At 73.2% G+C, this 55,711-nt stretch carries 54 protein-coding genes and 1 tRNA gene (2 of these 55 cut by a window edge); 25 read left to right on the top strand and 30 right to left on the bottom strand.

What is annotated here, in order from left to right; genetic code table 11:
• Nucleotides 1-2,054, top strand: the 3' portion of a protein-coding gene (locus tag RMN57_RS24475; protein ID WP_313767948.1) for a ribonucleoside-diphosphate reductase subunit alpha. Its footprint begins 346 nt before the window's first position; 2,054 of the gene's 2,400 nt are visible here — the last part of the coding sequence; its start codon lies beyond the left edge, outside the window; it ends in the stop codon at nucleotides 2,052-2,054.
• Nucleotides 2,055-2,074: 20 nt separating this feature from the next.
• Nucleotides 2,075-3,070, top strand: a complete 996-nt coding sequence (locus RMN57_RS24470) for a ribonucleotide-diphosphate reductase subunit beta (RefSeq protein ID WP_313767947.1) — start codon at nucleotides 2,075-2,077, stop codon at nucleotides 3,068-3,070.
• Nucleotides 3,071-3,142: 72 nt separating this feature from the next.
• Here the strand turns inward: RMN57_RS24470 and RMN57_RS24465 are convergent, their stop codons facing one another.
• Complete coding sequence (locus tag RMN57_RS24465) at nucleotides 3,143-3,352, bottom strand: DUF397 domain-containing protein (protein ID WP_313765472.1); 210 nt, start codon at nucleotides 3,350-3,352, stop codon at nucleotides 3,143-3,145.
• Between the two features lie 28 nt (nucleotides 3,353-3,380).
• Nucleotides 3,381-4,235, bottom strand: a complete 855-nt coding sequence (locus RMN57_RS24460) for a helix-turn-helix transcriptional regulator (RefSeq protein WP_313765471.1) — start codon at nucleotides 4,233-4,235, stop codon at nucleotides 3,381-3,383.
• A gap of 232 nt (nucleotides 4,236-4,467) precedes the next feature.
• Between RMN57_RS24460 and RMN57_RS24455 the strand changes: the two genes are divergently transcribed.
• From RMN57_RS24455 to RMN57_RS24415, 9 genes are all read left to right on the top strand, one after another.
• Nucleotides 4,468-4,905 (top strand): ATP-binding protein, encoded by a 438-nt coding sequence (locus RMN57_RS24455; RefSeq protein WP_313765470.1) that lies wholly within the window; start codon nucleotides 4,468-4,470, stop codon nucleotides 4,903-4,905.
• Nucleotides 4,902-5,174 (top strand): hypothetical protein, encoded by a 273-nt coding sequence (locus tag RMN57_RS24450; RefSeq protein WP_313765469.1) that lies wholly within the window; start codon nucleotides 4,902-4,904, stop codon nucleotides 5,172-5,174. The genes RMN57_RS24455 and RMN57_RS24450 overlap by 4 nt, the downstream gene beginning before the upstream one ends.
• A 146-nt stretch (nucleotides 5,175-5,320) precedes the next feature.
• Complete coding sequence (locus RMN57_RS24445) at nucleotides 5,321-5,524, top strand: hypothetical protein (RefSeq protein ID WP_313765468.1); 204 nt, start codon at nucleotides 5,321-5,323, stop codon at nucleotides 5,522-5,524.
• Nucleotides 5,508-6,026, top strand: coding sequence for a DUF6879 family protein (locus RMN57_RS24440; protein WP_313765467.1), 519 nt, complete (start codon nucleotides 5,508-5,510; stop codon nucleotides 6,024-6,026). Before RMN57_RS24445 ends, RMN57_RS24440 begins: the two co-directional genes overlap by 17 nt.
• Nucleotides 5,951-6,877 carry a helix-turn-helix transcriptional regulator gene (locus RMN57_RS24435; RefSeq protein WP_313765466.1) on the top strand — a complete coding sequence of 309 codons (927 nt, stop codon included), beginning with the start codon at nucleotides 5,951-5,953 and terminating at the stop codon, nucleotides 6,875-6,877. Before RMN57_RS24440 ends, RMN57_RS24435 begins: the two co-directional genes overlap by 76 nt.
• Before the next feature lie 377 nt (nucleotides 6,878-7,254).
• Nucleotides 7,255-7,491 carry a hypothetical protein gene (locus RMN57_RS24430; RefSeq protein WP_313765465.1) on the top strand — a complete coding sequence of 79 codons (237 nt, stop codon included), beginning with the start codon at nucleotides 7,255-7,257 and terminating at the stop codon, nucleotides 7,489-7,491.
• 46 nt (nucleotides 7,492-7,537) lie between these two features.
• On the top strand, nucleotides 7,538-7,780 hold the full coding sequence (locus RMN57_RS24425; protein ID WP_313765464.1) for a DUF397 domain-containing protein: 243 nt from the start codon (nucleotides 7,538-7,540) through the stop codon (nucleotides 7,778-7,780).
• 59 nt (nucleotides 7,781-7,839) lie between these two features.
• Nucleotides 7,840-8,292 (top strand): hypothetical protein, encoded by a 453-nt coding sequence (locus tag RMN57_RS24420; protein ID WP_313765463.1) that lies wholly within the window; start codon nucleotides 7,840-7,842, stop codon nucleotides 8,290-8,292.
• Between the two features lie 87 nt (nucleotides 8,293-8,379).
• Nucleotides 8,380-9,435 carry a ferritin-like protein gene (locus tag RMN57_RS24415; RefSeq protein ID WP_313765462.1) on the top strand — a complete coding sequence of 352 codons (1,056 nt, stop codon included), beginning with the start codon at nucleotides 8,380-8,382 and terminating at the stop codon, nucleotides 9,433-9,435.
• A gap of 103 nt (nucleotides 9,436-9,538) precedes the next feature.
• Here the strand turns inward: RMN57_RS24415 and def are convergent, their stop codons facing one another.
• The 8 genes from def to RMN57_RS24375 form a co-directional block, all read right to left on the bottom strand.
• Nucleotides 9,539-10,159, bottom strand: a complete 621-nt coding sequence (gene def, locus RMN57_RS24410) for a peptide deformylase (protein WP_313765461.1) — start codon at nucleotides 10,157-10,159, stop codon at nucleotides 9,539-9,541.
• 42 nt (nucleotides 10,160-10,201) lie between these two features.
• Nucleotides 10,202-11,194, bottom strand: coding sequence for a hypothetical protein (locus tag RMN57_RS24405; protein ID WP_313765460.1), 993 nt, complete (start codon nucleotides 11,192-11,194; stop codon nucleotides 10,202-10,204).
• A gap of 245 nt (nucleotides 11,195-11,439) precedes the next feature.
• Entirely contained in the window at nucleotides 11,440-12,708 is a 1,269-nt protein-coding gene (locus RMN57_RS24400; RefSeq protein WP_313767946.1) for an HD domain-containing phosphohydrolase, read from the bottom strand.
• An 83-nt stretch (nucleotides 12,709-12,791) separates the two neighbouring features.
• Complete coding sequence (locus RMN57_RS24395) at nucleotides 12,792-14,309, bottom strand: HD-GYP domain-containing protein (protein WP_313765459.1); 1,518 nt, start codon at nucleotides 14,307-14,309, stop codon at nucleotides 12,792-12,794.
• Between the two features lie 219 nt (nucleotides 14,310-14,528).
• Entirely contained in the window at nucleotides 14,529-14,942 is a 414-nt protein-coding gene (gene rsrA, locus RMN57_RS24390; RefSeq protein WP_313765458.1) for a mycothiol system anti-sigma-R factor, read from the bottom strand.
• The gene (locus tag RMN57_RS24385; protein ID WP_308222560.1) at nucleotides 14,939-15,682 is read right to left on the bottom strand and encodes a sigma-70 family RNA polymerase sigma factor; all 744 of its coding nucleotides are present in this window, start codon (nucleotides 15,680-15,682) and stop codon (nucleotides 14,939-14,941) included. Before RMN57_RS24385 ends, rsrA begins: the two co-directional genes overlap by 4 nt.
• Nucleotides 15,683-16,110: 428 nt before the next feature.
• Complete coding sequence (locus RMN57_RS24380) at nucleotides 16,111-16,746, bottom strand: alpha/beta family hydrolase (RefSeq protein WP_313765457.1); 636 nt, start codon at nucleotides 16,744-16,746, stop codon at nucleotides 16,111-16,113.
• Nucleotides 16,747-16,787: 41 nt separating this feature from the next.
• Nucleotides 16,788-17,540, bottom strand: coding sequence for an SOS response-associated peptidase (locus RMN57_RS24375; protein WP_313765456.1), 753 nt, complete (start codon nucleotides 17,538-17,540; stop codon nucleotides 16,788-16,790).
• A 145-nt stretch (nucleotides 17,541-17,685) separates the two neighbouring features.
• Between RMN57_RS24375 and RMN57_RS24370 the strand changes: the two genes are divergently transcribed.
• From RMN57_RS24370 to hisN, 5 genes are all read left to right on the top strand, one after another.
• Complete coding sequence (locus RMN57_RS24370) at nucleotides 17,686-18,414, top strand: M50 family metallopeptidase (protein WP_313765455.1); 729 nt, start codon at nucleotides 17,686-17,688, stop codon at nucleotides 18,412-18,414.
• Between the two features lie 126 nt (nucleotides 18,415-18,540).
• The gene (gene aroA, locus RMN57_RS24365) at nucleotides 18,541-19,872 is read left to right on the top strand and encodes a 3-phosphoshikimate 1-carboxyvinyltransferase (RefSeq protein WP_313765454.1); all 1,332 of its coding nucleotides are present in this window, start codon (nucleotides 18,541-18,543) and stop codon (nucleotides 19,870-19,872) included.
• Between the two features lie 16 nt (nucleotides 19,873-19,888).
• Nucleotides 19,889-20,944 (top strand): ribosome small subunit-dependent GTPase A, encoded by a 1,056-nt coding sequence (gene rsgA, locus RMN57_RS24360; RefSeq protein ID WP_313765453.1) that lies wholly within the window; start codon nucleotides 19,889-19,891, stop codon nucleotides 20,942-20,944.
• 118 nt (nucleotides 20,945-21,062) lie between these two features.
• A complete protein-coding gene (locus RMN57_RS24355) occupies nucleotides 21,063-21,383 on the top strand; it encodes a multidrug efflux SMR transporter (RefSeq protein ID WP_313765452.1) in 321 nt (106 codons plus the stop codon).
• Between the two features lie 82 nt (nucleotides 21,384-21,465).
• Complete coding sequence (gene hisN / locus RMN57_RS24350) at nucleotides 21,466-22,263, top strand: histidinol-phosphatase (protein ID WP_313765451.1); 798 nt, start codon at nucleotides 21,466-21,468, stop codon at nucleotides 22,261-22,263.
• 233 nt (nucleotides 22,264-22,496) lie between these two features.
• Here hisN and RMN57_RS24345 read toward each other — a convergent pair whose 3' ends face one another.
• Nucleotides 22,497-23,975, bottom strand: a complete 1,479-nt coding sequence (locus tag RMN57_RS24345) for a catalase (protein ID WP_313765450.1) — start codon at nucleotides 23,973-23,975, stop codon at nucleotides 22,497-22,499.
• A gap of 115 nt (nucleotides 23,976-24,090) precedes the next feature.
• On the opposite strand from RMN57_RS24345, the gene RMN57_RS24340 reads away from it, so the two are divergent.
• Nucleotides 24,091-24,510, top strand: a complete 420-nt coding sequence (locus RMN57_RS24340; protein WP_313765449.1) for a Fur family transcriptional regulator — start codon at nucleotides 24,091-24,093, stop codon at nucleotides 24,508-24,510.
• Between the two features lie 106 nt (nucleotides 24,511-24,616).
• Here RMN57_RS24340 and RMN57_RS24335 read toward each other — a convergent pair whose 3' ends face one another.
• The 3 genes from RMN57_RS24335 to RMN57_RS24325 form a co-directional block, all read right to left on the bottom strand.
• On the bottom strand, nucleotides 24,617-26,365 hold the full coding sequence (locus RMN57_RS24335; protein ID WP_380236219.1) for a tetratricopeptide repeat protein: 1,749 nt from the start codon (nucleotides 26,363-26,365) through the stop codon (nucleotides 24,617-24,619).
• Nucleotides 26,366-26,949: 584 nt separating this feature from the next.
• Nucleotides 26,950-27,023: transfer RNA gene (locus RMN57_RS24330), tRNA-Met, on the bottom strand.
• A gap of 56 nt (nucleotides 27,024-27,079) precedes the next feature.
• A complete protein-coding gene (locus tag RMN57_RS24325) occupies nucleotides 27,080-30,109 on the bottom strand; it encodes a UPF0182 family protein (RefSeq protein WP_313765447.1) in 3,030 nt (1,009 codons plus the stop codon).
• A 159-nt stretch (nucleotides 30,110-30,268) separates the two neighbouring features.
• Here RMN57_RS24325 and RMN57_RS24320 point away from each other — a divergent pair, with 159 nt between their 5' ends.
• The gene (locus RMN57_RS24320) at nucleotides 30,269-30,832 is read left to right on the top strand and encodes a PPA1309 family protein (RefSeq protein WP_313765446.1); all 564 of its coding nucleotides are present in this window, start codon (nucleotides 30,269-30,271) and stop codon (nucleotides 30,830-30,832) included.
• A 24-nt stretch (nucleotides 30,833-30,856) separates the two neighbouring features.
• Here RMN57_RS24320 and RMN57_RS24315 read toward each other — a convergent pair whose 3' ends face one another.
• The 4 genes from RMN57_RS24315 to RMN57_RS24300 all read right to left on the bottom strand — a co-directional run bounded on the left by RMN57_RS24315 (nucleotide 30,857) and on the right by RMN57_RS24300 (nucleotide 34,202).
• Nucleotides 30,857-31,939, bottom strand: coding sequence for a PDZ domain-containing protein (locus RMN57_RS24315; protein ID WP_313765445.1), 1,083 nt, complete (start codon nucleotides 31,937-31,939; stop codon nucleotides 30,857-30,859).
• A 42-nt stretch (nucleotides 31,940-31,981) separates the two neighbouring features.
• A complete protein-coding gene (locus RMN57_RS24310; protein WP_313765444.1) occupies nucleotides 31,982-32,170 on the bottom strand; it encodes a hypothetical protein in 189 nt (62 codons plus the stop codon).
• A gap of 182 nt (nucleotides 32,171-32,352) precedes the next feature.
• A complete protein-coding gene (locus RMN57_RS24305; RefSeq protein ID WP_313765443.1) occupies nucleotides 32,353-32,793 on the bottom strand; it encodes a molybdenum cofactor biosynthesis protein MoaE in 441 nt (146 codons plus the stop codon).
• Between the two features lie 260 nt (nucleotides 32,794-33,053).
• Entirely contained in the window at nucleotides 33,054-34,202 is a 1,149-nt protein-coding gene (locus tag RMN57_RS24300) for an NAD-dependent epimerase/dehydratase family protein (RefSeq protein WP_380236196.1), read from the bottom strand.
• 209 nt (nucleotides 34,203-34,411) lie between these two features.
• Between RMN57_RS24300 and RMN57_RS24295 the strand changes: the two genes are divergently transcribed.
• Both RMN57_RS24295 and RMN57_RS24290 read left to right on the top strand, forming a co-directional pair.
• Nucleotides 34,412-35,968: a zinc-dependent metalloprotease gene (locus RMN57_RS24295; RefSeq protein ID WP_313765442.1), complete on the top strand. Its 1,557-nt coding sequence runs from the start codon at nucleotides 34,412-34,414 to the stop codon at nucleotides 35,966-35,968.
• Entirely contained in the window at nucleotides 35,965-36,552 is a 588-nt protein-coding gene (locus RMN57_RS24290; protein WP_313765441.1) for an NUDIX hydrolase, read from the top strand. Before RMN57_RS24295 ends, RMN57_RS24290 begins: the two co-directional genes overlap by 4 nt.
• 116 nt (nucleotides 36,553-36,668) lie before the next feature.
• Here RMN57_RS24290 and RMN57_RS24285 read toward each other — a convergent pair whose 3' ends face one another.
• Nucleotides 36,669-37,400, bottom strand: a complete 732-nt coding sequence (locus RMN57_RS24285; RefSeq protein ID WP_313765440.1) for a M48 family metallopeptidase — start codon at nucleotides 37,398-37,400, stop codon at nucleotides 36,669-36,671.
• A 255-nt stretch (nucleotides 37,401-37,655) separates the two neighbouring features.
• Here RMN57_RS24285 and RMN57_RS24280 point away from each other — a divergent pair, with 255 nt between their 5' ends.
• From RMN57_RS24280 to RMN57_RS24270, 3 genes are all read left to right on the top strand, one after another.
• Entirely contained in the window at nucleotides 37,656-38,744 is a 1,089-nt protein-coding gene (locus RMN57_RS24280) for a ThiF family adenylyltransferase (protein WP_313765439.1), read from the top strand.
• Nucleotides 38,745-38,944: 200 nt separating this feature from the next.
• Nucleotides 38,945-39,847, top strand: coding sequence for an aminoglycoside phosphotransferase family protein (locus RMN57_RS24275; protein WP_313765438.1), 903 nt, complete (start codon nucleotides 38,945-38,947; stop codon nucleotides 39,845-39,847).
• Nucleotides 39,848-39,970: 123 nt separating this feature from the next.
• Entirely contained in the window at nucleotides 39,971-41,311 is a 1,341-nt protein-coding gene (locus tag RMN57_RS24270; RefSeq protein WP_313765437.1) for an AarF/ABC1/UbiB kinase family protein, read from the top strand.
• A 128-nt stretch (nucleotides 41,312-41,439) separates the two neighbouring features.
• Here RMN57_RS24270 and RMN57_RS37110 read toward each other — a convergent pair whose 3' ends face one another.
• The 4 genes from RMN57_RS37110 to RMN57_RS24250 all read right to left on the bottom strand — a co-directional run bounded on the left by RMN57_RS37110 (nucleotide 41,440) and on the right by RMN57_RS24250 (nucleotide 45,294).
• Nucleotides 41,440-41,685: a hypothetical protein gene (locus tag RMN57_RS37110; protein WP_380236220.1), complete on the bottom strand. Its 246-nt coding sequence runs from the start codon at nucleotides 41,683-41,685 to the stop codon at nucleotides 41,440-41,442.
• A gap of 149 nt (nucleotides 41,686-41,834) precedes the next feature.
• Nucleotides 41,835-42,203, bottom strand: coding sequence for a WhiB family transcriptional regulator (locus tag RMN57_RS24260; protein WP_380236203.1), 369 nt, complete (start codon nucleotides 42,201-42,203; stop codon nucleotides 41,835-41,837).
• A 167-nt stretch (nucleotides 42,204-42,370) separates the two neighbouring features.
• The gene (locus RMN57_RS24255) at nucleotides 42,371-42,847 is read right to left on the bottom strand and encodes a hypothetical protein (RefSeq protein ID WP_313765435.1); all 477 of its coding nucleotides are present in this window, start codon (nucleotides 42,845-42,847) and stop codon (nucleotides 42,371-42,373) included.
• Nucleotides 42,848-43,125: 278 nt separating this feature from the next.
• Nucleotides 43,126-45,294, bottom strand: coding sequence for an ATP-dependent DNA helicase UvrD2 (locus tag RMN57_RS24250; protein ID WP_313767943.1), 2,169 nt, complete (start codon nucleotides 45,292-45,294; stop codon nucleotides 43,126-43,128).
• 496 nt (nucleotides 45,295-45,790) lie between these two features.
• Between RMN57_RS24250 and RMN57_RS24245 the strand changes: the two genes are divergently transcribed.
• A complete protein-coding gene (locus RMN57_RS24245; RefSeq protein WP_313765434.1) occupies nucleotides 45,791-46,048 on the top strand; it encodes a mycoredoxin in 258 nt (85 codons plus the stop codon).
• A 34-nt stretch (nucleotides 46,049-46,082) separates the two neighbouring features.
• Here the strand turns inward: RMN57_RS24245 and RMN57_RS24240 are convergent, their stop codons facing one another.
• From RMN57_RS24240 to RMN57_RS24215, 6 genes are all read right to left on the bottom strand, one after another.
• A complete protein-coding gene (locus RMN57_RS24240; protein WP_313765433.1) occupies nucleotides 46,083-46,943 on the bottom strand; it encodes a GntR family transcriptional regulator in 861 nt (286 codons plus the stop codon).
• 276 nt (nucleotides 46,944-47,219) lie between these two features.
• Complete coding sequence (gene nudC, locus RMN57_RS24235) at nucleotides 47,220-48,161, bottom strand: NAD(+) diphosphatase (protein WP_313765432.1); 942 nt, start codon at nucleotides 48,159-48,161, stop codon at nucleotides 47,220-47,222.
• A 71-nt stretch (nucleotides 48,162-48,232) separates the two neighbouring features.
• On the bottom strand, nucleotides 48,233-49,648 hold the full coding sequence (locus RMN57_RS24230; RefSeq protein ID WP_313765431.1) for a dipeptidase: 1,416 nt from the start codon (nucleotides 49,646-49,648) through the stop codon (nucleotides 48,233-48,235).
• A 145-nt stretch (nucleotides 49,649-49,793) separates the two neighbouring features.
• On the bottom strand, nucleotides 49,794-52,691 hold the full coding sequence (locus RMN57_RS24225) for an FtsX-like permease family protein (protein ID WP_313765430.1): 2,898 nt from the start codon (nucleotides 52,689-52,691) through the stop codon (nucleotides 49,794-49,796).
• On the bottom strand, nucleotides 52,688-53,461 hold the full coding sequence (locus tag RMN57_RS24220; protein ID WP_313765429.1) for an ABC transporter ATP-binding protein: 774 nt from the start codon (nucleotides 53,459-53,461) through the stop codon (nucleotides 52,688-52,690). Before RMN57_RS24220 ends, RMN57_RS24225 begins: the two co-directional genes overlap by 4 nt.
• Nucleotides 53,462-53,535: 74 nt before the next feature.
• Entirely contained in the window at nucleotides 53,536-54,174 is a 639-nt protein-coding gene (locus RMN57_RS24215) for a PadR family transcriptional regulator (protein WP_313765428.1), read from the bottom strand.
• Nucleotides 54,175-54,252: 78 nt separating this feature from the next.
• On the opposite strand from RMN57_RS24215, the gene RMN57_RS24210 reads away from it, so the two are divergent.
• Nucleotides 54,253-55,230 (top strand): endonuclease/exonuclease/phosphatase family protein, encoded by a 978-nt coding sequence (locus RMN57_RS24210; RefSeq protein WP_313765427.1) that lies wholly within the window; start codon nucleotides 54,253-54,255, stop codon nucleotides 55,228-55,230.
• A gap of 21 nt (nucleotides 55,231-55,251) precedes the next feature.
• Here the strand turns inward: RMN57_RS24210 and RMN57_RS24205 are convergent, their stop codons facing one another.
• A protein-coding gene (locus RMN57_RS24205) for a PP2C family protein-serine/threonine phosphatase (protein WP_313765426.1) crosses the window boundary here: on the bottom strand, nucleotides 55,252-55,711 show its 3' end. 734 nt of this gene lie beyond the right edge of the window; only the last 460 of its 1,194 coding nucleotides appear in the window; its start codon lies beyond the right edge, outside the window — the gene reads right to left on this strand; it ends in the stop codon at nucleotides 55,252-55,254.

The raw sequence follows: 55,711 nt of genomic DNA, 5'->3' as shown, positions 1-55,711 counted from the left end.
CCACCGCCGCCCTCGTGGCGAAGCACGCCGCCGTCCTCGACGGCCTGATCGACCCGCAGGGCGACGACCGCTTCGAGTACTTCGGCCTGCGCACCGTGCAGTCCCGCTACCTGCTGCGCCACCCGATCACCCGCAAGGTCGTCGAGACCCCGCAGCACTTCCTGCTCCGCGTCGCCTGTGGCCTGGCGGTCGGCGACAACGAGCAGTCGGTGCGCGAGGTGGCCGAGCTGTACCGCCTGATGAGCCGGCTGGAGTACCTGACCTCCTCGCCGACCCTCTTCAACTCGGGCACCCGGCACCCGCAGATGTCGAGCTGCTACCTGCTGGACTCGCCGCTCGACAACCTGGACTCGATCTACTCCCGGTACGCCCAGATCGCCCGCCTCTCCAAGCACGCCGGCGGCATCGGCCTCTCCTACTCGCGGATCCGCTCGCGCGGCAGCCTGATCCGGGGCACCAACGGCAAGTCCAACGGCATCGTCCCGTTCCTGCGCACCCTCGACTCCTCGGTCGCCGCCGTCAACCAGGGCGGCCGTCGCAAGGGCGCGGCCTGCGTCTACCTGGAGACCTGGCACGCGGACATCGAGGAGTTCCTGGAGCTGCGCGACAACACCGGTGAGGAGGCGCGCCGGACCCACAACCTGAACCTGGCGCACTGGATCCCGGACGAGTTCATGCGCCGGGTCAACGCGAACGAGGACTGGTCGCTGTTCTCCCCGGCCGACGTGCCGGAGCTGGTCGACCTCTGGGGCGAGGACTTCGACGAGGCCTACCGCAAGGCCGAGCTGGCCGGCAAGGCCGTCCGCACCATCCCCGCGCAGACCCTCTACGCCCGGATGATGCGCACCCTGGCGCAGACCGGCAACGGCTGGATGACCTTCAAGGACGCCTCCAACCGCGCCGCCAACCAGACCGCGCTGCCGGGCCGGACGGTCCACTCGTCCAACCTGTGCACGGAGATCCTGGAGGTCACGGACGACTCCGAGACCGCCGTCTGCAACCTCGGCTCGGTCAACCTCGGCGCCCACGTGGCCGAGGGTGCGTCGACCGCCGACCTGATCGGCGCGATGGACTGGGAGCGGCTGGACGCCACCGTGCGCACCGCCGTGACCTTCCTCGACCGCGTGGTGGACATCAACTTCTACCCGACCGTCGAGGCCGGGACGTCGAACTCCCGCTGGCGGCCGGTCGGCCTCGGCGTGATGGGCCTCCAGGACGTCTTCTTCAAGCTGCGGATCGACTTCGACTCCGCCGAGGCGAAGGCCCTCTCCACGCTGATCGCCGAGCGGATCATGCTCACCGCGTACGAGCGCTCCGCCGACCTGGCCGAGCAGCTGGGCCGCCACGAGGCGTACGGCGAGACCCGCGCCGCCCGCGGCGAGCTGCACATCGACCACTTCCCGTCGGCCGCCCCGCAGTGGGCCGACCGCTGGGCCGCGCTGCGCACCCGGATCGCCGAGACCGGCCTGCGCAACTCGCTGCTGCTGGCCATCGCGCCGACCGCCACGATCGCCTCGATCGCCGGTGTGTACGAGTGCATCGAGCCGCAGGTGTCCAACCTGTTCAAGCGCGAGACGCTGTCGGGCGAGTTCCTGCAGGTCAACCCCTACCTGGTGCGCGAGCTCAAGGAGCTGGGCGTCTGGGACCAGCAGACCCGCGACGCGCTGCGCGACGCCAACGGCTCGGTCCAGGAGCTCAACTGGCTGCCGGCCGAGATCCGTTCGCTGTACCGGACGGCCTGGGAGCTGCCGCAGCGCGCGCTGATCGACCTGGCCGCGGCGCGCATGCCGTACCTCGACCAGAGCCAGTCGCTGAACCTCTTCATGGCGGCGCCGACCATCGGCAAGCTCAGCTCGATGTATGCGTACGCGTGGAAGGTCGGTCTGAAGACCACCTACTACCTGCGCTCGCGCCCGGCGACCCGGATCGCCCAGGCCGCGTCCGGGACCGCCCGCACGGCCGTGCCCGTGCCCACCCCGACCATGACCCAGGAGGAGCAGGACGCCATCGCCTGCTCCCTGGAGAACCCCGAGTCCTGCGAGGCCTGCCAGTGAGCACCCCCGAAGACCGCAAGATGCTGCTCGACCCCGGGTTCGAGCTGACCCTGCGCCCGATGCGCTACCCGTCGTTCTACGACCGGTACCGGGACGCGATCAAGAACACCTGGACGGTGGAGGAGGTGGACCTGCACTCCGACGTCGCCGACCTCGCCAAGCTGAGCGAGGGCGAGCGGCACATGATCGGCCGGCTGGTCGCCTTCTTCGCGACCGGTGACTCGATCGTCGCGAACAACGTGGTGCTGAGCCTCTACAAGCACATCAACTCCCCGGAGGCGCGGCTCTACCTGAGCCGGCAGCTGTTCGAGGAGGCCGTGCACGTCCAGTTCTACCTGACGCTGCTGGACACCTACCTGCCCGACCCGGAGGACCGCAACGCGGCCTTCGCCGCGGTGGAGAACATCCCCTCCATCCACCAGAAGGCCCAGTTCTGCTTCAAGTACATGAACGCGGTCGACCACATCGACTCGCTGAAGACGAAGGAGGACAGGCGGGCGTTCCTGCTCAACCTGATCTGCTTCGCCGCGTGTGTGGAGGGCCTGTTCTTCTACGGGGCCTTCGCGTACGTGTACTGGTTCCGGAGCCGGGGTCTGCTGCACGGTCTGGCGACCGGCACCAACTGGGTGTTCCGCGACGAGTCCATGCACATGGACTTCGCGTTCTCCGTGGTGGACACGGTTCGCGAGGAGGAGCCCGACCTCTTCGACGAGGAGATGGCCAAGCAGGTGACGGAGATGCTGGAGGAGGCCGTCGAGGCCGAGCTCCAGTTCGCCCAGGACCTGTGCGGTGACGGCCTGCCGGGCATGAACACCGCGTCGATGCGCCAGTACCTGGAGGCCGTCGCCGACCAGCGGCTGGCCCGCCTCGGCCTGCCGATCCGGTACGGGTCCAGCAACCCGTTCGGGTTCATGGAGCTGCAGAACGTCCAGGAGCTGACGAACTTCTTCGAGCGCCGGGTGTCTGCCTACCAGGTCGCGGTAGAGGGCTCCGTCTCCTTCGACGACGACTTCTAGGTCGTCGGAGAAGCAGCGAAACGAAAGAGGTGCCCCGCACGGCCACAGCCCGTGCGGGGCACCTCTGTTGTTTCAGTCGGTCGGAAAGTCGCCGACCTTGACCCCGGCGATGAAGGAGGCCCAAGCCTCACCGGCGAAGAGCAGCGCCGGCCCGTCCGGATCCTTCGAGTCTCGGACGGCCATACCCGCCGGCACCGCCCGCCGGGTCTCCACACACTCGTTCGCCTGGGCGCTGTAGCTGCTCTTGTACCAACCCCGAGCGGCGATCTCCGGCACGGTCATGCGCTCACACCCCTGTCCGATCTCGTCGTCACGTCTCCGCCGCAATGGCCGCGATCATATCCAGCGACTTCATCGGGTCCAGAGCAGCCGATCGCAGGTACTCGAAGACCAGGCCGTAGCCGTCCAGCTCGCCCTGCTGCTCCAGGTAATGGCTGCTCGTCAGCGTCTCCAGAAACACCGCACCGGGAGTCGGCGAGTCCGAGAAGCCGTACATCACGAAGGCGCCGCACGCACCCGCGGTCGCGCCGACATCCAGTGGCACCACCTGCAGCGTGACGTTGGGAAGCTGCGCCATCTCCGCCAGGTGCGCCAACTGCTCCCTGTGGACATCCGGTCCTCCCACCGGGCACCTGAGCGCAGGCTCCCAGATGATCGCCCAGAATCGGGCCGGATCCGGCTTCGCGAGGACTTCCTTCCGCTCCATCCGGATCTCGACCAGCTGGTCGATGCGCTCCGGCCGCACGGCTGCAGGATTCGCTTCGAGCAGGGCCCGGGCATAGCGCCTCGTCTGCAGCAATCCCGGCACAACCATGGTCTGCCACATCCGGATGTACCGAGCATCGTCTTCGAGCCCGAGTACGTCGACGTAGGCCGACGGGATCGTGTCACCGTAGTCGTGCCACCAGCCGCGCTTCTTGCTCTCCCTGGACAGCGCTTCGAGAGCTTCGCGCTCCCTGTCGCGCACCCCGTACAGATCCAGAAGGATGCCGAGGTCCAGCCGTCGAACACCCGACGCCCCGGTCTCTATGCGGCTGATCTTGGCGCGGGAGCAGGCAAGCGCCTGCGCCGCGTCATCGGTGCCCTTACCCGCAGCCTCCCGTAGCCGGCGAAGCTCCGAGCCAAGTCGACGGGCACGGACGGTCGGCCTCGGTTCATCAGCCATGCGCGGATCCTCTCCCTGACGATGCCAGTCTGCCTCGTGACGATGCGTCAATCCAGCGAAGGCATATCTGCAACGTTGCATTCGTAGCGCTTGCAGATCTCGCCGATACGGGTGCATGCTACCTGGAGTAGTGGGCCACACCACACAGAGTGATCATGGTGGGCCCATCACCGGGCATTCCTATGCCTTCTTCAGCGCTCTTCACCCCGCACCCCTCGGAGGTGGCCCTGCCATGCCCGAAACCGTCTCCCCTTCCCACACCGCCCCCACCGAACACGCCTGCTGGCTGCCCCGGCACCTGAGGTCCGCCGGTGCGGCACGGCGCGAACTCCGCCGCTTCCTCGCCGACCACCCCGGCACCGAAGGCCTGCTCTCCACCGGCGAGTTGCTGCTCTCCGAGCTGGTCACCAACTCCATCCGGCACGCCCGCACGCCGCGCGGGCGCCTGATCCAGATCCGCTTCAGGCTCGCGGACGACCTGCTCCGCATCGAGGTGCACGACGCCGACAGCGCCGAGCCCGCACTCCGCGACGCCTCGGACTCCGACGAAGCCGGCCGAGGCCTGCTCCTCGTCCACGAGTTGGCCACCCAGTGGGGCTGTTGCCCCCGCGCCGGCGGCATCGGCAAGTTCGTCTGGTGCCACGTCGCTCCCGAGACGGCCGCCGCGTGAGCGCCGTCCGGGCCGGGATCGCGGGCATCATGCTGCCCGCCGTCTTCCCGACCCTCGACCACGCGCTCCCCGTCCTCTGGGACCACGTCCGAGCGCGCCCCGTCCGCGAGGCCCACCGCGACTTCATCCGCGTGTGCATCGGGCCCGGCCGCGGCGACGGCGTCGCCCGCTGTCTCGACCGCGGCGGCCTCTGGAGCACCACCCTCTACGTCGGCTCCCTCACCCGCTGGACCGCCCACCCCATCACCATCACCACCCATCACCCCTGAACTCCCGTTGCTCCTGCCCGGCGCGAGCGCCGGGCAGGAGCAACCAACCCACCAGACCGATTTCTCGTTCTCGAAAGATCGAGTTCTTGACCCCGCACCCGGGCAGTCGGGAACATCGAACGAGAAGCCAAGGGGAGGAAGCAGTCGTGAAGCTGACCGAACTAGACAGCTCCTGCGACAACGGGCCATGCCCGACGATCTACGCCACTGACACCGGGGAACTGGTCGTACAGGGCTTCAAGGTGGACGACCCGGAAGCGCTGGCCATGATGCAGCTTCCTGACACCGAGACCGCCGTACGCATCCCGATCGACCTCCTGACGAGGGTTGCCCGTGACCATCTCTCCTGACGCCTTCGGCCGACTCTTCGACGACTTCCAGCAGGAAGCGTTCCGACTGGAGACGCTGGACGACTACAGCAAGTCCGGCAGCGTCGACGCCTATCAGGCATTCCTGGCCGGAGAGTCTAAGCCTGCCGACTACAACGCCAGGTGGCTGGCACAGGTCCACCGGAACACCGACGCCGGCCGCCGCATGTACCGGGTTCACATCCTGACCCGACCTCTCACCCGGTACCTCCAGTTCGAACTCGGCTGGGGATACCGGACGAACGCCACGGCCGGCGAGGAGTTCTTCATCCTCGACATCACGGAGAAGTCGAACCCTCTCGACGGCGTTCCCGACTTCTGGATGTTCGACGAGTCCGCAACCGTCTCCATGACCTACGACGACGAAGGTGGATTCCTCGGAGCGGAGGAGGAGCCCGACGTGCAGAAGTGGATTCACTGGCGAGACACGGCTCTGAGCCATGCCGAGCCGTTCGCCGACTGGTGGGAGCGGCACGGCAGCTAGTGAGAGGACACATCGGTAGCACGCTGCGGGAACTGCGGAAGGCCAGCGGTAAAGAGGCCAAAGCAGTCGCCCGCAGCGCTGCCATGTCTCCGTCCAAGTTGAGCCGCATCGAGACGGGAAAGCTCGCACCGACAGCGATGGATGTCGACCGCATCCTCGCGGCCATCGGGGTGTCCGATGAAGTTCGGGCCGGATTGGTGGAGACAGCCCGTCGAGAAGCCACCGAGGCCACGGCATGGCGCCTCTACCGGCGCAGCGGATTTCACTTGCACCAGGACGCCATCCGCTCCGTTGAAGCCGAGACTGCGATTCAACGGGTCTTCCAACCGTCCTGCATCCCTGGCCTGTGCCAGACACCGGAGTACGTTCGGGCAATCCTCGGCGCCAAGGGCCTGACAGCGGAGATGCTGTCACGGACCATCGGTGCCCGGCTCCAACGCCAGGCCGTACTCTTCGAGCCCACCAAGTCCTTCCGCTACCTGATCACGGAATCGGTGCTGCGCTGGCGGCTTGTATCGCCGCCCGAGATGGCCGTCCAACTGGACCGGCTCATCACTCTCTCTCGCCTCCCCAACATCTCGTTCGGCATCGTGCCACTCTCGACCCCCATGACGGAAGCGCCATCCTCATCGTTCGTCGTCTACGACAATCGGATGGTCATCGTGGAGATCCCCCATGCAGAAATCACCACCAGCGAGCCGAAAGATGTGGAGCTGTACCTGGAACGGTTCAGTCGGTTCGAGCTCCAGGCCCTGACCGGTGACGCAATGCGGGAGATGGTCGGAAGCATCCGTGACGAGTTCCTGCGGGAACACAAAGGAATCCAGCCAGGGGGAACCGGAACACGCTGATGGCGGCCCCAGCGGAGCCTCCGCGGGGGCCGCCATCAGCGTGGCCGTCAGGCGTTCTGATTCCTACTCTTCCCGCCCTGCCCGATATCCCATCGGACAGGGCGGGCCGGACTTCTTGACCGGCACCGACTCCACCGGAGCCTTGGTGACGCAGGAAGTCGGCCGGTCCGACCTCCTGCGCACGAGTTCGACGAACCGCCCGGGCACTGCGACCCCGCCACTCGCCCGCACAAGGGGTCGCAGGAGATGAATATGCGCGCCATTCCAAGGATCCCGAGAGGAGTTCTTTCGGGAACAGGAAAGTGCGCCGGACCGACCCCCGCTCGCCCCTAACTTGGTGACTCACCGAAACGATCCGCGAGTTACGGGAGTCCTCGATGTCCGCTGCGGGTTCCGCACAGCCGACCGAGCCGAAGAGTCGCCGGACGCAGGCAGAGCTCATGGAGCGGGTCGACAACAACCCGGTTCGGAAGGACCTCACCACCGGGGGCCTTGTCGAAGTGGTGGGCCTCCGGGACGGCCGGGCACTGGTCCGGCCGCTGTTCGAGCCGGCCGCCCCGCCGCGGCAGGTGCCCGTCGACCAGCTCACCACGCGCATCAGCCTGTGGGGCTGACCGACCTCCCGCGGATCCACTCTCCCAACACCGGAAGGTGCAGGCGATGACCGATCACAACCTCTACGAACTCGATTTCTCCCGCATCCAGTTCAACCGCGCGTGCGGCGGCAACCAGGGCGGGGGCGACGACGGCGAGTCGTGCGTGACCCTCGGTGCGGTGCCGCACGCCCCCGGCGTCTTCGCCCTGGGCGACAGCAAGCGCCCCGACCGCGAGCCGCTGCTGTTCACCGCCGAGGAGCTGACCACCGCCGGGATCGACCCCGCGCGGTTCGGCCTGTCCGTCTGACGCCGGCCCGACCGCCCCGACCGCCCGCAGTCCCGTGCGGGCGGCCGGGCGGGGTGCGAATGCCCGGAGGAGAAGCGCAGTTGCACTTCCACGGCTACGAATGGGCCGGTGACGGCCGGCTGTTGGCGAAGGAGTCGGAGCGGCGGCCGGTCGAGGGCGCAGGGTTCCGCCTCTCCGAGCTACCACCCCTGATGACCGGCTGGTGGCTGCTGCGCCCGGCCGCTCAGATCCGTGGCACCTGGGAAACGCCCACCGCTGCGGCCGACTGGCTCGCGGAGCGATACGCGGAGCACACGCCCGCCGGCGATCCCTGGCTGCCGCTCGAAGCCCGGCGCCGCCGAGCGGTCGACCAACTGGCCAACGCCTCGGACGTCGTGTGGGCCCGCTGGGTGTCCGACGTCCGATGGTCGGGCCACTACGTGATCGCCTGCCCCAACAGGACACATCCGAACATCCCCTGCCCGGCGCCGGGCAGGGACGGTGCCCCCTCCGCGCGCCGCCCGTCCGGATGAACTCCCGAGCCACACCGGTGCCATGCCTCCGTGCACGATCCGCCCCCGGCTACGGTCCGGCCGACAGCCGAACGAAAGGGGCCCACCATGGCGACCGGAATCCTCGATTACGGAAGCGACGCGATCGTCCAGCTCATGAACGTCGCGGAGGAGGACTGGACCGAGCAGGAGCTCAAGGACGCGCTCCAGCGGGCGATCATGCTGGAACTCTCCACCATCCCGCCCTACGCCACCGCCCTCTGGTCGATCACCGACCCGGACAACAACAAGCCGGTCCGCCACACCATCCGCGAGATCATCTTCGACGAGATGTCGCACTTCGGGCTGGTCTGCAACATGCTCACCACCATCGGCGGCACGGTCGAGCTCACCGACCCCGCCACCGTGCCGAAGTACCCGGGTCAGCTGCCCGGCGGCGTCAACCCCGGCCTGGAGGTGTACCTCAGCGGACTCACCCGCGATTCGGCCTGTCTGTTCTCCGAGATCGAGAAGCCCGAGCACCCGCTCGCCTTCGCGCCCGACGGCAACACCATCGGCGCGTTCTACCAGCGCATCGCCAATGTCTTCCCCAAGTTCGCCGACCTCATCACCGGGCATCGGCAGGTGGAGTTCCCGCTCACGAGCCACGGCGCCGGCAACGACATCGTCCCGATGAACCGCATCGACGACGTGCTCGCCGCCATCCACATCATCCAGACCCAGGGCGAGGGCACCGACGCCTCCCCGGAGAACCCCTTCCCCGGCGACCCGGGCGAACTCGCCCACTACTACGCCTTCAAGGAGATCGCGGTCGGCAAGAAGCTCGTCCGCGACGAGCAGACGGGGAAGTACGACTTCAACGGCGCCGACGTCCCGCTGCCCGACACCTCACCGGTCGCCCGGGTCCCCCAGGGCGGCTGGATCAACTCCCCCGGCAACGAGCCCGACGCCACCACCGCCGAGCGGCTGCACACCTTCAACCAGCACTACAGCGACATGCTGCGCGCCCTCAAGGCCGCCTGGGGCGACGCCGGAAGCGGTTCGCTCGGCCAGGCCATCGGACACATGCGGCAGATGCGTCTCACCGCCCAGCAGATCAACGGCATCAAGCTCCCCCTCGACCCCCGCTTCACCTACGGCCCGGAGTGGCTCTTCCTCCCGTAGCCCGCAGCCCCTGGGCCCCCGAGCCCCTGGCCCCGGACAGCCCGAAGGCCGGTGCGGAGCCTCCGCACCGGCCTTCAACACGCCTTCAACAGGCCTTCGGCCGTTACTCGTTCGGCACGGTCGCGTACCGCGGCGTCCCCTCGGCCATCTGCCGCAGGGCGTCCTTGCGGTCCCGCTTCGACAGCTTGTCGATGTAGAGGGTGCCGTACAGGTGGTCCGTCTCGTGCAGCAGGCAGCGGGCGAAGAAGCCGGTGCCCTCGACCCGGATCGGCTCGCCGTCCTTGTCCACACCGGTCACCGCCGCGAAGTCCGGGCGCGGCAGCTCGGCGTAGGCGGTGGGCACCGACAGGCAGCCCTCGTTGCTGTCGTCCAGCTCCCGGCGGCGGTCGGCCGGGTACTCCTCCAGCTTCGGGTTGATCACGTGGCCGATGTGGCGCACGCCCTCGTCGTCCGGGCAGTCGTAGACGAAGACCTTGAGGTCCACACCGATCTGGTTGGCCGCGAGGCCCACGCCCTCGGCCGCGTACATCGACTGGAACATGTCGTCGATCAGTGCGGACAGCTCGCCGTCGAACGCGGTGACGTCCTTGACCTCGCGGTGCAGGACGGGGTTGCCGACCACGGTGATCGGGCGCGCGGTGCCCTTGGTGAGGTCCGGCTCCTCTCCGACCACCTTCGGGTTCGGGTTCTCGTCGTGCTCGTGCTGCTCGGTCTGCTCCGCCATGTCTTCCGCTTCCATAGGGCTACGCGTACCTCACCAGGGTACTCAGCAGACTTCTTCGAGATCCCGGTACGCCCTCGACCCCGGGGAGGCCGCGGCCCAGCGGTCCAGCAGCGTCCGCACCAGGTGCGCCGGCGCCGCGATCCCGCACTCCCGCTCCACCAGCCAGGACATCCCGGCCGCGCCGCCCTGGCTGAGGTGGCTCAGGTGGCCCGGGTGGGCGGCGTCGCCGTCGTCGTGCGGATCGTGGTGGGCGGTGTGCCCGTCGTCGGCGGCCATCCGGCTCTCCGAGCAGGCCCGGCAGAGCAGCCGCACCGACGACGTCCAGTCCTCCGCCGCGTAGCCGGCCTCCGCGACCAGCCGCTCCAGCGCGTCCCGGTCCGCCGCCGTCGCGGCCTGCAGCAGCACCACGTACGTCGGCACCGGGGACGGCGCCCACAGCTCGATCTCGTCGAACACCGGGTAGGCCACACCGTCGGTGACCCGCTCGCCGTGCGGGGCACCGTCGTGCAGCACGACCTCCCCCCAGCGTCTGCCGGAGGACGGCAGCGGGATCGACAGCACCTCGATCCGGGCCGGGTCCAGCCGCCGGCCCCAGACCACCTCGGACTCGCCGTCCGGGGAGAGCCGCACCGGCGTCGTCCCGAGGTCCAGGCTCACCGGCCCGTCCGGCTGCGCACCGGGGCCGCCCGGCAGCCGCAGGCCGTACGCCTGCCAGGCCCGCCGCGCCAGCGGCCAGTCCTGCAGCGCCGTCGCCGTGATCCCCAGGTTCCACCAGTCGGGGGCGCCCTGCTCGCGGTCCAGCAGCGCCACCGCCCGCAGGCCGGCCGCCCGCGCCTGCTCCCAGTCCCGGCGGAACTTGTGCAGCAGCGCGAGGTTGAACCAGGAGTCCGACAGCCACGGCTCCAGGTCGGCCGCCATCACCAGCAGCGCACCCGCGTCCTCGTACCGGCCGTCGCCGATCAGCGTGAAAGCCCGGTCGGTCGTCTGCCGCCAGGTGGCGGACGGCCGGTGCCGTGCCCGGTGGAAGATCCTCACGTTCGTCCCTGCCGTCGTCGTCCGCTCAAGTCCCGTATCCGCTCCCGCGTCACGGGCCCGGTTCCCCGGGTCGGTGTTCCACGCTACGACCGCATCCAACCACGCCCGCCGCCGCCCGCGCTCCCCACCGCCGTGGTTGCCCCCGCGGCCGGCGCCCGCCCCTACCCAGCCTGCCCGCCCCGCCGCCGTGCCTCAACCCCAGCAGGCCAGCGTTCCGAACGGACCCCCGGACACCGCCGGGACCGTCAGCCGCGGACCCGGACGAGGGCGTCCACCACCCGTGCGTCGTAGACCCGCCCCCGGCCCAGCCGCAGCGCCTCCAGCACCTCCAGCCGCCCCACCGCCTCGCCCACCCCGCGCCGGCGCGCCGCCGTCAGCAGGTCGTCGTGCGCGTTGGCCACCCGGATGATCCGGGCCGCCAGCGGCACCTCGCCGTCCGCTCCGGAGGGACCGCCCTGCCACGGGTCGGCCAGCCGGGCCACCTGCTCGGCCACCTTCCGCGGCACCCCGGTCCGCATGATCACCTCGCTGCCGAGCCTGGCGATCCGCCGCTGCTCCTCGTCCGGGAGCAGGGCCGTCGCCCCGTCCGGCACCGGCTCGACCAGCGACAGCTGCCCGACGTCGTGCATCAGCGCCGCGTACTCCAACAGGGCGAGCTCACGGGTGCCCAACCCCAGCTCGCGCCCGACCGCGCACGCCGTGTCGGCCACCCGGCGGGCGTGGCCGGGCGGGGTGTAGCCGGCCACCTCGGTGGCCCGGGCCAGGCTGGCGATGGTCTGCCCGGTGGTGGCCCGGACGGCGGCGGCCCGGCGGAACGACACCTGGGCCAGCAGCAGCGGTGCGCAGAACAGCGGCAGCGCCCAGAGCCCCACCTCGCCGGCCGCCAGGCTGACCAGCAGCCCGGTCGCGGCGATCGCGGACCCGATCCCGAACAGCGAGCGCAGCTCGTCCTCCAGCGCCGCCGGGAACCGCAGCCCGCTCCGGGCCCGCCGCAGCACCGCCGCGAGGCTGGCGTCGCAGAGCGCGGCGAGCGCGGCCACCAGGGTCAGGAACACCCCGTACACCGGCCCGTCCGCGGAGAACCGGTCCACCGCACCGCTGGTGTAGAGCGGCTGGAAGATCGCCGCCGCGAAGCCCGCCCCGAGCAGCCGCCGGGCCGCGCCGTCCAGGCGGACCGGGTCCCGCCAGGGCGCCTGCCGGTGCCGGCGGGCGCCGTGCGGCAGCAGCAGGGCCGGCAGCAGCGCGAGCAGCAGGCCCGCGCCGGTCACCGCGGCCGCCTGGAACACCCCGTGCCCGGTCGGCAGCCCGCGCAGCGGGCCCAGCAGCGCGTACGCCAGCGCGCCGGCCGCCCCGATCGGCGCCTGCTCCCGGTCGCCCGGCAGGGTGATCCGGACGCACTCGCCGAGCGCGATCAGCACCGTGAAGGCCAACGCCACACCCGGCTCGGCCACCCCGCGCACCGCGACCACCCCGAAGGCCATGGCCAGCAGCGCGAGCGCGGCGCCGTGCACCATCGCCACCCCGCCGTACACCGCCCCGGGGAGCGGCCCGCCCGCGGCCCGCCGGGACGGCCTCCGGGCACCCCCGGTCGCCGCGATCACGACGGCCCGGCCGTCGGGACGCTGCCGCCCTGCGCGGGCACCCGACGCGGGGCCGCCCGGGCCGGCTCGGGGACGCCGAGCGGGATGTCCGGCACCGCCGCGATGCAGTCGCCGGACGGCGGCAGCACCGGCTGCCAGTCGTGCACCGCGAGCGCGTCGACCAGCGCCCGGACCATCACCGGGTCGAACTGGCTGCCCGCGCAGCGCTCCAGCTCGGTCACCGCCTCCGCCACCGGCCGGCCGCGGCGGTAGGAGCGGGTGGAGGTCATCGAGTCGAAGGCGTCGGCGACCGAGATGATCCGGGCGAACTCCGGGATCTGCTCCCCCACCAGCCCGCTCGGGTAGCCCCGGCCGTCCACCCGCTCGTGGTGGTGCAGGATTCCGGCGTGCGCCTCGCCGAGGAAGGCGATCCCGCGGACCAGCTCGTACCCGTGCACCGGGTGCACCTCCACCGCCCGCCGCTCGGCGTCGTTGAGGGGACCGTTTCTGCGCAGCAGCTCGGTGGCGACGCCCAGCTTGCCGACGTCGTGCAGGATCCCGGCGTAGCGCAGGGTGCGCAGCCGCTCGGCCTCCATGCCGAGCTGATCGGCGATCAGCACGGCCGCCTTGCCGACCCGCTCGCTGTGCCCGCGGGTGTAGGCGTCCTTGATCTCGACGGCCTGCACCAGCGCCTGGACGGTGGCCTGGTGGGCGTCGCGCTCGCGGTGGCCCTGGGCGAACACCCAGGCCGAGATGGAGAGCGGCAGCAGCGCCAGCAGCGCCGCGAACGCGCCGTACGGGCCCTGCCAGAGCACCGCGACCATCAGCCCGCCGGCCGCGTGGACCAGCACCGGCAGGCCGATCGCGGTGGCCGGTCCGCGCAGCAGCACGGTCGCCGGCCGGCCCTCGGCGAGCACCAGCATGCCGCTCACCAGGACGCTGTTGACCAGGCAGAACGCGCCCAGCGCGGCGCACCCCGGGAGCAGCGCGGCGGGGAACCGGGAGCCGAGCAGCAGCTGCGGCCCGGAGAGCAGGTGGAAGACCGCCGAGGAGGCGAAGGCGGAGAGCCCGAGCTGTGCACCGTTCCAGACCCGCCGCCCGCGGTTCGACTCGGCGTAGCCGAGCAGCGCGGGCGGCACCGCGACCAGCGCGGCGGCGGCCGGCGGCAGCATCAGCACCCCGGCGAACAGCACCGGGAAGAAGGCGTTGGCGCAGGGCCGGGCCGGTGGCCGGTCGGCCAGCGGCGCCCGGCGCAGCAGCACCCTGACCAGTCGCAGGCAGGGTGTGGTCAGCCCCTGGGCGAGCGACTCCCAGCAGCCGTGCAGGAAGGACAGCAGCCCGACCTTGGGCCAGTCGACGGGGGCGCCGAGCCAGCGCGGCACGCCGAGCGGTCCCGGCACCGGCAGCAGCGGCAGCAGGCAGCAGAGCGCCGCGACCGGCACGGCCAGCAGGTAGCCCACCGCGCCCGGCGGCAGGTCCGCCTCTCCCCTGTCGGTAGCGATCTCGACCTCCCCGCGTCCTGGCCCGCTCAGCACTCGGCCCACCGGGGGCCCCGGCGGTGAGTGTCCGTCAGGAGGATAGGCCGCCGTTCCGGCGTGGGGACGCATGATCGCGGAATGCCGCAGTTGGCGCACCGCCAACTCACTCGAACGAGTGACGGCGCACGCAAGGAGCACGGGGGCGGCCCCGGAGCACACGCTCCGGGGCCGCCTGATCCGTTCCTCCGGCCGCCCGCGCACGCGGGCGGCGCGGGCTCACTCCGCCGGGGCGCCCGCCTCGACGGGGGTGCCCGGTCGGGCCTGGTCGTCGGCCGGCTCGGCCGTGGCGTCCCGGGCCTCGCGGCGCGGACCGGCCTCGCCGTGGAGCTCTGCCGTCGACTCGACGGAGACCACCACCGCCTCGCCGGTGCGCTGCCCGGCCCGGATCGAGTCGATCCTGGCCAGCACCTTGCCGCGCAGGTCGGCCGGGGTGTCGTCGCACCCGCAGCAGCGCTTGATCAGCGCCTTGATCGCCTGCTCCAGGCCGTACTTCTCCAGGCATGGCGAGCACTCCTCGAAGTGCACGCGCAACTTGGCGTAGTCGCCCTCGGCCATCTCGTTGTCGAGGAATTCATAGAGGTGGTCGAGGACCTCGCCACACTCGGTGTCGTGCGGATCGCCGCAGCTCATGAGCCCGAGCCCTTCGCTTCCTGCCCTGCCCCGCTGCCGGCCGGGACCAGCCCGCGCTCGCGGGCGTAATCCTCCAACATGCCGCGCAGCTGACGGCGGCCGCGGTGCAGTCGGGACATCACCGTACCGATGGGAGTACCCATGATGTCCGCGATCTCCTTGTACGCAAAGCCCTCTACGTCCGCGAGATACACGGCGATGCGGAACTCCTCCGGGATGGCCTGGAGGGCGTCCTTCACGTCGCTGTCCGGGAGGTGTTCGAGCGCCTGGGTCTCCGCCGAGCGCAGGCCGGTCGACATGTGCGACTCGGCCCGGGCCAGCTGCCAGTCCTCGATCTCCTCGGCGGCGGTGCGCTGGGGCTCCCGCTGCTTCTTGCGGTACGAGTTGATGAACGTGTTGGTGAGGATGCGGTACAGCCAGGCCTTGAGGTTGGTGCCCTCGCGGAACTGGTGGAACGACGCGTACGCCTTCGCGAACGCCTCCTGGAGGAGGTCCTCCGCGTCGGCCGGGTTACGGGTCATCCGCAGCGCGGCCGAGTACATCGGGTCGAGGTAGCCCAGGGCGTCGCGCTCGAAGCGCTCCCGCCGGGCCTCCTCGCTCTCCTCCGCCGACACCCGGAAGGTGTCCTCACCGATCGCCTCGGCCAGCTCCTCACCGGTGAGCGCCTCGCCCGTGGGCAGGCCCTCCTCCGGGCCCCGGCCCGGCTCGGTCTCGTGCTCGGTCCCGACGACCGGACCCACCTCCTCGGCATGGCGCAGACCGCCCACTGCAGGCTGCCCCGAGAGGGAGGATATCGGGCTCACGGGCTTCTCGCCCGCGACAAGCCACTCCGACCACGAGGGGGCGAAGGCCGTGGCGGCCTCGCGCTCCTCCGGCCGCTCGGGGCACGCGATCGAACCCATCTGTGCTGCCTTCCACCGGGACTCAAGCTGACGAGCTTGTCAACCATGCGGACCGCCCCCGCATTCCCGCCCCCGGCCAGGTGTTCATCCGGGTGGGTGAGCGTGCGGCGACGGCCCGTTCCCACCGGCCGGCGCGGGCCCGGTCGGCGCGCTCCGGCGCTCGAAGCATCAGCGGTGCTCGGAACAGGGGCGGCGCTCGGAACAGGCAGGCCCGGCGAAGCAGCGCGCCCGTCGGAGCAGCGCGCCGGTCGGAGCAGGGCCGGTGCTCAGAGCAGGCCGAGCACCCAGTCGCCGACCGCCGCGGTGATCAGCTCCAGCACGGCGTCCTGCCCCACCGGCGCCCGCTTCGGCACCTCGAAGCCGTGGTTGCCGTACGGCACCGCCACCAGCTCGTGCCCGGCCGGCAGCGCCGGGAACTCCGCCGGGCCGCCGAACGGGTCCGCCGCGCTCTGTACCACCAGCGTCGGCAGGCCCGACTCCAGCAGCTCCTCGGCCCGGCTCTTCTCGGGCTTGCCCGGCGGGTGCAGCGGGAACGCCAGCGCCACCACGCCGACCGCACCGGTGGCCGCACCGGTCCGACAGGCCACCCGGGCGCCGGCGCTGCGCCCGCCGACCACCAGCGGCAGGCCCGGCCCGGACAGCCGCTCGGCGACCGGGGTCCAGCCGGTGTCCAGCGTCTTCGGCGCCGGCCCGAGCCGCTTCCCGGCCACCCGCCAGGGCTGCTCGACCAGCGCCACCGAGATCCCCCGCGGCGGCAGCGCCTCGGCCAGTGCGACCAGGTCGCGCGCCCCGATCCCGCCGCCGGCGCCGTGCCCGAGCGCCAGCAGCGCCTTCGGGGCGGCCGCCGGACGGTGGGTGATCCGGGCGTCCCCGGCCGGGGTCGGAACGAGTTCGGTGGTCATCGCGCGCGGGCTCCAGGAGAAGGGGGGAGAAGGACGGAGGGTCAGAAGAGCGTCGTCTCGAACTCGGCCTCGTCCCAGGGCCGGGTCAGTTCGGGGCCGTTGTTGCGGATGCTGCCGACCGCCGGCGAGACCGGGGTGGCCAGCAGGGCGCCGGGCGGCGGGGGTATCAGCAGCCGGCGCAGCTCGTCCGGGTCGCTCAGCCCCGGGTCCAGCCAGTCGTCGAACGACTCGCGGTCCAGGAAGAGCGGCATCCGCTCGTGGATCGGGGCGAGCAGCTCCTCCGCCTCGGTGGTGACCACGGTGAACGTCACCAGCCAGGCCTCCGGGTGGCCGGCCGGCACCGCCCGGTTGCGCCAGAACTCGTACAGCCCGGCCAGCGCCAGCGGGCTGCCGTCGGCCCGGGAGACGAAGAACGGCTTCTTCTTCGGCTTGCCGCGCTCGCCCGGCACCGTCTGCCACTCGTAGTAGCCGTCGACCGGGACGATGCACCGCCGGGAGGCGAAGGCCTGCCGGTACGAGGGCTTCTCGTGCACCGTGTCCGCGCGGGCGTTGATCATCTTCACCGCGGTCTCGGGCGACTTCGCCCAGGCCGGCACCAGGCCCCAGCGCAGCACCCGCAGCTGCCGCACCGGCGCCGGCTCCCCCTTGGGCACCCGGTCCAGCACCACGAAGGCGCTCTCGGTGGGGGCGACGTTCCAGCTGGGGGCCAGCGTCTCGGCCGGGTCCCACTGCCGGACGCCGAAGAGCTCGACGATGTCCTCGGGCTTGCTGCTGGAGGCGAAGCGACCGCACATGGCGTCAGCTTGCCACGCCCACCGCTCTCACCGATTCCTCATTCCGCAGAACGAACCACCGTCTCCCGCCCGGCCGTCCCCGCATGGGAGGCTGCCACCCCGGCCGCCGACCCCCGGCCCGGGCGAACGGAGGCGGAGAGCGGACATGGACGGACAGAGCATCGGCGCGCTGTGGGACCGGGTCACCGGTGCCCAGCCCGCCCCGCACGGCTGGCTCGTCCTCGCCACCGGCGCCGCCGCCCTGCTCGCGGTGGTCGCCCGACCGCTCTGGCGGGTGACCCGCAACGCGGTCACCATCGCCCACGAGGGCGGCCACGGCCTCGCCGCCCTCCTCACCGGGCGCACGCTGACCGGCATCCGGCTCCACTCGGACACGTCCGGCCTCACCCTCTCCTACGGCCAGCCCACCGGCCCCGGCATGGTGCTGACCGCCGCCGCCGGCTACATCGCCCCGCCCCTGCTCGGGCTCGGCTGCGCCGCCCTGCTCGCCGCCGACCGGATCACCCTGCTGCTCTGGCTGACCATCGCCCTGCTGCTGGCCCTGCTGGTCCGGATCCGCAACGCCTTCGGCTTCCTCTCCGTCATCCTGGCCGGGGCCGCGTTCTTCCTGGTCTCCTGGTACGGCACCGCCGAGGTCCAGGCCGGCTTCGCCTACCTCGGCAGCTGGTTCCTGCTGTTCGGCTCCGTCCGGCCGGTACTGGAGCTGCAGTACCAGCGCCGCCGCGGCGAGGGCGGCGACTCCGACGCCGACCAGCTGGCCCGGCTCACCGGCGTCCCGGGCCTCGCCTGGGTCACGCTCTTCCTGGTCACCGCGCTCGTCTGCCTGGCCGTCGGCGCGCACTGGCTCCTCCCCGAGGACCCTGCGTCGTTCTGAGCGCCCGCCCGCCCCGGCGCTTCCCGGAGGCGAGCGGGCGAGAACCGAGCGGGCGCAGACACATCCCCCCGTTCCGCCATCCGGCCGCCGAGGGGACAGTTCCGGTACGGCCCCTAAACTTGCCCCATGACCGAGACCCTGTGGCCCGCCCCCGTCGCGACCGCCCCCGTTGACGCCACCGTCACCATCCCCGGCTCCAAGTCGGTCACCAACCGGGCCCTGGTGCTGGCGGCGCTCGCCGACGAGCCCGGCTGGGTGCGGCGCCCGCTGCGCAGCCGCGACTCCCAGCTGATGGCCGACGGCCTGCGCGCCCTCGGCGTCGGCATCGAGGAGCAGGTCAACAACGACACCGGCGGCACCGGCGGCGGCGAGGCCTGGCGGGTCATCCCCGCCCCCGCGCTGCGCGGCCCGGCCTCGATCGACGTCGGCAACGCCGGCACCGTGATGCGCTTCCTCCCGCCGCTCGCCGTCCTCGCCGACGGCCCGGTGCACTTCGACGGCGACCCGCGCAGCTACGAGCGCCCCCAGCACGGCGTGATCAACGCCCTGCGCGCGCTCGGCGCCCGGATCGACGACGGCGGCCGCGGCGCGTTCCCGCTCACCGTGCACGGCTCCGGCGCGCTGGACGGCGGTCCGGTCGAGCTGGACGCCTCGTCCTCCTCGCAGTTCGTCTCGGCGCTGCTGCTCTCCGGCGCCCGCTACAACAACGGCGTCGAGGTCCGCCACGTCGGCGGGCCGGTCCCCTCGCTGCCGCACATCCGGATGACCGTCGAGATGCTGCGCCTGGCCGGCGTCCAGGTCGACGCGCCCGAGGACGGCGGCGAGAAGGACGTCTGGCGGGTCACCCCCGGCGCCCTGATCGGCCGCGACATGGTGGTCGAGCCCGACCTCTCCAACGCCGCGCCGTTCTTCGCCGCCGCCCTGGTCACCGGCGGCCGGGTCACTGTCCGCGACTGGCCGAAGCACACCACCCAGCCCGGCGACCAGCTGCGCGAGATCTACACCCGGATGGGCGGCGTCTGCGAGTTCACCGACGAGGGCCTGCAGTTCACCGGAACCGGCCGGATCCACGGCATCGAGGCCGACCTGCACGACGTCGGCGAGCTGACCCCGGTGATCGCCGCGGTCGCGGCGCTGGCCGACTCCGAGTCCCACCTCTACGGCATCGCCCACCTGCGGCTGCACGAGACGGACCGGCTCGCGGCGCTCGCCAAGGAGATCAACGACCTGGGCGGTGACGTCACCGAGACCGAGGACGGTCTGCGGATCCGCCCGCGCCCGCTGCACGGCGGCGTCTTCCACACCTACGAGGACCACCGGCTGGCCACCGCGGCCGCCGTGGTCGGCCTGGCCGTCGAGGGCGTCCAGGTCGAGAACGTCGCGACCACCGCCAAGACCCTGCCGGACTTCCCCAAGATGTGGGACGAGCTGCTCACCGGGGCAGTGGCGGGCGGCTGAGCGGGAGACTGGGTACATGCGCCGCTACGGCAAGGACGCCGACGAGGACGACATCCGCAACCGCCCCGCGCGCCGGGGCTCCCGGCCGCGGACCCGGATCCGCCCCAAGCACGAGGACGCGGCCGAGGCGATGGTGCTCACCGTCGACCGCGGCCGGCTGACGTGCCTGGTGGACGCCGGGACGAAGCAGGAGCGCGAGATCGTCGCCATGAAGGCCCGCGAGCTGGGCCGCAAGGGCGTCGTGGTGGGTGACGTCGTCAACATCGTCGGCGACCTCTCCGGGGACGCCGACACGCTGGCCCGGATCGTCCGGGTCGAGGAGCGCAGCTCCGTCCTGCGGCGCACCGCGGACGACGACGACCCGTACGAGCGGATCGTCGTCGCCAACGCCGAGCAGCTGGCCATCGTCACCGCCCTGGCGGACCCGGAGCCCCGGCCCCGGCTGATCGACCGGTGCCTGGTGGCCGCGTACGACGCCGGGATGGAGCCGCTGCTGGTCCTCACCAAGTCGGACCTCGCACCGGCCGCCCCGATGCTGGAGGCGTACGCGCCGCTGGGCATCACCTACGTGGTGACCCGGCGGGACGAGCTCGCCACCACCGGGGCGGAGGCGGTGCGCGCGTACCTGCGCGGCCGCTCCACGGTGTTCATCGGGCACTCCGGCGTCGGAAAGACCACCCTGGTCAACGCGCTGGTGCCGGAGCGGCAGCGGACCACCGGGCACGTCAACGCGGTGACCGGCCGCGGCCGGCACACCACCGTCTCGGCGCTGGCGCTGCGGCTGCCCCCGCCCCCGGGCGCCAGGCCGGGCTCGAAGAAGGCGCTCGACCCGGGCTGGGTGATCGACACCCCGGGCTTCCGCTCCTTCGGCCTGTCGCACATCGACCCGTCCCGGGTCATCCACGCCTTCCCCGACCTGGAGCCCGGCACCGTCGACTGCCCGCGCGCGTGCAGCCACGACGAGCCGGACTGCGCGCTGGACGCCTGGGTCGCGGGCGGGCACGCCGAGCCGGCCCGGTTGTACTCGCTGCGCCGGCTGCTGGCCAGCAAGGAGACCCGCGAGGGCGACTGACCGCCCGTCGGCACCCGCGTTTTCGCGTGTTCGAGGTGTCGGACCGCCCCGGCCTGGCGATCATAGGAAAGTCGGGCCGGATCGCGGTCCGGCCCGTCGATCGACAGGGAGAGACGCGATGGCATGGGCCCTGGTGATCCTGGCCGGCCTGCTGGAGACCGGCTTCGCGATCAACCTCAAGCTCAGCGAGGGCTTCACCAAGCTCTGGCCCACCGTCAGCTTCTGCGTCTTCGCCCTCAGCAGCTTCGGCCTGCTGACCCTCTCCCTGAAGAGCCTGCCGGTCGGACCGGCCTACGCGGTCTGGACCGGCATCGGCGCCGCCGGCACCGCGATCTACGGCATGCTCTTCCTGGACGAGTCCACCTCCGTGCTGAAACTGGTCTCGATCTCCCTGGTGATCGCCGGCGTGATCGGCCTCCAGCTCAGCGGCTCGCACTGATCGCCGCCCCGCCCGGAACCGGGACCGTCCGCTCCGCGAGCCCGACTGTCCCGATCCGGGTGGGCTCGCTAGGGTCTTGGACATGGCCGACTACCACGACGACCTCCGACTCGCCCACGTCCTCGCCGACTCGGCGGACTCGGTCACCCTGGAGCGATTCCGGGCACTCGACCTGAAGGTCGAGACCAAGCCCGACCTCACCCCCGTCAGCGACGCGGACAAGGCCGCCGAGGAGCTGGTCCGCGGAGTCCTGCAGCGCGCCCGACCGCGCGACGCGGTGCTCGGCGAGGAGTTCGGCCTGCAGGGCTCGGGCCCGCGCCGCTGGGTGATCGACCCCATCGACGGCACCAAGAACTACATCCGCGGCGTGCCGGTCTGGGCCACCCTGATCGCCCTGCTGGAGGACGGCCCGGACGGCGTGGAGCGCCCGGTGGTCGGCATCGTCTCCGCCCCGGCGCTGAACCGTCGCTGGTGGGCGGCCAAGGACCTCGGCGCCTTCGCCGGCCGCAGCCTGGCCAAGGCCGGCCGGATCCGGGTCTCCGGCGTCTCCCGGGTGGAGGACGCCTCGTTCTCCTACTCCTCGCTCTCCGGCTGGGAGGAGCGGGGCCGGCTCGACCCCTTCCTGGACCTCACCCGGGCCTGCTGGCGCACCCGGGCGTACGGCGACTTCTGGTCCTACATGATGGTCGCCGAAGGCGCGGTGGACATCGCCGCCGAGCCCGAGCTCTCGCTCTGGGACATGGCCGCCAACTGCATCATCGTCGAGGAGGCGGGCGGCCGGTTCACCGGCCTGGACGGCGTCCCGGGCCCGGGCGGCGCCGACGCGGTCGCCACCAACGGCCTGCTGCACGACGAGGCCCTACGCCGCCTCAGCGTCTGAGCCGAGCGGGCGAACCCCCGCCCCGAGCCCCCTCAAGGCGAGCGGGCGAACCCCGCCCCGAGCCGAAGGGGCGCGCCGGTGCCGAAAGCGAGGAGCGACAAGCGAGGCACGAGCGCCGGAGCGACGACCGTCGGCACCGGGTCCGAGCGCCCCGGAGGCGAGCGGGCGAATAGTGGTGCGGGCCCGTTCCGGCCAGCTTTCTGGTCGGAACGGGCCCGCTGCTCATCGGGGTGCTACTGCTGCTTGCGCAGCTCCCGCACCGCCGCCTCCAGGCGCTGCCCGTAGTCGGCGTCCGCCTTGCGGAAGTTCCCGATCGCGCGCTCGACGATGTCGTCGCGGTCGGCCGAGACCTTGGAGATGAAGCCGGCCAGGTTGGCGATCAGCCGCTGCTTCTCGTCCTCGGAGAACAGCCGGTAGAGGTTGCCGGCCTGCACGAAGTCGTCGTCCTCGGCGTGCGAGGGGGCCTCGTGGTTGCCGGTGGCGCCGGTGACCGGGACGGCGGCCCAGAGCGGACGGCCGGTCTGCACCGGGCCGCCGAAGCTGTTCGGCTCGTAGTTCTTCCGGCGGCCGTGGCGGCCGTCGTACAGGTAGCCGTCGCGGCTGTTGTTGCGCGCCTCGGTGGCGTGCGGGCGGTTCACCGGCAGGTGGTCGGCGTTGATGCCGACGCGGTAGCGGTGGGCGTCCGCGTACGCGAACAGGCGGCCCTGCAGCATCTTGTCCGGGGACGGGCCGATGCCGGGCACGAAGTGCGCCGGGGAGAAGATCGACTGCTCGACCTCGGCGAAGACGTTGTCGGGGTTGCGGTTCAGCTCCAGCTTGCCGATCTCGATCGGCGGGTAGTCCTCGTGCGGCCAGACCTTGGTCAGGTCGAACGGGTTGAAGCGGTAGTTCGCCGCGTCCGCCGCCGGCATGATCTGGACCTGCACCGTCCAGGTCGGGAACTCGCCGCGCTCGATCGCCTCGCGCAGGTCGCGCTGGTGGCTGTCCGGGTCCTCGCCGGCGAGCTTGTTGGCCTCGTCCTGGGTCAGGTTCTTGATGCCCTGGTCGGTCTTGAAGTGGTACTTCACCCAGAAGTACTCGCCGGCCTCGTTCTGCCACTGGTAGGTGTGCGAGCCGTACCCGTTGAGGTGGCGGTAGCTGGCCGGGATGCCGCGGTCGCCGAAGAGCCAGGTCACCTGGTGGGTGGACTCGGGCGACAGGCCCCAGAAGTCCCAGACGTTGTCCGCCTCCTGCGAGCCGGTGTACGGGTCCCGCTTCTGGGTGTGGATGAAGTCCGGGAACTTGGTGGCGTCCTTGATGAAGAACACCGGGGTGTTGTTGCCGACGAGGTCGTAGTTGCCCTCCTCGGTGTAGAACTTCAGCGCGAAGCCGCGCGGGTCGCGGACGGCGTCGGCCGAGCCGAGGTTGCCGGCCACGGTGGAGAACCGCAGGAAGGTCTCGGTCTCCTTGCCGACCTCGGAGAGGAACGCGGCCCGGGTGTAGGCGGTGACGTCGGCGGTCACCGTGAAGGTGCCGTACGCCGCGGCGCCGCGGGCGTGCACGACGCGCTCCGGGATGCGCTCGCGGTTGAAGTGCGCCAGCTTCTCGAACAGCTGCTGGTCCTGGATGAGCGCCGGGCCGCCGATCCCCGCGGTCTCGGTGTTCTGGTTGTCGGCGACGGGGGCACCCGCCTCCGTGGTGAGGATGGGGCGCAGCTCGTCCTGGGTGGTCATAAGAGGGTGCCTCCGCGTGATCCGCGTGATCCGGTCGTGACAGACTCGATCCTAACTTGGACTTTGTCTAAGTCAACACTGGAACCAATCTCGGAGCTTCACTTACCCTGTAGCCATGACTGACCTGCTGGAACGACTTCGCGGACGTGGGTGGCGGCTGACCTCGCAGCGCCGGGTCGTGGCCGAGGTCCTGAACGGTGAACACGTGCACCTCACCGCGGACGAGGTGCACGCCCGCGCCGTGGAGCGGCTGCCCGAGATCAGCCGCGCGACGGTCTACAACACGCTTGGCGAGCTGGTCTGCCTCGGCGAGGTCCTGGAGGTCGCCACGGACGGCCGGGCCAAGCGGTACGACCCCAACGCGCACCACGCCCACCAGCACCTGGTCTGCTCCGGCTGCGGCGCGATCCGCGACGTCCACCCACAGGGCGACCCGCTGGCCGCGCTGCCCGACTCCGAGCGGTTCGGCTTCGCCCTCTCCGGAGCCGAGATCACCTACCGCGGGCTCTGCCCGGATTGTACGAACAGACCCTGACCGCCCACGCGCCGTCCCTGGCGGCCCACGCGCCGACCTCGGGCGGCCTGCGCCGCGACCGGACGGACGTCGCCCCGGCCCTGACGGCCCGCGCCCCGACCGCCCGTCAGGCGCTCAGCTCGGCGTGCAGCGCGCCCAGCAGCCGGCCGGCGCGCTCGGCGACCTCCGCCGGCCCGTAGTCCGCGGCCCGGCGGCACCAGTTCTCCGCCTGCACCGGCTCGCCCCGGCGCAGCGCCAGCAGGGCGAGCCGCAGCGCCGCCCGGCCGTGGCCGGCGTCGGCGGCCCGGGTGTACCAGAGCATCGCCTCGGGCTCGCTGTCCTGTCGGGCCAGCAGCAGGCCCAGGTTGAACGCCGCGCTGCGGCTGCCCGCCTCGGCGGCCCGCCGGTACCAGCTCTCCGCGATCTCCAGCGCGCCGCGCTCCGCCGCCCGTACGCCCATCCGCACCTGCGCCCGGCGGTGGCCGGCGTCGGCCGCCACCGCGTACCAGTGCTCGGCCTCCTCGTCCGCGTCGCCGCGCCGGTCCAGCACCGAGGCCAGCCGGAACGCGCCCTCGGCCGAACCGCCGGCCGCCGCCTGCCGGTAGCGGTCCAGCGCCCCCGTCAGGTTGCCGCGCTGCTCCTGGACTACCGCGAGCTGCAGCGCCGCCTCGCCGTGGCCCTCGGCCGCGGCCCGCGCGTACCACTCCTGCGCCTGCCGGTGCTCGCCCCGCCCGGCGTGCAGGACGCCGAGGTTGAACGCGCCGTCCACGCTGCCCGCCTCGGCGGCCTTGGAGAACCACGGCTCCGCGCCGGACTCGTCCCCGCGCTGGAGCAGCACCACGGCCAGCGCGTTGCAGGCCTCCCGGTGCCCGGCGTACGCGGCGCGGCGGTACCACTGCTCGGCCTGCTGGTCGCGCCCGGCGCCGGCGCAGAGCAGGCCCAGGTTGAAGGCGCCGTTCTGGTCGCCGGCGTCCAGCGCGCTGCGGTACCAGCGCTCGGCCTCGGCGTCCTCGCCGCGGGAGGCGTGCAACGCCCCCAGCGCGTTGGCCGCGTTGCCGTCGCCGGCCTCGGCGGCCTCCTGCCACCACTCGGCGGCGGTGGCGAGGTCGCCGGCGTCGCGCAGCAGGAAGCCCAGCGCGCAGGCCGCGCGCGGCTCGCCGTTCTGCGCCGACTGCCGGTACCAGCGGGCGGCCTCGTCGAGCAGCGACTCGTCGGTCCGGGCGCGCTCCTCCAGCAGCACGCCGAGCCGCAGCGCGGCGCGGGCGTGGCTGCGCGCGGCGGCGGTGCGGTACCAGGTCTCGGCGGTCTCCTTGTCCCCGGCGGCCTCGCGCATCCGGGCCAGCCGGTAGGCGGCCTCCCGGTGCCCGGCGTCCGCGGACACCTTGAACCAGCGCTCGGCGCGCACGTCCCGCCGGTGCTCCATCAGGTCGCCCAGGGCGTAGGCGCCCAGCGGGTGGCCGTGGTCGGCGGCGAAGTGCAGCCAGTACTCGGCGGCCTCCTCCTCGCCCTGGTCCCGCAGTTGCAGGCCGAGCGCGTGCGCGGCGGGCGCGCTGCCGGCCACCGCGGCCTGCCGCCACCACTGCGCGGCCTCGGCCCGGTGGCCCTGCTGGTGCAGCAGCACCCCGAGGTTGTTGGCGGCGGCACGCAGCCCGGCCGCGGCGGCGCTGCGCAGGTACGGCTCGGCGTCCTCCAGGTCGCCGCGGCGCAGCAGCAGGGTGCCCAGCCGGCTGGCGGCCTCCGGGTCGCCGTCGTCGGCGGCCTGACGGTGCCGGGCCTCCAGGGCGGCCTGCTCGCGCGCGGCCAGCGCGGTCTCGAAGCTGGTGGAGTCGATCCCGTCCGAGCCGGCCGCGTCCGCGCCGTCGGCCGGCTCGGTCATCGCACCGTACGGGCCGATGGCGGCGGTGAAGTGACGGGCGGAGACGTGCACCAGGCTGTCGGGGCCGTAGCCGCTCGGCCGGCGCTCGGACAGTCCGCTGGTGCGCTGCGCGGGCAGGGCGCCGGGGTGGTTCTCGGGGCTCTCCGCCCAGGCGTCGGTGTCCGCCTCGGTGGCCGCAGCGGGCTTGGCTCCTGGTCCGTTCCTGCCGATCAGCCTCATGCCGACTCCCGCTCCCCCAGAGTGTCGCGGCAGCATCCCCCAGCCTGCGGCCGGCGGGACCCCGAGGCGACGTGCCCGAACCGACGGCCGGTCAGCGGCCGCGCAACGTCCCCCACGTGTCCCATCGTCGCATCACCCGCAACCCGCGTACACCTGCCCCGGCCGAATTCGGCGGGGCGGACCCGAAGCCGACGGAATTGCTTCGGCGCTTTGTCGATTTCCCGACAGTTCGGTCCCACAAACCCCGATGCCGGCGTCGTTGGCGACGGTCGATAGTACCGGAGCGGGCCCACACTCCCCCCGGTGACGACACGGGGGAACGACGAAGGCCCGGAGGAGATCCTCCGGGCCTTCGTGCTACTGAGTAGCGGGGACAGGATTTGAACCTGCGACCTCTGGGTTATGAGCCCAGCGAGCTACCGAGCTGCTCCACCCCGCGTCGGTGGTTAAACCATAGCACGGGTGCGAGGTGGAACAGGAATCGGTTGTCGCTGCTCAGGGGCTCGCGGTCGGCGTGCCCGTCGGGGCGGTGCTCGGCGCGGCGCTCGGCGTGCCCGTCGGGGTCGCCGCCGCGGACGGCGTCGCCGAGGGGGCGAGGCCGGCCTTCTGCTGGGCCGCGGCCAGCGCCTTGGCCGCCTCGCTCTGCGCCTTCTGCGCCTGGCCGAGGGCCACCCAGTCCCCCGCCTTGGCGGCGTTGTCGGCGTCGTTCTGCGCCTTCAGCACGTCCACGATCGCCTTCTGCAGCTCGGGCGTGACCGGGGCCCCGGGGGTCGGGGTGGTCGGAGTGGTGGGCGTGGTCGGGGTGGTGGGCGTGGTCGGGGTGGTGGGCGTGGTCGGCGTGGTGGTGCCGGGCGCGGTGGGCGTGACCGAAGCCCCGGTCACCGCACCGCCCAGCACCTTGGCCAGCGCCTTCTCCAGGTTGTCCTCGACCGCGACCACCGCGTTCTCGTTGCCGTAGGTCGCCAGCACCTTCTTCAGCACCGGCACCTTGGCGCTGCGGCCGATCAGGTAGACCGGCTCGACGTTGAGCAGGCCGCCGCCGACCGGCAGGGTCAGCAGGTTGCCGTACTCGATGTCGGAGTCGGTGCCGGTCTTCAGCAGGGTGAGCTGGTTGGCCACCAGCGGGTCCGAGTTGAACTTCGCCTGCACCTGCTTCGCCCCGAGCGCCCGGGAGTCGGTCTCCATCTTGGCGATCCGGATCTTCCCGTAGTCCGGGCCCGGGTCGGCGCTGACCGACATGAAGGCGGCCAGGTTGTCGCGCCCGCTCGGCGTGAACGACGTGGTGAGCGAGAAGCTCGCGGCCTTGGCGTCGGGCATCCGGACCGTCAGGTAGTACGGCGGCTGGACCTCGTTGGAGTTGGTGGTCGGGTCCGCCGGCACCTGCCAGATGTCGGTGCCGTTGAAGAAGCCGCCCGCGTCGGTCATGTGGTACTCGGCGAGCAGGTCGCGCTGCACCTTGAACATGTCCTGCGGGTAGCGCAGGTGCGGCATCAGCGTGTCCGGGATCTCGGCCTTCGCCTTGACGGTGTCCGGGAACGCCTTCATCCAGGTCTTCAGCACCGGGTCGTTCTCGTCCCACTGGTAGAGCGTCACCTCGCCGGTGTACGCGTCCACGGTGGCCTTGACCGAGTTGCGGATGTAGTTGACCTGGTTGGCGGCGGTCAGCAGCTCACCGCGCTGGTTGGTCAGCGAGTCCTTGGTGACGTCGCCCAGCGTCGTCTTGGAGGAGAACGGGTAGCCGTCCGAGGTGGTGTAGCCGTCCAGCACCCAGACCACCTTGCCCGGCTGGCCGTCGGGGCCCGCCTGCACCACCGGGTACGGGTCGGCGTCGATCGACAGCCAGGGCGCGACCTTCTCGACCCGCTCCTTGGGGGTGCGGTCGTAGATGACCTTCGCGCCGTCCTTGATCGCGCTGGAGTAGAGGATCTGCGGCTCGGCGAACTTCACCGCGTACGCGGCCCGGGTGAGCGGGTTGGACAGCGAGACGCCGCTGCCGCCGTCGTAGGTGGAGTGCACCGGGGTGCCGTCCTCGGCGGTGTAGTCGATGTCCTGGTAACCGCCGCCGACGATCGAGTACGTCGTGGTCTTCTCGCCGTAGTAGACCCGCTGCTGGTACGGGCCGAACGCGCCCTTGGTGGGCAGCGCGGACTCGGTGTAGACCGGGTTGCCGTTGGAGTCCACCTGGTTGCCCTTGGCAGCGATCACGCCGTAGCCGTGGGTGTAGTTGAAGTGGTCGTTGATCCAGTTCCGCTGGATGCCGTTGAGGTCCAGCTCGCGCACGCCCAGCACGGTGTCCTGGGCGCCGTACCGGTCCACGTCCAGCGACTTGGGGAAGGCGTAGTACTTCCGCTTCGCCTCGTTCTGCTGGAACGTCGGGCCGACCACGTTCGGGTCGAGCAGCCGGATGTCCGTGATGGTCTGGGCGTCCGGCTTCAGCGCGTCCGCGTTGGTCGCGTTCGCCGGGTTGTACGTGCTGACCTGGCTGTCCGCGATCCCGTACGCCTGCCGCGTCGCGTCGATGTTCTTCTGGATGTACGGCGTCTCCTTGGCCTGCTCGTTCGGCTTGACCTGGAACTGCTGCACGATCGCCGGGTACACCCCGCCGATCAGCACCGCCGACAGCACCATCAGCCCGAGGCCGATCAGGGCCGGGGCCCAGGTGCGGCGGATCGGGGTCAGGAAGAAGAGCACCGCGCAGATGATCGCGACGAAGAAGAGGATGGTCTTGGCCGGCAGGAACGCGTTGGCGTCCACGTAGCGCAGACCGGTCCAGCCGCCGACGCCCTTGTACGAGCCGGTCTTCACCGCCAGCGCGTACCGGTCCAGCCAGTACGCCGCCGCCTTCAGCAGCACGAAGACGCCGAGCAGCACCGCGAGGTGGCCCTGCGCACCGGCGCTGGCCCGGCGGCCCGGGCCCTGCAGCCGCAGGCCGCCGTACAGGTAGTGCACCAGCACCGAGGCCAGCAGCGAGACGATCACCGCGCTGAACGCGAAGCCGAGCACGAACTCGTAGAACGGCAGCTCGAAGGCGTAGAAGGAGACGTCCATGCCGAACTGCGCGTCCTTCACGCCGAAGGACGTCCCGTTGGTCCAGAGCAGCCAGGTCCGCCACTGGCCGGAGGCCGCGGCGCCGGCCACCAGACCGATCACCAGCGAGATCCCGATCAGCGTCCAGCGCTTGAACGGCGCCAGCCCGGACCGGTAGCGGTCCAGGCTCTGCTGCTCCACCGACATCGCCGACAGCGGCGGCCGCAGCCGGTGCGCCAGCCAGAGGTTGAAGCCGACGATCACCGCCATGAACAGGCCGAAGACGGCGAACAGGCCGATCTTCGTCCACAGCTGGGTGGTGAACACCGAGGAGTAGTGGACCGACTTGAACCAGAGCCAGTCCGTCCAGAACCCGGAGAACATGACGAACAGCAGGAACAGCACCGCGAGTACGCCCAGGGTCAGCAGGAGCACCCGCGCACGCCGGGAGGGCGGGCCTACCCTTCGCCGGAATCCCGGCCCTGAGCGTTCCGGCATCTGGAAGACCACGGTGGCACCTCGGCTGTGTCGTCTGGAGTCGGTCGTCAGTGAAACTAAACCAGGCTTTGGCCGAGTTCCCACCGTTAGCAGACGGTTACTCCGCCCCCGCGGGCGCCGTGGCGCCGCCCGGGGGCACCGGCGTGTGAGGATTGAGGCATGTCCGATGTCTCCAATTCCCCCGACGACGTCTCCAAGCTCCCGGCCGCCAGCCCGCTGACCCGGGCCGCCCTGGAGATCGACGAGTACGCCGCCACCCTCGGCTGGGACCTCCCGGCCCGCCTGTTCGCCCTGGTGGACAGCGCCGCGCTGCGCAAGGCCGACCCCCGGATCGCGAAGCAGCTCGGCCTCGGCGAGAGCGACGAGGCCGGCCTCACCCCGGTCGAGCAGGACGAGCTGCCGGCCGGCATGGAGCTCGACAAGTTCCTCGGCACCATCGCCTGGCCCGACGCCGTGGCCGGCTGCGCCCTGGTGGTCGAGCGGCTCATGCTGCCGCCGGGCTCCGAGCAGTCCCGCCCGCGCAACGCCAGCGACGCCCAGCTCGCCGAGTGGGTGGCCAACCACCCCAAGCGCGAGGAGGTGCGGATCACCGCCGCCGTGCTGCGCGACGGCAAGAAGGAGATCGCCCTGCGGCTGCGGTCGAAGGATGCCGCCCGCGAGGTGCTGACCGGCCCCGACCTGGTGCCGGGCCTGACCGAGGCCCTGCTGGCGACCTTCGCCTGATCCCGGACGGCCGGGGCCGCCCGGCTACTTGGCGCAGGACGGCAGCGCGGAGGTCTGGCCGGAGCGGATCTGCTCCAGCGACTTCAGCGCGCCGTCCAGCGTCTCGGCCTTGACCAGGGTCAGCCCGGACGGGGTGTTCTTGCCGGCCTCGGCACAGTTCGCGGCCGGGGTGAAGAAGTACTCGGCCCCGGCGTCCCGGGCGGCGATCAGCTTCATCGATATCCCGCCGATCGGGCCCACCTTGCCGGCGTCGTCGATGGTGCCGGTGCCCGCGACGAACCGGCCGCCGGTGAGGTCCTCGGGCGTCAGCTTGTCGATGATGCCGAGCGAGAACATGAGCCCGGCGCTGGGCCCGCCCACGTCCTGCAGGCCGATGTCGATCTGGAACGGGTAGGTGTGCCGCACGCCGGGGCGGATGCCGACCATCGCGCTGCCGGTGTCCGGGGACTTCACGGTCGGCACGGTGATGTCGGTGCGGGCCGCCGACGGATCGGTCTTGGCGGCGTCCTTGGCCATCGGCACCACGGTGAAGACCACCGACTCGCCGGGCTGGTGCTTGGTGACGGCCTTGGCCACGCCCTCCGCGTCGGTCACCGGCGCGCCGTCGACGGCGACGATCCGGTCGCCGGCGTGCAGCCGGCCCTCGGCCGGGGCACCGGCGGTGACCGACTGGACGATCAGCTCGTTGCCGACCGGGATGCCGAGCTGGGTGAGCGCCGCCGTGCGCGCGTGGTCCTCGGAGAGCGCGAACTCCTCGGCGTTCTGCTTCTTCGCGTCCGCGTCCGTCTGCCCCTTCGGGTAGACGTTGTCGTGCGGCACCACCAGGACGTCGTCCCGCAGCCACCCGACCACCGCGTTGACCAGGCTGGGCTCGTACTTGGCCCCGGTGACCTGGACGGTGGTCATGTTGAGGTGCCCGCTCACCGGGTAGGACTCGTGGCCGGTGACGGTGATCACCGGTGTGCCCGTCTTCTCCTGCACGCCGAGCGTGTTGTACGTCGGCCCCGGGCTCATCTCGGTGTACGGCACCTTCATCAGCACCGAGACGCAGAGCAGCGCTATGAGCAGCAGGGTGGCGGCGAGCATCGTCGCAGAGCGGCGTGGCATGCCTCGACAGTACGGGACGCGGGTGACGCGGCGCCCCCCGGGCTACCGGCCCGAGCCCTCGCCCCGCCCGGCGTCGGCGGTGGTGCGTTCCATCGCGGCCATGAAGCGCCGGTGTTCGGCGAGGGAGGCGGGGTCCCCGGTGGCCCGCGGAGCCCGCTGGGCCCAGCCAGCCCAGACGGTGGCGAGCAGCGCGGCGACAACCGGAATGATCAACCAGGCGAGCACAGCCATGTCAGTACTCCCAGCTCGTCGTGTCTATGAGCAGATTAACCACCCCGCCGGACAACGCGGACGGCGCCGTCCGGGTTACGGGACAGCCGATCGGCTCACTGCCAAGGAGTATTCGGCGCAGCGGCCCACACCCGTTCGAGTGAGCGCCCGGCGCGCCTGCGTGCCGACGGTGTTCGGGCAGGTCAGCAGCTTCCGGCGCCGACCCACTCCTCCTCGCCGTCGGAGAAGACCTGGTGCTTCCAGATCGGCACCTCGTGCTTGAGGTCGTCGATCAGCCGGCGGGCGGCGGCGAAGGCCTCACCCCGGTGGGCGCAGGAGACGGCGACGATCACGGCCTTGTCCGTGATCTCCAGCCGTCCGATGCGGTGCACCGCGGCGAGCGCCTTGACCGGGAAGTCGGCGACGACCTTCTCGGCGATCCGGCGCATCTCCTGCTCGGCCGTGGGGTGGCAGCTGTACTCCAGCGCGGCCACCGACTTGCCGCCGTCGTGGTCACGGACCGTCCCGACGAAGACGGTCGTGCCGCCGGCCGCGTCGTCGCCAACCGCCTCGTACACCTCGTCGAGCGAGAGCGGGGTGTCGCGGACGGCGAGCAGGCGGATGGGGTCGTGGTTCTCGGACATGCCCCCATGATTCCCCATCCCGAGCGGGTTCGGGCAAGGGGCTTCCGTATCACGATTGCGAAATTTCGCATCGTGAGAAGCGGGAGCGGTTTTCGGGCGCGCGCCGGGGCCCGGAGCGCGCGCGAAATGCACCGCGGGGCCGTGGGGGCCGCGGGACCGTGGGGCCCCGCGGTCCGGGGCAGCGGGGGAGCTCCGGCGGGAGGCTCAGGCGGGCGGGAACCGGCGGGCGGGCCCGGCCCGCCGGGCCCCGGCGGGCCGGCTCAGAAGCGGCGCCGCTTGCGCGCCCGCCGGACCAGCGCCGCCGTACCGACCAGCGCCACCGTCGCCCCGGCCGCACCCAGACTGGTGGCGGCCTCCTTGCCGCCCAGCCGGCGCCCGGCCACCGCGTGCTTGCCCGACACCTGGGCCAGCAGTTCGGCCAGCACCTGCTCGTTGCTGTAGAGCGGCCGCCAGCCCGCCTCGTGCAGCCGGCTGCCGGAGACCACCCACGGGTACATGGTGTAGGCGAGGTCCCCCGCCGGTGCGGGGGTCAGGCCGAGCCGGTGCAGCCGGGCCGCGGTGCCGAGCGCCAGCGAGGCCGGCAGCTCCATCCGCCGGATGCCCGACAGCCGCTCCACGTCCTCCTGCTCCAGCCAGCCGTCGCAGCCGACCGTCACCTCCCCCTCGACCAGCCCGAGCGCCGCGTACTCCAGCGCCGCCGCCAGGTCGTCCACGTGGCAGAACTGCCAGCACGGCCGCGAACCGGCCACCACCAGCAGCCTCGGCGCCTCGAAGTGCCGGGTCAGCACGGTGTCGACGCCCGGCCCGACCACCACGGCCGGCCGCAGCACCGTCACCTGCAGGCCCGGGTGGGCGCGCGGGGCCCGCCGGGCCAGCCGCTCGATCTCCAGCAGGTCCCCGACCAGCGAGGCCTCCTCGGTGGCCCGCAGCTCGGAGTCCTCGGCCAGCGGCACCTCGTTGTCGGCCAGCGCGCCGTAGACCATCGCCGAGGTGCAGAGCACGACCCGGTGCACGCCGGCCGCCGCGGCGGCGGTCAGCACGGTCTGCGCGCCGCGCACGTTGTAGGCGCTGCGGGCGCGCGGGTCGGACTCCATCCCGAGGTCCATCGCCAGGTGGACCACCACGTCCACGCCGGACAGCCGCTCGGCCACCGCGGGGTCGCGAACGTCGAGAATGCGCCACTGCACACCCGGCACCTCGCCCCGGCGGTCGTCGACCGCGAGGACCTTCTTGACCCCGGGCGAGGCCACCAGGCGGGCCGCGACGCGCTCGCCGAGCACCCCTGCGGCACCCGTGACGGCCACGGTCAGCGGCCTTCCGCCGTAGGCTGGAGGCGGCGACGCCGTGGTGTCCGGGGCGTCCTCTCCTCCGGTCAGCCCAGAGCGAACGTCCGAAGGCGGGGAACTCACCGGCCATCCTCCACGGTTAGCTTATGTGCGTACGTACGTGTGTCACGTACGTCCATCCTGCCCGAGGCGGAGGCCCGGCGGTGCACCCGGCGCGGACCAGCCGCGCGGGAGCCGCCCACCGGCCGCGAGTCCCCCCGCTCCGCCGACCGCCCCGGGCCCGCAGACCTACCGCCACCACCCGCATGACGGCCGACCGGATCGAGGACCCCGTGAGCGACCTTCCCTTCGGATTCGGCGTTCCGCCAGAGGAGCCCGAGGACGGAAAGGCCAAGCCCGAGGACGCCAAGGGCGGGCCCGGCGACGAGCAGAAGAAGGAGCAGGGCGGCCCGCAGTCGTTCGGCTTCGCCGGCGGGAACCCGTTCGGCGCGCTGTTCGGGATGGGCATGCCCGGCGGCCCCGGTGCCCCCGGCACGCCCGGCGGCGCCGACAACCCGTTCGCGGCGATGTTCGGCGGCCTCAACCCCAACGACCTCGGCGCCGCGTTCCAGCAGCTCGGGCAGATGCTCTCGTTCGAGGGCGGCCCGGTGAACTGGGACCTCGCCAAGGACATCGCCCGGCAGACCGTGGTGGCCGAGCCCGCCGAGGGCAAGAGCAAGGACCGGTCGGTGAGCGCGGCCGAGCGCTCCGCCGTCGACGAGTCCCTGCGCCTCGCCGACCTCTGGCTCGACGGCGCCACCGAGTTCCCCTCCGGCGCCGGCACCGCCGTCGCCTGGAGCCGCGCCGAGTGGATCGAGGCCACCCTCCCGGTCTGGAAGGACCTCGTCGACCCGGTCGCCGAGCGCGTCGGCAACGCCATGGGCGGCGTGCTGCCCGAGGAGATGCAGGCCGTGGCCGGCCCGCTGATGGGCGTGATGCGCTCCATGGGCGGCGCCATGTTCGGGACCCAGATCGGCCAGGCGCTCGGCGCGCTGGCCGCCGAGGTGGTCGGCTCGACCGACGTGGGCCTCCCGCTCGCCCCGGCCGGCCGGGCCGCGCTGCTGCCGCAGAACATCGCCGAGTTCGGCGAGGGCCTGAACGTCCCCGCCGACGAGGTCCGCCTCTACCTCGCCCTGCGCGAGGCCGCCCACCAGCGCCTCTTCGCCCACGTGCCGTGGCTGCGCGCCCACCTGTTCGGCGCCGTCGAGGCCTACGCCCGCGGCATCAAGGTCGACACCTCCCGGATGGAGGAGCTGGTCGGCCAGCTCGACCCGAGCAACCCCGAGGCGCTCCAGGAGGCCCTGGCCGGCGGCCTGCTCCAGCCCGAGGACACCCCCGAGCAGAAGGCCGCGCTCGCCCGGCTGGAGACCGCCCTGGCGCTGGTCGAGGGCTGGGTCGACGCGGTCGTCCACGCCGCCGCCGAGCCGCACCTGCCGCAGGCCGCGGCGCTGCGCGAGACCGTCCGCCGCCGCCGTGCGGCCGGCGGGCCCGCCGAGCAGACCTTCGCCACCCTGGTCGGCCTGGAGCTGCGCCCGCGCCGGCTGCGCGACGCCTCCCGGCTCTGGGCGCTGCTCGCCGACGCCCGGGGCATCGAGGGCCGCGACGACCTCTGGCAGCACCCCGACATGCTCCCCACCGCGGCCGACCTGGACGACCCGGACGCCTTCGTGCACCGGGACTCGGCCGACGGCCTGGAGGGCGGCATCGACTTCGCCGCGATCGACAAGCTTCTCGGCGAGGCCGCCGCGGGCGGCGCGTCCGGCACCTCGAAGCCGGCCGAGCCGGGCACCGGGAAGCCGGACCTGCAGAAGAAGGACGACGAGGACGGAAAGGGCGAGCCCACCGCATGACGCTCACCGAGACGGGCTCCTCCGCCCTGCACGCGGACGCCGTCGACACCCTGGGCCGCTGGCGCCCGGCCGACCCGGAGCAGGAGCTGCTGCGCCGGGACTACCTCGCCCACCTCGCCGAGCAGCCCGAGGGCCTGTTCCGCTCCTGCCTGCCCGCGCACGTCACCGCGAGCGCCGCGGTCATCGACCCGGCCGCCGGGCGGGTGCTGCTCACGCTGCACCCCAAGGTCGGCCGGTGGCTGCAGATGGGCGGCCACTGCGAGCCGGGCGACCGCGACCTGGCCTCGGCCGCGCTGCGCGAGGCCACCGAGGAGTCGGGCATCCCGGACCTGGTGCTGCTGGCCGTGGACGGCCTGCCGGTGCCGGCCAAGCTCGACCGGCACCAGGTCCGCTGCACCGGCAAGGACCAGCCGGAGAACACCCACCTGGACGTCCAGTACATCGCGGTCGCCCCGCCCGGGGCGCAGGCGCTGATCAGCGAGGAGTCGCTGGACCTGCGCTGGTTCGACTACGACCGCCTGCCCGAGCTGACCGACCACTCGGTGCGTGACCTGGTGGCGCGGGCCCGGAAGCTGACCGGCTGACGCCGGGGCGCGACACGGCGAAGGGGCGCGGACTGTACGGTCCGCGCCCCTTCCGCGTGTTCGGGCGGTCGGCCCCGGCTCAGTCGGCCCGGGCGGCTCAGCCGGGCCGGCCCGCGTCAGCCGCAGGAGGCGGCGGGATCCGGGTCCTGCGGACCGGCGTGCCGGGCCCCGGGGATGTGCGGCAGCCGTGCCGCCGACACCACGCCCTCCAGGTAGCCGCGGGCCCGCTCGGTGCGCGGGTAGGCCTCCAGCAGCGCCCAGAAGGCGGGCCCGTGGTCCGGCACCAGCAGGTGGGCCAGCTCGTGCAGCAGCACGTAGTCGACGACGTACTCCGGCATGCCCTGCAGCCGGTGGGAGAGCCGGATGGTCCGCTCGCTGGGCGTGCAGGAGCCCCAGCGCGAGTTCTGGTTGGTGACCCAGCGGACCTGCAGCGGCCGGGCCCGGCCGCCGAGGTACCCGGCGGACAGCTCGCGCGCCCGGGCCGCCAGGGCGTCGTCGCCGAGTACCCGGCGGCTCTCCTGGGCGGCCAGCTTCTCCAGCATCTGGGCGACCCAGCGCTGCTCCTCGGCGTGCGACATCCGGGCGGGGATCAGCACGATGGTGCGGTCGCCCTCGCGGTACGCGGAGACGGTGCGGCTACGGCGGGCGCTGCGGCGGACCTCGACCCGGGAGCGGTCGGGGTGCCGGTCGGCGTGGACGTCCGCGTGCGGGGCGGACGACGGGGCGTCCGCGGAGCTCGGCCGCTGATCCGGGCGCCCGCGCGTGCTCGGCGCCGCCACCTGCGACCCGGACGCTGCACGGGCACGCCGCCGCGACGCCGGGGGATGGGAGTCCCGTTCGGCTGCCATGGCACACGACGTTACCCGGTATCACTGACAGAAGTCCGCTGCCGTGGCCGAAATCTTTCGTGGAGTGATCGGGAACGAAAAGCCGACAGCAGGTGTCCGGAACCCGACCCCGGGCCGACCGGCGGGTTATCCACAGGGCGTGCGAACGGATGTTGTGATCATGAGGCCGGGCCTGTGGACAACCCGGCGCACGGGGCCCGGCCGATCCGGCATGCTGCCGGCAGCCGTCCGGAAACGATCGGAAGGGAGGCCGCCGTGCGCCTCACCCTGAAGCCCGCCCTCTCCCGCGGCTGGCGGGACTCCGAGACCCTGCAGTTCGGGACCGTCCAGCGCTACGCCGGGGTGCTCGACAACGTGGACGCGGCCCTGCGCGACTTCCTGGAACTGCTCGACGGGACGCGCGACCGGGCCGCCCTGCTGGAGGCCGGCGAGCGGGTGGGCCTCGGGCGGGAGCCGGCCGGCGCCCTGCTCGACCGCCTGGAGCGGACCGGGCTGCTCGACGACGCGGACGCCGCGGGCGCCGCGCTGGCCTGCTTCCCGCAGCCGCTCCGGGAGCTGCTCGGCCCCGACCTCGCCTCCCTCTCGCTCGTCCACTCCGGCCCGGGCGCCGGGCCGGCCGTCCTGGCCCGGCGCGCCGAGCGGCGGGTGGAGGTCCGCGGCGCCGGGCGGGTCGGCGCGGCGATCGCCGCCGTCCTCGCGGCGGGCGGCACCGGCACGGTCACCGTGGCGGACCACGGCCGGGTCCGGCCCGGGGACTGTTCCCCCGCCGGGCTGCCGCCGTCCGACACCGGGCGGCTGCGCGTCACCGCCGCCCGCGAGGCCGTCGACCGGGCCTCGGCCCGGCGGGCGCCGGCGGGCCCGCGGCGCGCCCCCGACCGGCGCCCGCCCGACCTGGTGGTGCTGGCGCCCCGGGACGGCAGCGGCGCCTTCGCCGGCGGCACGCACGCCGCCCGGCAGCTGCTGCGCGGCGGCGTCCCCCACCTGTACGTCGGGGTGGTCGAGGAGATCGGCGTGGTCGGCCCGCTGGTGGTTCCGGGCCGCTCGGCCTGCGGCCACTGCCTGGTGCTCGCCCGCGAGGACGAGGACGCGGCCTGGCCGCGACTGCTCGCCCAGCTCGCCGACGAGGGCCCCGGCCGGGCCCGCACCCCGGCCTGCGACACGGCGCTCGCCACCGCGGTGGCCGGGATCGCCGCCCTGCACGTCGGGCTCCACCTCGACGGCCTCCGCGCGCCCAGCGTGAACGGCTGGTGCGAGGTCTCGGCGGCGGACGGCATGGCCCGCCGACTGCGACTGAAGGGGCATCCGGACTGCGGCTGCCTCTGGCAGCCCATGCCGCCGGGCTGAGGCCCTCGCCCGACCACCGTCGGATCCGTGACGCGAATCACAGTCGCGCGGGCCGGGGTGGATCGCCCACCATGGGACGACCTTCCGCGGCCGACCGGGGCCGTGCGCCAGGACAGGCCCGGGTCGGCCAGGACGGTCGGACGGCCGGATGGTGCCAGGGGGACCAGGGAGGACCGGAGAGAACCAGGGAGGACCGCCCGATGCCGGCCGAGGCCGCGCCCGACACCCCCGAGACCGACACCGCACTCGTGCGGCGACTGCTGCAGGCGCAGTTCCCGCACTGGGCGGACCTGCCCCTGCGGCGTGTCGAGCCCGGCGGCTCGGACCACGTGATCCACCGGCTCGGCGACACCATGGCGGTCCGCCTGCCGCGCGGCGACTGGGCGGCCGGACAGGCCGAGAAGGAGCACGTCTGGCTGCCCCGGCTCGCGCCGCGGCTGCCGCTGGCGGTCCCGGTCCCGCTCGCGGTGGGCACCCCGGCCTTCGGCTACCCCTGGCACTGGTGCGTCGCCCGGTGGCTGGACGGCGCCACGCCGACCGCGGCGGACCTCACCGACCCGCAGGTGACGGCCGCCCAGCTGGCCGGGTTCCTGACCGCCCTTCAGGCCGTCCCGACGGCCGACGACCTGGCCGCCGGGCCGCACAACGGCTCCGTCGGGGCCCCGCTGGCCACCCGGGACGTGCTGACCCGGGACGCCGTCGCCGCCGTCGCCGGGGACTTCGACGCGGGCCTGCTCACCGCCGTGTGGGAGGCCGCCCTCGCGGCGCCCGCCTGGGACCGGCCGCCGGTCTGGGTGCACGGCGACCTGCACACCGGCAACCTGCTGGCCGTCGACGGGCGGCTCTCGGCGGTCATCGACTTCGGCGGGCTGGGCGTCGGCGACCCGGCCTGCGACCTGGTGATCGCCTGGACGCTGCTGGACGCGCCGACCCGGGAGACCTTCCGCGCGGCGCTGGGCGTCGACGACGCCACCTGGCTGCGCGGCCGCGGCTGGGCGCTGACCACCGGTCTGAACGCGTACAAGCACTACGCGGCGACCGACCCGCGGGTGGCCGCCGCCACCCGGCACCAGATCACCCGGGCGGTCGCCGGCTTCGGCTGAGCGGCACCCGGCTCGGCGGGTCCGGAGATCCGGGCCGGGGCCGGGGAGGTGAGCGGGCACAATGGCGTAGTGATGGTCGGCCCCCGACGACGGGGTGCCGTGGGCGTGTGAATGGAGGCCCGGGTGAGCGATCTTCCGCGCAAGGCAGTGACCCGCACGGCACGGCTCGCCGCCCTGCCCCTGGGGATCGCGGGTCGAGCCACGCTCGGCCTGGGCAAGCGGATCGGCGGCCGGTCGGCCGACGTGGTGACGGCCGAGCTCCAGCAGGCCACCGCCGACCAGCTGTTCAAGGTCCTGGGCGAGCTCAAGGGCGGGGCGATGAAGTTCGGGCAGGTGCTGTCCGTCTTCGAGGCGGCACTGCCGGAGGAGGTCGCCGGCCCCTACCGGGCGGCCCTGACCAAGCTGCAGGACGCCGCTCCCCCGATGCCCGCGGCCAAGGTGCACGCGGCGCTCGCCGAGCGGCTCGGCAAGGACTGGCGGAAGCTCTTCATCGAGTTCGACGACCGGCCGGCCGCCGCCGCGTCGATCGGCCAGGTGCACAAGGCCGTCTGGCACGACGGCCGCACGGTCGCGGTCAAGGTCCAGTACCCGGGAGCGGGCGACGCCCTGCTGGCGGACCTCTCGCAGCTGAGCCGGGTGGCCTGGCTGCTCGGGCCGCTGATCCCCGGCCTCGACATCAAGCCGCTGATCACCGAGTTGCGCGAGCGGGTCGCCGAGGAGCTGGACTACGAGCTGGAGGCGCAGGCCCAGCGCCGGCACGCCGAGGAGTTCGCCGGGGACCCGGACATCGTCGTGCCCGAGGTGGTGGCACAGGCCGACCAGGTGCTGGTCACCGAGTGGATGGACGGCACCCCGCTGGCCGAGGTGATCGCCGGCGGCACCCAGGAGGAGCGCGACCGGGCCGGGCACCTGCTGGCCCGGTTCCTGTTCGCCGGCCCGTCCCGGACCGGACTGCTGCACGCCGACCCGCACCCGGGCAACTTCCGGCTGCTGAAGGACGCCGGGCCGGCCACCGGCTGGCGGCTGGGCGTGCTGGACTTCGGCACCGTGGACCGGCTGCCGGGCGGACTGCCCGCCCCGATCGGGGCCTCGCTGCGGATGGCGCTGGACGGCGACGCGGCGGGCGTCCTGGAGATGCTGCGCGAGGAGGGCTTCGTCAAGCCCTCGATCGAGCTGGACCCGGACGCGGTGCTGGACTACCTGCTGCCGATCATCGAGCCGGCCACGGTGGACACCTTCCACTTCACCAGAGCCTGGATGCGGGCCCAGGCGGCCCGGATCGCCGATCCGCGCTCGCCCGCGTACAACCTGGGCAAGCAGCTCAACCTGCCCCCGGCCTACCTGCTGATCCACCGGGTCACCCTGAGCACCATCGGGGTGCTCTGCCAGCTGGGCGCCAACGCACCGTTCCGGGCGGAGATGCTGCGCTGGCTCCCCGAGTTCGAGCCGGCCCGGAAGGTCTGAGCCGAGGGACGAGCACACTGCCCGCCCCGAACGTCTGAGGCGAGGGGCGAAAACACGGCCGCAGGCCGCTCCCCACTGAGGGGGGCGGCCTGCGGCACGACGGGGGTGGAGCTGTCCGGCTCCGGGCGCTACATCAGCGCGACGGCGATGGCCTTGCGGGCCCGCAGCGAGGCCCGCTCGGCCTTCTGCTTGAGCCGCCGGGCCCGGACGACCCGGGAGACGAGCCGTTCGTGCTCGGCCTCCTGGAGGCGCTCTTGCATATGGGCCCGGGCCAGGGATTCGTGGAGGAGTTGCATTTCGAGGGTCCTGTTCTGGATCTGAAGTTCGGTGGTCTGCTCGGCGCGGACGGTCGGATCGATGGCGGCGGCGGTCATGTGGTGGTCCTGCTCGTGGTGATGCGCTGGGAAGTGGACGGTGCGGGCTGCGTCGGCCTTGGCGGCTGCGATTCGCACGGAGCGGCGGAGGGCGGTGTCCAGCGGGGGCTGCTCTCCCCGGCGGACGGCCTCGGCTCCGAGCGCGGGGTTCACGCCGCGACCTCGGTCTTGCGCGGACGGCCACGCGGCCGCTTGCGGGCCACGACGACACCCTGGACGAAGAGCTCGCCACCCCAGACGCCCCACGGCTCGCGCCGCTCCAGGGCGCCGGCCAGACAGGCCTCCTTGACCGGGCAGGTGCCGCAGAGGGACTTCGCGTACTCGACGTCGGCCGGCGTCTCCGCGAAGAAGACCTCCGGGTCGAAGGCGCGGCAGGGGATGGGGAGACCGAGCGCCTCGGCCTGCTCGATCGAGGTGAGCTGCATCAGGGAAACCTCCGGGGGGTCGGCCTGGTCGGCCTTGGTGATCTGACTTGTCGTCGGTACGGACGGGGTGGGCGGCGTGATGACCGTGGACACTGTGGGCGTCTTCCTCGTCTTCTCAGTGGGTCCGGCCAGCTGACTGGTGGGGCTGGGCCGGAGGCCCCGGGGGGCCTGGGGGGTCTTGCGTACCGGACAAAACAGAAGGGCCGCGGATCCCGGTGTGACGGGTTCCGCGGCCCTGGAGGTGCCGACCTGAGGCTGACTCAGGTTCGTTCTCTCCAGGGTTCAGGCCCGCGGAAGGCCCGCATCCGGACGGCCGTGGCGCCCATAAAGGCGGCCGTGGCCGTAATGATCTGCTGCTTGTTCTGCTTCTGGGCGTTTCCGGCACCGATGACCTGCGCATAGCCGCCATGCTTGGCGGCGGCTACGGCCGCCTTCGGTGCCTGGGTCGGTCGCTCATCACGCAGGGAGCGCGACAGCTCGACCGAGGCCCAGTCACGGGACAGACCGGTCTCGACAGAGGTGCCGCCGATGCCACGCTCCATGCCCGTGCCGCACAGATCAGTGTGTCCGAGACCACTGACAGCGGAGGCGAGGGAGGCGGGGACGACGGAGACACCGGTGGCGTCGAGACCCAGACCGGTTCCGCCCAGCACGGCGAGAGCCCGCAGGCGGGCGGCACGCAGGGAGGCAGCGACGGCGGTCTGGCCAGTCATTTTGGTGATCATGGTGGTTTCCACTGCCTTCGCCTCCTCTCGGCGTCTCGCGGAGCCTGGTCTCCCGGGCTCCGAACTGTTCGGATGTCTGTCTCGGTGGTGCAGGTGAAGCTCTGTGATGCAAGTGAAGTCGGCGGGCGCACGAGGACATGGCACGGGCGTCACCCCGTGCGATCGCGTCCCCTTGACCGCTCCGGCAGGCTATTGCGCTCCCGGTACGGCGCGCAAACTATTTTTCCGGCGAGTTTCCCGATGAGTTCCCGGACGCCACACGGCACCGACTCGCATCGCCCAGGACCGGCTCAGGCCGGTTCGCCCGGATCGCCGTCCACGACGTCGACCGGATCCTCCTCGGGCTCCTCCCCCGCACACAACGAGAGCACGGCTGCCCCGTACTTGTCCAGCTTCATCGCGCCGACCCCCGAGATCACCGCCAGCTCCTGCCGGCTCGCGGGGACGTCCTCGGCGATCGCCATCAGCGTCGCGTCGGTGAAGACGACGTAGGCCGGCGCGCCCTGCTTCCGGGCCTGCCCGGCCCGCCACTCGCGCAGCCGCTCGTACAGCGCCTCGTCCATCGTCGAGGGGCAGCTCTCGCAGCGGCGCAGCTTGCGCTCGACCGCCTCGGTGAGCACCCGCTCGCAGACCCGGCAGGTGACCGGGCCGCGCACCCGGCGGCCGGCCTGGCGCTCGCCCGGCTCGACCCCGCCGCGCCCGCCCCGGCCCCCGGAGCGTGCACCCGGTGCGCCGGACCCCGGGCGCAGCCCGTCCAGGAAGCGGGTCGGCTTCCGGCTCGCCCGGCCGCCCGGGGAGCGCGAGAGCGCCCAGGAGAGCGAGAGGTGCTTGCGGGCCCGGGTGACGCCGACGTAGAGCAGCCGGCGCTCCTCCTCGACCTGCTCGTCGGTCTTGGCGTAGATGATCGGCAGGGTGCCCTCGGTGAGGCCGACCAGGAAGACGGCGTCCCACTCCAGACCCTTGGCCGCGTGCAGCGAGGCCAGCGTGACGCCCTCGACGGCCGGCGCGTGCTGCGCGGCGGCACGGGCGTCCAGCTCGGCGACGTAGGCGGCGAGGTCGGCGGGCCCCCCGGCGGCGGTCTGCGCCCGCTCGAACTCCTCGGCCAGCCGGACCAGCGCGGCCAGCGACTCCCAGCGCTCGCGCACCGCGCCGGAGCCGGCCGGCGGCTCGGCGGTGAAGCCGCGGGTGGCGAGCACCGCGCGGACCTGGGCGGCGAGGCCCGGCGCGCCGTCGGTGAGCGGGTCGGAGCCGGCCCGGGCGGCGCCGCGCAGCAGCACCCCGGCGTCGCGAACCTCGGGCCGCTCGAAGAACCGCTCGGCGCCCTTGAGCTGGTAGGGGACGCCGAGGTCGGAGAGCGCCTGCTCGTAGACCTCGGACTGCCCGTTGGTGCGGAAGAGCACCGCGACCTCGCTGGCCCGCACGCCGGCCGCCAGCAGCTCCTGGATCCGGCGGCCGGTGGTCTCGGCCTCGGTCGGCTCGTCCTCGTACTCGGTGTACACCGGCTCGGGGCCGGCCTCGCGCTGCGAGACCAGCTCCAGCCGGTGCCGGGCGGCCTGCCCGCGGGCCTGGGCGAGCAGCCCGTTGGCCAGGTGAACGACCTGGGGGGTGGAGCGGTAGTCGCGGACCAGCTTGACCACCGTCGCCTCGGGGTGGCGGGTGCGGAAGTTCAGCAGGTAGTCGGGGGTGGCGCCGGTGAACGAGTAGATCGTCTGGCTGGCGTCGCCGACCACGCAGAGGCTGGCCCCGCCGTCGGGGCCGGTCCACTGGTCGAGCAGCCGCTGCTGGAGCGGGGAGACGTCCTGGTACTCGTCGACGGTGAAGTGCCGGTACTGGGCGCGGACCTGGTCGGCGATGTCCGGCCGGTCCTCCAGGATGGCGGCGGTCAGCAGCAGGACGTCCTCGAAGTCGATGACGCCGCGGCGGGTCTTCGTCTCCTCGTAGACGCGGTAGACCTGGGCGGTCTCGGCCGGGTCGCGCGGGGCCTCGCGGCCCGACTTCTGCACCGCGGTGGGGTAGTCCTCGGGCCCGATCTGGGTGACCTTGGCCCACTCGACCTCGGCGGTGAGGTCGCGCAGCTCGGTGCGCTGGACCCGCAGCCCGCAGCGCGCGGCGGCCTCGGCGACCAGCTGGACCTTGCGCTCCAGCAGCTGCGGCACCGGCCCGCCGACGGCGCGCGGCCAGAAGTACTGGAGCTGGCGCAGGGCGGCGGCGTGGAAGGTGCGGGCCTGGACGCCCTCGGCGCCGAGCTGGCGCAGCCGGCCGCGCATCTCGCCCGCCGCGCGGGCGGTGAAGGTGACGGCGAGGACCTGCGCGGGCTGGTAGACGCCGCTGCGCACGCCGTAGGCGATCCGGTGGGTGATTGCGCGCGTCTTGCCCGTCCCGGCGCCGGCCAGGACGCAGACGGGCCCGTGCAGGGCGGTGGCGACGGCCCGCTGCTCGGGGTCGAGCCCGGCGAGCACCGCGTCGGGGCCGGTGGCGGGCCCGGCACCGCCGAAGTCGAACGGGCTGCCGCTCAAGAGGTCTTCCTGCATGCGTTCCATCCTCTCAGCCGGGTGGGACAACCCGGGAGGAGTTGTCCACAGGAGCGGTGTGATCGCAGGATGATCGCTGCGCACCCGGCCGAGCGAGCCGAAGGGGCGCGCCGGTGCCGAAAGGGAGAAGCGAGGAGGCCCCGAGGTACGAGGGGCCTTGGAGCGCCGACCGTCGGCACCGGGTCGGAGCGCCCCGGAGGCGAGCCGAGGCCCGAACGAGCGAGCCGAAGGGGCGCGCCGGTGCCGAAAGGGAGAAGCGAGGAGGCCCCGAGGTACGAGGGGCCTTGGAGCGCCGACCGTCGGCACCGGGTCGGAGCGCCCCGGAGGCGAGCCGAGGCCCGAACGAGCAGCACGCGGAATGACCGATGTCCGGCGAGCGTTCTCCTGCGAGATCGCACGCCCCCTCTCCGAAGGAGTCCCCTCGATGTCCGGCAGCGTCACGATGTACAGCACGACCTGGTGCGGCTACTGCAACCGACTCAAGAGCCAGCTGGACCGTGAAGGCATCGGCTACACCGAGATCAACATCGAGGAGGACCCGGCGTCGGCGTCCTTCGTCGAGTCCGTGAACAACGGCAACCAGACCGTGCCGACCGTGCTGGTGGTGCCGGAGGGCGGCGGCGAGCAGGTCGTCATGACCAACCCGAGCCTGCTGCAGGTGAAGAAGGCCCTCGCGGCCTGACCCGCCCCCGGGTACGACGGCCCGGTCCGGCGCGTCACGGCGCGTCGGCCCGGGCCGGGTCGACCGGGGCGGCGGGCGCCGGCAGCTGGGCGCGGGCGGCGAGGTCGCCGACGCCGTAGACGAGCCGGCTGCGGTCGGCGGAGTAGCGCGTCTCGATCACCCGGACCGGCCCGCGCCGGTCGTACGTCACCCGGGTCTGGACCACCAGCGGCACCCCGGGGCCGCCCTGGAACCACTGCGCCTCCTCCGGTCCGGGCATCCGCGCCACCAGGTGGTCGACGGCGCCGATCTCGGTGCGGCCGAGCGCGGCGAGCACCGACTCGTCGCCGCCCTCGATCTGGTCCGGCTCCATCAGCGGGGTGCCGGCGGCGAGGCCGGCCCGGTAGTGGCTCTCCTCGATGGAGTAGGGCTCGCGGTCCAGCAGCCGCAGCTGGCGCCGGACCACGATGGCCTCGCCGGCCCGCAGCCCGAGCCGCTCGGCGATGTCGCCCCGGGCCCGGACGATCATCATCTCGAAGTCGACGGTGAGCTCCCGTCCGGCCTCGGCCGCCTCGCCCCGGTAGACGGCGGAGGGCAACGCCAGGCAGTCCCGCAGCCCGACCAGCGGGTCCCGCGGCGCCGACCGCAGCGCGGGGCCGTACGCCCGGTGGTCCAGGACGGGGTGCTCCCGCAGATACGTGCCCTTGCCCTGGAGGCGGACCAGCCGGCCCTCGTTGACCAGGACGTCGACGGCCAGCCGGACGGTGTTGCGGGCAACTCCGTACTGGCGCTCCAGTTCGCTCTCGACCGGCAGGGCGGCCTGGGCGGTGAACTCGCCCTCGGCGATCCGGCGGCGCAGATCGGCGGCGAGGCGCTGGTATTTGGGGGATTGGGCGGTGCCCCGTGGGATTGTCACCCGAGTGAATGTAGCGAGGGCGGTGACATCGTTTCAGCCGATTCGGGCAATGTCGGCCAGGATCGCCGCCGGTCCGCCCGGAGCGACCGGCCGGGGCGCCGGACGAGCGGCAGGAACCGGCCCCTCCGGATACGAACATCTGGCCGCCACGGCCTCGGAATATCCACCAGGATCACCCGTTCGGCCGCATCGGGCGCCCGATCGTCAGGCTTGAAAGCAGGCGCAGAACGGAAATGGGGGCGCGTGGCATTGGCCGCGCGCCCCCAATCCGGGGAATTACCAGCGCGCCGCCGAGGGCAGCGGCCCGCCGTACCAGAGTTCGACCAGGTGACGCGCGATCGAAATCCCGGACGGCGGCAGGATCTCGCCGGCCGCCATGCCGGCCTTCAGCTCCTCGCGGGAGAACCAGCGCGCCTCGGCCAGCTCCTCGCCGTCCACGGTGATCTCCGTCCCCGCCGGGTCGGCCTTGCCCATGAAGCCGAGCATCAGGCTGGACGGGAACGGCCACGGCTGGCTCGCCACGTACGAGACCTCGGCCACCCGGACCCCGGCCTCCTCGAAGACCTCCCGGACCACCGCCTGCTCGATCGACTCGCCGGGCTCGACGAAGCCCGCCAGGGTCGACCAGCGGCCCTCCGGCCAGAGCGCCTGGCGGCCGAGCAGGCAGCGGTCCTCCTCGTCGGTGATCATCATGATCACCGCCGGGTCGGTCCGCGGGTAGTGCTCCGCCGCGCACGAGGTGCAGCGCCGCACGTGCCCGGCGCCGGCCTTCTCGGTCGGGTGGCCGCAGCGCGAGCAGAAGCTGTGCAGCCGGTGCCAGTGCTCCAGCGCGACGGCGTGCACCAGCAGCCCGGCGTCCCGGTCCGAGAGCAGCCCGCCCACCTCGCGCAGCCCGGCCGGGCGGGCGTCGCCGTCCAGCCGGCCGGGCAGCGACTCGCCGGCCAGCGCGAAGTACGAGACGCCGTCCTCGTCGGTGCCGAGAAAGTAGCGGTCCCCGGTCTGCGGCGCCTCGAAGGAGGGCAGCAGGACCAGCTCGGTGCCCGCTCCGGTGTCCACCACGAAAGCCTCGCCGCCCGCGATCGGCAGCACCTTGGTGGTCGGGTGGCTCCACGCGGCCGCCAGCCAGGGCTCGTCGAACCGGTGCTGCGCCGCCCGGTCCACCCCGGCCCGGGCCAGCGCCAGGTGCAGCGGGCGATCGGTCTCAGGCACGGTGCTCAACTCTGTTCCATCCCCACGTGAAATGCGTCATCCGGATGAGTGGTCCGCCCGGCGGGCGGGCGTCGGTGCCCTCAGGCACCGTCGCCGCCTCCCGGCCGCCAGTTCTCGGCCAGGTCGGCCCAGAGGTACGCGGCCGTCTCCACGCCCTTCGCCAGCAGGTCCAGCTCGACCTTCTCGTCGACCGAGTGCCAGCCGTCGGAGGGCACCGAGATGCCGAGGAACAGCACCGGCGCGCCCAGCACGTCCTGCAGGTCGGCGGCCGGGCCGGAGCCGCCCTCCCGGGTGAACAGGATCCGCTGCTCGAACGCCCGCCCCATCGCCCGCACGGTGGACTGCAGCGCCGGGTGGTCCAGCGGGGTCAGGCAGGGCCGGGTCGCCCCCGGGAACACCAGCTCGTACCGGATGCCCTCCGGCACCCGCGCGGCCACCCACGCCCGGACGGCCTCCCGGACCTTCTCCACCTCCTGCCCGGCGACCAGCCGGAAGGAGAGCTTCAGGTGCGCCGAGGCCGGGACGATGGTCTTGCCGCCGGGGCCGGTGTAGCCGCCCCAGATGCCGTTGACCTCGGCGGTCGGCCGGGCCCAGATCCGCTCCAGGGTCGAGTATCCCGCCTCGCCCCGGGTGCCGTACGACTTGGCGACCCGCAGCCACTGCTCCTCGTCGAATGGCAGCTCGGCGAAGAGCTCGCGCTCGCGCTCGGTCAGCTCGATCACGCCGTCGTAGAAGCCGGGGATGTCCACCCGCCGGTCCGCGTCGTGCAGCCCGGCGGCCAGCTCCGCGGCGACCGCGGCCGGGTTGGGGACGGCCCCGCCGAAGGAGCCGGAGTGGATGTCGGTGTCCGGGCCGAACAGGTCGATCTGGGCGTCGGCCAGACCGCGCATGCCGGTGCAGACGGTCGGCGTGGTCTCGGACCACATGCCGGTGTCCGAGATGATCACCACGTCGGCGGCCAGCCGGGCGGCCTCCCGGCGGACCAGGTCGGCGAAGTGCGGCGAGCCGGACTCCTCCTCGCCCTCGATCAGCAGCTTGAGGTTGACGGCCGGCGCGGTGCGCCCGGTGGCGGCCAGGTGGGCCCGGACGCCCAGGGTGTGGAAGAACACCTGCCCCTTGTCGTCGGCGGCGCCGCGGGCGAACAGCTGCTTGCCGATCACGGTCGGCTCGAAGGGCTCGGTGGCCCAGCCGTCCTCCTTGGCGGCGGGCTGCACGTCGTGGTGCCCGTAGACCAGCACGGTCGGGGCCGACGAGTCCCCCGAGGGCCACTCGGCGAACACCGCCGGCAGGCCGTCCGTCTCCCAGACCTCGGCCACCGGGAAGCCGGTGTCCCGCAGCTTCGCGGCCAGCCACTCGGCGGAGCGGCGCACGTCACCGGCCCGGTCGGGGTCGGCGGAGACCGAGGGGATGCCCAGCCACTCGGCGAGGTCGGCGAGGAAGGCGGGCTGGTGCTGGTCGATGAAGGAGCGGACGACGCTGTCCGGGGTTCTCGTCATACGGACGACTTTAGTTCGCCCGTGAGGGTGCCCGCCCCGGCCGTCCGGCCAGCGGTCACGGCAGCGGCTGTAACCTCCGTCACCCCCGGCCGCACGGGGGCGGCGACCGGGGGTGACGGGGCGGTGGTGCGGACGGATGGCCGGCTCAGCCGCTGCGGCGCAGCAGCGAGATGCGCGAGCGGGTGAGCAGCGCGGCCAGCGCCACCGCGATCAGGGGCAGGACGACGGCGGTCAGCCCGACCTGCAGCCACGGGAAGACCACCAGGCCCTTGTCGGCGGCCTCGTCGGCGGTCATCCCCGGGAAGGTTTCGGCGGCGGCCTCCACCTTGCGCAGCGCCACCGCCGGGACGACGCCGGCGACGACGCCGAGCAGGGCGCCCATCGCGGCGATCACCCCGCACTGGAAGCCGGACAGGGTGCGGCGGATCCGGGGCGCGGCGCCGACCGCGGCGAGCGTGGTCAGGTCGCGCTGGGAGTCGGCCGCGGCCAGGCCGGTGGCGATGCCGGCGGCACCGAGGGCGACCAGGCCGGCGAAGCCGGCCAGGCCGAGGCTGATCAGGCCGCGGTCGGAGTGGTAGCCGCGCTCGATCTCGAAGTGGGTGCCGTCGGAGAGCTTGCTGATCGCTCCCGTGGCCTTCTGCTCGGCGCCGTCGGACGGTGCGGTCTCGGGCAGCCAGACCGAGCCCGCGTCGCTGGTGGTCAGACCGATCTTGCGAGCGGTCTCCGGACCGACCACGGCCTGGCCGCCGGTCGGGGCGACCGCGGTGGCCAGCACGGCGTCCACCTGGACGTCGTGGGTGACCTCCTTGAAGTCCCCGTTCGCGGTCGGGGCGGCGTTCTCGTCCCGGGGCTCGGCCAGCCGGACGATGATCTTGCCGTCCTTGAGGTACTTGGGGTCGAAGACCACGGCCCGGCCCTCGGCCACCGCCCGGGCCGCGGTCGGATCGGTCACGCCGAAGAGGTTGCGCAGCAGGGCGGCGTCGCCGACGGCGAGGTCACCGAAGGGGTTGACCCGGTAGCCGGGGCGCTCCTTGCAGCGCGGGTCGTCGTGGCGGATCCGCTCGATCTCCTGGTCCGAGACGGGCCGCGTGTCCCGGGAGTGCAGCGGGCACTGGCGCTCCTCGGGCATCTCGACGGTGGCGTAGCCGCAGTTGCCGCGGGTCGCGGCGCAGTCGCCCTTGTAGTTGACCTTCTGGACGTCGGCCCTGGTGCCGAGGCCGGGGATGTTGTTCTCGACCGCGCCGCGCAGCTTGGGCAGCAGCGCGCCGTCGGCGGCGGAGCCCCAGCCGTTGCTGAGCACGACCGCGCCGGCGGGGCCGGTGGCCGTGTAACCGCGGCGCAGCTCCTCGTCGCTGCTGGTGGTGTAGATGCCGATCGCGACCGAGCCGGCGACGGCCGCCATCACCGCGGCGACGGCGGGCGCGGTGCGGCCGCGGTGGCGGACGGAGTCGCGCAGGGCGAGCCGGGGGCCGAGCGGCAGCCAGCGGCCGAGCCGGCCGAAGAGACCGACCAGGAAGGGCGTCAGGGCGACCATGCCGAGCTCGGCGATCACCGAGCCGCCGAGGACGGCCAGGCTGCGGCCGCCGAAGCCGCTGGTCCCGCCGAGCAGGGCCAGGGCGGCCCCGCCACCGAGCATCACCAGGCCGAGGACGGCCAGCCGGCGGCTCGGCGGCTTGAGCGAGTCGCGGCCGGTCAGCGCGGCGACGACGTCCTGCCGGGAGGCCTGCACGGCCGGGACGACGGCCGCGAGCAGACCGGTGACCAGACCGATGGCCAGGACGCCGAGCAGGTCGAGCGGCTGCAGGTCGAAGTGGCCGAACCGCTCGCCGGCGGCGTCCTCGGCGCGGGTGCGCAGCAGCGCGACCAGGCCGACGCCGAGGCCGAGGCCCAGCGCGGCGCCGGTGACGCCGAGGACGACGCCGCCGCCGAGGACGACCGCCCGGACGTGGGCCCGGTCACCGCCGCCGGCCGCGAGCAGGCCGAGCTGCCGCCGGGAGCGCCTGGCCCCGACGGCGAAGGCGGGGCCCGCCAGGAGCACGATCTCCAGCAGCGCCATGCCCATCACGGTGGCGACGATCACGACCGAGGTCTTGTCGAGGTAGCTGCCGGACCGGCCGCCGCCCTTCTCGTCCTGCTGGACGTAGAGCGGCACGTCGGCGCGGGCCGGCGGGTCGAGCAGGACGCTGCGCGAGGCCGCGGTGAAGCCGTACTTGTTGAGCTCCGTCACCTTCGGCCAGTCGAGCGCGGCGCCGGCGGGGAGCTTGAGGAGCCAGGTGGTGGTCTCGCCGAGCGCGGGGCCGCGGCCGCCGCGGGACTGCTCGGCGCCGGGCAGCTTGGCCAGCTGGTCGATCAGGGCGCCGGGCCGGGCGACCAGGCCGGTGGTCCGGAGTTCGCCGGGGTACTCGACGACGCCGGTGATGGTGTAGGGCGTGGCCTCCAGGCCGCGCGGGGCGGTGCGGTCGCCGAGCTTCAGCCCGGACCGGTCGAGGAAGTCCCGGGTGGCGGCGACCTCGTGGTCGGCGCCGGGCGCCCGGCCCTTGACCAGGTCGAACTTGCCACGCCAGACCGGGTCGGTGAGGTCGGCCTCGACGGTCTGCACGCTGAGCAGGCCCTCGGCGCTGCTGGTGGGGGTGTACGGGCCCTGACGGAGCGGGACGAACACGGTGCCGGCCGGGAGCAGCTGGCGGGCGAGCACGCCGGGCTCGGTGTCGAGGCTGCGGCGCTGCTCGGGGGTGTACTTGGGCTGCCCGTTCTCCGTCTTGGCCTCGGAGGGGCTCTCGTGCGAGTAGTCGGTGTCCGGATCGGGCGCCTGGAGCACGATCGCGCCGCGCTCCATCAGACGCAGTTCGGCGTCGGACTGGCCCATGGTGCGGACGACCCGCTCGACGGGGTCGAGTTCGGCGCTGCGGAAGACCACGTCGGCACCGGTGACGCCGAGGACCGGCAGCGCGACCATGGCGACCACGAGGGCGCTGCGGCCCTTGGCGCGCAGGGCGTCGCGGCGGGCGATGCGCAGGGCGACCCGCCAGGCAGTGAGCCTCACTCCGCCACCGGGCCCTTCGCGTTGGTGGCCGCGGAGACGAGCAGACTGCCGGCGTCCTGGCTGATGCTCTCGTCGACCATCCGGCCGTCGCGCAGGAAGACGACGCGGTCGGCCCAGGCGGCGTGGCGCGGTTCGTGGGTGACCATCATGGCGGCGGCGCCGTCGTCGCAGCGGGCGCGCAGCACGGCGAGGACGGCCTCGCCGGTGGTGGAGTCGAGGGCGCCGGTGGGCTCGTCGGCGAGGACGAGGCGGCGGTCGCCGATCAGGGCGCGGGCGATGGCGACGCGCTGCTGCTGGCCGCCGGACATGTCGTCCGGGAACCGGTCGGCGAGCTCGGGGATGCCGAGCTCGGCCAGCGCGGCGAGCGCCTCGCGGCGGGCGGCACGGGCGGAGAGGCCGTCGAGCTCGCGGGGCAGGGCGATGTTCTCGGCGGCGGTGAGGGCGGGTATCAGGTTGTAGTCCTGGAAGACGTAGCCGACCGAGCGGCGGCGGACCTCGGCGAGCCGCTTGCGGCTGAGTCCGCCGAGCGCGACGCCCTCGACCAGCACCCGGCCGTCGGTGGGGCTGTCCAGGCCGCCCGCGAGGGTCAGCAGGGTCGACTTGCCGGAGCCGGACGGGCCCATCACGGCGACGAACTCGCCCGGGTGCACCTTCAGGTCGATGCCGCGCAGCGCCTGCACCTCGGCCGCGCCCTGGCCGTGCACCCGGGTGACGTTCTCCAGGTGCAGCACCGGCTCGGCGGCGCCCCTGGTCGGATCGGTGTGGGACACGCTTCCCCCTGCTGTTCGTGGGCCCGGGCCTGGTGACCGGCCGGACCGGGTGGTTCCTGTGGTCCGGACGGGGTTCAGGCCCTCGTCCGGCGGCGGCCGATCCGGCGGGTGCCGGCCTCGGGCGCGGCGGCGGCCTCGGCGGCCCTGGCCTGCTCGACCTCGGCCTGCTGCGCCAGCCTGGTCTCGCAGTGGTCGAGCCAGCGGATCTCGGCCTCGGTCTGGAAGATGAGCTGCTCCAGGACGAGCAGCCAGGCGAGGTCGGCGCCGGGCCCGGCCGACTGGCCGGCGGCGGGCCGGGCCTCCCCGGCCAGCGCCCGGCCCTTGAGCCGGGTGTAGTCCTGGAGCGCCTTGATGCTGTGGCGGCGCTGGCCCTGGACCACGGCGGGCACGTCCACCCCGGGGACGGTCACCGCCATGGCGAGCTTGATCGCCAGCTCGTCGCGCGGCGGGTTGGTCCGGGGCACCGGGGTGTCGAACCAGGCGCGCAGCTCGTCCCGGCCGGACGCGGTGATCGCGTAGAACTGGTGCCCCTCCTCGTCCTCCCCCGCCGGCTCGACCAGGCCGTCGCGCTCCAGCCGGGACAGCGTGGTGTAGACCTGGCCGACGTTGAGCGGCCAGGTGGCGCCGGTGCGCGCCTCGAACTCGGTGCGCAGCTGGTAGCCGTAGCGCGGGCCCTGGTCGAGCAGGGCGAGGAGACCGTGACGGATGGACATACCGAGTATGTATACCCGGTATGCCCTGCCGGCTCAAGCGGCACCCCCGCCGGCGGCGAGCGGGTACCGTCGTCCGGTGTGAGCCAGTTGCGCATCGCCACCTTCAACCTGTTGCACGGTCAGCCGCTCGCCCCGGACGGCGGTCCGCGGCCCTTCCCGGCCGATCCGGGCGCGCCGCTGGCCGAGGCGGTGGCCGCGCTGGACGCCGACGTCCTGGCACTCCAGGAGGTCGACCGGTACCAGGCCCGCTCCGGCGGCACCGACCAGGCGGCGGCCGCCGCCAAGGCGATGGGCGCCGCGGACTGGCGGTTCGCCGCCGCACTGCACGGCCGCCCGGCCCCGGTGGCCGGCTGGCTGCCCGACCCCGCGGCGCCGCCCGGGATCCGGGTGTACGGGCCGGGCGAGGTCGGCGACGACGCCCCGCCCTCGTACGGCACCGCGTTGCTGACCAGGCTGCCGGTCCGGCACTGGCGGGCCCGGCGGTTCGCCCCCGCGCCGTTCGGGCTGCCGCTGCGGGTGGCCGGGCGGCGCGGGCTGACGCCGGTCCCCGACGAGCCGCGGGCGGCGCTCGCGGCCGTCCTGGAGGGCGGGCAGGGGCCGTTCACGGTGGTGGCCGCCCACCTGTCCTTCGTGCCGGGCTGGAACATGGCGCAGCTCGCCGCGATCCGGCGGTGGATCGCCGACCTGCCCCGGCCCTACCTGGTGCTGGGGGACTTCAACCTGGTCGGCGCGGTGCCGCGGACGGTCCTGGGCGGGGCGGCCGCGCTGGAGCGCACCGCGCCGCGGGCCCGGGTCCGGGTCCGCGAACTGCGGGAGGCCCGGCGGGCCCGGCCGGCGCTGGTGGAACCGCGCCGGCGGCGGGTGCGCGAGCCGCGGGCCCGGCTGCAGGGCTGGCACGACCTGGCCCGCACGCCCACGTACCCCTCGCACCGGCCGGCCGTGCAGTTCGACCACGTGCTGGCGGTGGGCGTGCCGAGGGCCGCCGTCGGCCCGGCGGCCGCACCGCGGACGGCGGTCTCGGACCACCGCCCGCTGGTGGTGCGGGTCAGCCTCTGACCGGCCCGGACGCCGGCCGGCTCAGGACCTGGGCTGCGCCGCCAGCCCGTTCTGGTGCGGCAGGTGGGCGCCCGGCGGCACCGGGGGGTCGTACTGGAGCAGCAGCATCGCCGCGTCGTCGCCGAGCTGACGGCCGACGTGGCGCACCACGTCCTCGTGCAACCGCTGCAGGACGTCCACCGGGCTCCCGTCCGCGCACCGGGGCAGCCGGTCGGCGAGCGGGTAGAAGGCACCGGCCCGGTCGCGGGCCTCGATCACGCCGTCGGTGAAGAGCAGCACCCGATCGCCCCGGCGCAGCGGGATCCGGTGCACCGGCGGCCGGACGTCGGCCGGGTCGAGCACGCCGAGCGGGGGCACCGTCTCGGCGAGCTCCAGCTGCCGGACCGGCTCGCCGCCGCGCAGCAGCAGCGGCGCGGGGTGGCCGCAGTTGACGATCTCGGCGGTGCCGTCGGGGCGGACCCCGATCAGCACCAGGGTGACG

The organism is Kitasatospora sp. CM 4170 (assembly GCF_032110285.1).
GTDB lineage: Bacteria > Actinomycetota > Actinomycetes > Streptomycetales > Streptomycetaceae > Kitasatospora > Kitasatospora aburaviensis.
Note: the sequence above shows the minus strand (reverse complement) of the source record. Positions and strands in the feature narration are given on the sequence as shown.

Excerpts from the sequence above, each read along its gene's own strand:
- RMN57_RS24400 (WP_313767946.1), bottom strand. The coding sequence starts at position 12,708 with ATGGTGCACGGCGCCGCGCTCGCGCTGCTGGCCATGGCCTTCGGGGTG.
- aroA (WP_313765454.1), top strand. The coding sequence starts at position 18,541 with ATGACCGAGACCCTGTGGCCCGCCCCCGTCGCGACCGCCCCCGTTGAC.
- RMN57_RS24335 (WP_380236219.1), bottom strand. The coding sequence starts at position 26,365 with ATGACCGAGCCGGCCGACGGCGCGGACGCGGCCGGCTCGGACGGGATC.
- RMN57_RS24325 (WP_313765447.1), bottom strand. The coding sequence starts at position 30,109 with ATGCCGGAACGCTCAGGGCCGGGATTCCGGCGAAGGGTAGGCCCGCCC.
- RMN57_RS24245 (WP_313765434.1), top strand. The coding sequence starts at position 45,791 with ATGTCCGGCAGCGTCACGATGTACAGCACGACCTGGTGCGGCTACTGC.
- RMN57_RS24455 (WP_313765470.1), top strand. The coding sequence starts at position 4,468 with ATGCCCGAAACCGTCTCCCCTTCCCACACCGCCCCCACCGAACACGCC.
- RMN57_RS24290 (WP_313765441.1), top strand. The coding sequence starts at position 35,965 with ATGACGCTCACCGAGACGGGCTCCTCCGCCCTGCACGCGGACGCCGTC.
- RMN57_RS24355 (WP_313765452.1), top strand. The coding sequence starts at position 21,063 with ATGGCATGGGCCCTGGTGATCCTGGCCGGCCTGCTGGAGACCGGCTTC.
- RMN57_RS24470 (WP_313767947.1), top strand. The coding sequence starts at position 2,075 with ATGCTGCTCGACCCCGGGTTCGAGCTGACCCTGCGCCCGATGCGCTAC.
- RMN57_RS24215 (WP_313765428.1), bottom strand. The coding sequence starts at position 54,174 with ATGTCCATCCGTCACGGTCTCCTCGCCCTGCTCGACCAGGGCCCGCGC.
- RMN57_RS24380 (WP_313765457.1), bottom strand. The coding sequence starts at position 16,746 with ATGACCACCGAACTCGTTCCGACCCCGGCCGGGGACGCCCGGATCACC.
- RMN57_RS24230 (WP_313765431.1), bottom strand. The coding sequence starts at position 49,648 with ATGACGAGAACCCCGGACAGCGTCGTCCGCTCCTTCATCGACCAGCAC.
- RMN57_RS24465 (WP_313765472.1), bottom strand. The coding sequence starts at position 3,352 with ATGACCGTGCCGGAGATCGCCGCTCGGGGTTGGTACAAGAGCAGCTAC.
- RMN57_RS24315 (WP_313765445.1), bottom strand. The coding sequence starts at position 31,939 with ATGCCACGCCGCTCTGCGACGATGCTCGCCGCCACCCTGCTGCTCATA.
- RMN57_RS24430 (WP_313765465.1), top strand. The coding sequence starts at position 7,255 with ATGTCCGCTGCGGGTTCCGCACAGCCGACCGAGCCGAAGAGTCGCCGG.
- rsrA (WP_313765458.1), bottom strand. The coding sequence starts at position 14,942 with ATGAGCTGCGGCGATCCGCACGACACCGAGTGTGGCGAGGTCCTCGAC.
- RMN57_RS24345 (WP_313765450.1), bottom strand. The coding sequence starts at position 23,975 with ATGACCACCCAGGACGAGCTGCGCCCCATCCTCACCACGGAGGCGGGT.
- RMN57_RS24460 (WP_313765471.1), bottom strand. The coding sequence starts at position 4,235 with ATGGCTGATGAACCGAGGCCGACCGTCCGTGCCCGTCGACTTGGCTCG.
- RMN57_RS24340 (WP_313765449.1), top strand. The coding sequence starts at position 24,091 with ATGACTGACCTGCTGGAACGACTTCGCGGACGTGGGTGGCGGCTGACC.
- RMN57_RS24425 (WP_313765464.1), top strand. The coding sequence starts at position 7,538 with ATGACCGATCACAACCTCTACGAACTCGATTTCTCCCGCATCCAGTTC.
- RMN57_RS24310 (WP_313765444.1), bottom strand. The coding sequence starts at position 32,170 with ATGGCTGTGCTCGCCTGGTTGATCATTCCGGTTGTCGCCGCGCTGCTC.
- def (WP_313765461.1), bottom strand. The coding sequence starts at position 10,159 with ATGGCGGAGCAGACCGAGCAGCACGAGCACGACGAGAACCCGAACCCG.
- RMN57_RS24420 (WP_313765463.1), top strand. The coding sequence starts at position 7,840 with ATGCCCGGAGGAGAAGCGCAGTTGCACTTCCACGGCTACGAATGGGCC.
- RMN57_RS24320 (WP_313765446.1), top strand. The coding sequence starts at position 30,269 with ATGTCCGATGTCTCCAATTCCCCCGACGACGTCTCCAAGCTCCCGGCC.
- RMN57_RS24285 (WP_313765440.1), bottom strand. The coding sequence starts at position 37,400 with ATGGCAGCCGAACGGGACTCCCATCCCCCGGCGTCGCGGCGGCGTGCC.
- RMN57_RS24275 (WP_313765438.1), top strand. The coding sequence starts at position 38,945 with ATGCCGGCCGAGGCCGCGCCCGACACCCCCGAGACCGACACCGCACTC.
- rsgA (WP_313765453.1), top strand. The coding sequence starts at position 19,889 with ATGCGCCGCTACGGCAAGGACGCCGACGAGGACGACATCCGCAACCGC.
- RMN57_RS24375 (WP_313765456.1), bottom strand. The coding sequence starts at position 17,540 with ATGTGCGGTCGCTTCGCCTCCAGCAGCAAGCCCGAGGACATCGTCGAG.
- RMN57_RS24305 (WP_313765443.1), bottom strand. The coding sequence starts at position 32,793 with ATGTCCGAGAACCACGACCCCATCCGCCTGCTCGCCGTCCGCGACACC.
- RMN57_RS37110 (WP_380236220.1), bottom strand. The coding sequence starts at position 41,685 with ATGACCGCCGCCGCCATCGATCCGACCGTCCGCGCCGAGCAGACCACC.
- RMN57_RS24370 (WP_313765455.1), top strand. The coding sequence starts at position 17,686 with ATGGACGGACAGAGCATCGGCGCGCTGTGGGACCGGGTCACCGGTGCC.
- RMN57_RS24415 (WP_313765462.1), top strand. The coding sequence starts at position 8,380 with ATGGCGACCGGAATCCTCGATTACGGAAGCGACGCGATCGTCCAGCTC.
- hisN (WP_313765451.1), top strand. The coding sequence starts at position 21,466 with ATGGCCGACTACCACGACGACCTCCGACTCGCCCACGTCCTCGCCGAC.